Source organism: Clostridium sp. ATCC BAA-442, from assembly GCF_964239415.1.
Classification (GTDB): domain Bacteria; phylum Bacillota; class Clostridia; order Oscillospirales; family Oscillospiraceae; genus Flavonifractor; species Flavonifractor plautii.
Genome location: NZ_CAXSQB010000025.1, coordinates 1 through 40,948, shown reverse-complemented (window position 1 = coordinate 40,948; position 40,948 = coordinate 1). Strand labels below are relative to the sequence as shown.

The following is a 40,948-nucleotide window of genomic DNA, read 5'->3' as shown; positions in this document are numbered from 1 at the left end:
CCCCCCCCCCCCCCCCCCCCCCCCCCCCGCTGCTGCTTGCGCTGTATTCAACAGATGGACCGGAACACGGCCAGCAGGTGGGGCAGGGCGGGATTCTGGTTGTCCTCGTTCCACATCAGGCGGACGTTGGCGAAGGGAACCCCCAGCAGGGGGATAAAAGCCACCTTGCCCTGGCAGAGACAGGCCATATCATCGCTGAGGGTAGAGATTCCAATACCGCAGGAAACCAAGGTGAGCAGAACCGGCACATGAGTGGCCTCCGCCACCACATGGGGGGCGAAGCCTGCATCAGCCGCCGTCTTCCAGATAAAATCGTGGCCGGGGATGGAGGCGGTGCGGGCCATGACCACAAACGGCTCGTCCTTCACCTCTTCCATCCGTATGCTGCCACGGGAGGCCAGCGGGTGGTCCAAAGCGGTGATGATGCACTGGTGGTTTTTGTGCAGCAGGATGGAGGGGGACTCCTGCCCGGAGGGCATTGGCATATAGTTCAGGATGGCGTCCACCTCTCCCCGCTCCAGCGCGGACAGCAGGCTGGAGTGGCTATAGCCACGGATAAGCAGCGAGACATGGGGATAGGCCGTGCGAAAGCGCTGATAGAGTGTGGGCAGCTTTGGTTCGAAGGTGTCCCGCATGATGCCCAGGGTTAGGGAACCGCGATAGCCCTCCTGGGCCAGCCGGGCGGCCACCACGCTGCCCCGGTATTCGTCCAGAATTTTCGGACATTTTTTGAAAAACACCGTGCCGGCCGGGGTGAGGGCTACGCTGCGGGAGTTGCGGTAGAAAAGCTGAAGGTCCAGCTCTTTTTCCAATGCGGAAATCAGCCGGCTCAGAGCCGGCTGGGCCATGAACAGGTCGTCTGCCGCCTGGGTAAAATTGAGACGCTGTGCCAGCACCATGAAACACTCCAGTTGATTTAGAGTCACTGGGAATCCCTCCACACGTTCGATAAGTTGGGGATATCAGTATATCAAAATTCGTGCGGCTTGTCACGACCTGTTTGCTATGCAAAAGCATAGCAAAGTTGGCCATGTGCCGCTTACAGCGCCACGGCCATGAGATTATCGCACATGGGCCGGGACGGCCCACATGCGCAAAGACTTCATGCGTCTAAGCCTTTGCATAGTTTCGTAGTGCGCCCTGTGCGCACGGAGTTTTATGCAGTTAGGAGATAGTAGCCATATGGTAACTGTGCACCAATTCATGGTTAGCCACAGGGAGTCACCTTCGTTTTTATGCAAAATAAACAATACCGAAGCTGCTGAATTCCTCTATATGGAAAATTAGAGTCGGATTGCAGTAATCTAATCGAAAGCTGCATTTCAGCCATACAAAACCGGCATTTTACACAAAGGCAAAGAACGGGTAATATGCAGGGGAAACGAAGGCAAACTAAACTTTTTGTTTTTCAGAAGGAGGAAGTACAGATGAAAATTTTGGGTATTTCCGGCGGTATGCGCAACGGCAGCAACGACGGTATGTGCATCGAGGCCCTGATGGGGGCCAAGGAGATGGGCGCCGAGGTGGAGTTCATCCAGCTGCAGAACCTGCACATCGAGCACTGCACCGGCTGCACCGCCTGCGTGCAGAGCGTGCTGGGCGGCCGCGGCGGCAAGTGCGTGCTGAAGGACGACTTTGACTGGCTGCTGGACAAGATGCTGGACGCCGACGGCATTGTCTTCTCCACCCCCATCTTTGAGAAGGGCGCCACCGGCCTCTTCCACACGATTACCGACCGCTTTGGCCCCCGCATGGACCGCGGCAACAACATCATCGGCACCAAGATCGCCGAGGAGACCGGCGGCACCGCCCCCGATCCCCGCATCCTGAAGGACAAGGTCATCTCCTTCATGTCCGTGGGCGGCTCCGACTGGGTGACCCGCACCCAGTGCGACGCCGGCATGCTGGCCCTGACCCCTATGTGGAAGGTCATTGACAACGAGGTGTTCCCCTGGGCGCTGTCCATCCTGGTGGAGGACGAGCGGGTGGCCCGCGCCCACCAGATCGGCCGCAACATCGCCGAGGCCGCCAAGGACATCGAGCACGCCCAGTACCAGGGCGACGCCGGCGTGTGCCCCCACTGCCACAGCCGCAACTTCCACCTGCAGGACGGCAAGGCCATCTGCTGCCTGTGCGGCCTGGAGGGCGAGATCCACAACGAGGGCGGCAAGTACTCCTTCACCTTCCCCGCCGAGCAGCTGGAGCACGCCCACGACACCCTGTCCGGCAAGTTCATCCACGGCAACGACATCAAGGAGAACACCGGCAAGAAGATTGCCAACATGCAGACCGAGAAGTACAAGGCCCGCCAGGCCGCGTACCGCGCCTTTATCACCGCCACCGTGCCCGAGAAGGGCTGAGAAGGAGGGTTCGGGATGTCCGTGGAATTTCGTCCCATGCGCAGCGTCATCTATGTGGACGTCTGCAGAGAGGAGTACCGCCACCGCCTTCAGCACTGGCTGTACGGCCACCATATTCAGGATTCCATCTCTAACTTCGGCCCCTATGTGACCAAGTACGCCTTCTACAACGCCCTGCCCGTGCCCCCGGAGGGGGAGCGCTTCGGCACCCGGCGGATGCAGATGACCGAGCACTACTGGCTGGTCAACGAGATGGAGCCTGAGATGCGCAACAAGGCCATTGCCGAGTATATGCCCATGGACGTGCTGCGCTGGCAGGGCTGCGTGCCCGACACCGACGAGACCCCCCACGAGAACCTGGACGGCGACGTGGGGCGCTCCATCGGCGGCGACAACGGCTGCCCTCCCTTCGTCTTCGCCCATGTGCCCATCTCGTGGGAGGAGGACTTCAAGGGCAAGGGCCGCATGGTGTGCGACGGCCCCAACTACCGCTGGCAGTTCGTCATCCAGTACCCCGACGGCGTCAGCGAGGAGGAGGGCGAGCGCTGGTTCCATGAGGAGATCGTCCCCTACTTCCAGGCCCGGCCGGAGGTCAACCGCTTCCTGTCCAGCCGGATCTACCACGACGTGGTGGGCTGCACCTTCCACCGCCTGGTGGAGCTGTGGTTCGACGGCCCCGAGGAGTGGTATCAGGCGGCGGTGGAGGGCGCCAAGGCCCTGCCCAAGCCCGTCTGGGCGCAGCAGGAGCACTTCCCCTTCCTGAAATCCAACTTCAACATTGTGGGCATGTTCCTCACCGACATCCCCACCAGCGACAACCTGACCCAGTTCCGCGGCTACATCACCATGCGTTAAGCGCCTTCCGCACCGGGCGGAGCGACGCGCCGGCCTCCCGCCGGGGGGCCGGAAACACAAAAGGATGGAGGGATTCCCCATGTTCCGCAAGGATCAATTCGGTATTGTCTTCAACACCATTTTCTCGCTTATGTTCGCCATCTTCCTGCCCCTTTACATCGACGGCAGCAACATGTTCCGGGAGGCGGGCGTCATCCTCTGGGGGCCGCTGGTTCAGCAGCTCACCAAGGACTTCATCCCCGGCTTCGCCGTGGCCTTCGCCATCGGCACCTACATCGACCTCAAGGCCATGGGCGACGGCTTCGCCCGGCTGTGCGGGGTCAAAAATGAAAACGGCCTGCTGTTCCACATTTTGCGGGTGGCCTCCATTACGTTCGTCATGGCCGTGCTGATGAGCCTCGTCATGATGTTCCTGGCCGTGGGCTACACCATGCCGGCGGGCGCCTTCTTCATGGCCTATCTGATGAGCTTCCCCCTGACCTACGTGGTGGCCCTGGTGGTGGCGTTCATCACCTTCGCCTTCGGTATGCCGCTGACCATCGCCCTGTGCCGGAAGCCCCCCAAGATGCCGGCCCATCCCTAATCAAACAGCGATCTGGGCGCACCAGCTTCGGGTGCGCCTGGATCCATTTCCAAGGAGGTACGTTATGTCAGTTCCCTTTTACGCCAAAAGCCCGGAGAACCAGGGCTATATCAAGAACATGGAGGTGGTGGGCTTCTGCGATCTGAACGGCGTCAACGCCTTCCAGATGGCCCTCCACAAGACCGACGACGGGCGCTATTACATGTACTGCGGCTCCTTCCGCGGCCCAGGCTGGAACGTGGTGGACGTGACCGACCCCACCCAGCCCAAGGTGGTCAATTGGCTGGAGGCCTGCGATCCCAAGGAGTACCCCGCCACCAACACCCCCAAGATTCAGGTGGCCGACGGCCTGATGATCGGCGCCACCGGCGGCGGCGTCTCCTTCCTCCACGGCTGCAAGCCCGGCGACAAGAGCCTGGGCAGCCTGCAGATCTTCGACATCAAGACCGATCCCGTCCACCCCAAGCTGCTGGGCAAGTGGGAGACCGGCGTGGAGAACGGCATGGGCGTGCACCGCTTCTTCTACAACGGCGGGCGCTACGTCCACCTGTCTGCCGACTGCCCGGGCTACACCGGCAACATCTACCGCATCCTGGACATCATCGACCCCACCCACCCGGTGGAGGTGGGCCGCTGGTGGGTGCCCTGCCAGTTCACCGACGGCCTGAAGGAGGGCGAGTACCCCGTGGACGGCCCCCAGCACTGGGAGTTCATGGACTGGCCCCAGCTCCACGGGCCTCCGTTCGTGGTGGGCAACCTGGCCTATCTGTCCTACTACTGCGAGGGCCTCATCATTCTGGACATCTCCGACATCACCCGGCCCAAGAAGATCGGCCAGCTCCAGTTGAAGGGCCCCTTCTCCGGCAAGTTCGCCGGCGCCCGCACCCACACCTGCCTGCCCCTGCCCGGCCGCAGCTTCCTGGTGGCCACCAACGAGGGCGAGCGCTTCCCCTTCTACAACAAGGAGATTCTCACCACCGGCCCCCGCAAGGGCGCCCAGCCCATGAACAACCTGCACATGATCGACATCTCCGATCCCACCGATCCCCAACTGGTGGCCGAGTTCCCCTACCCCGAGGTGCCCGAGAACTATCCCTGGCCCAACTTCAACACCGCCGGAATGGACGGCGCCCAGGGCCCCTTCGGCCCCCACAACATCCACGAGCCCATGAGCAACAAGCTCTGGCTGGACCAGAACCCCAACCGGGTCTACTGCTGCTACTTCCACGCGGGCATGCGGGTGTATGACGTGTCCGACCCCTACTACATCAAGGAGCTGGCCTACTTCATCCCCCCCAACCCGGAAAGGCTGCTCTTCGACATCCCGGTGCCCGGCCCCATGCTGGCCACCACCGAGGACTGCGTGGTGGACGACCGCGGCTACATCTACATGGATACCTGGCACGACGGCATGTACATCCTGCGCATGAAGGAAGACAACAAGAACTAAACCACAAAAAAGCCCTCCGCCGTTCGGCGGAGGGCTTTTTTGCCGGCCTGAGAAAGCTCAGGGGCGCTTGATGTTGAGGTTGAGCGCCAGGGCGGCCACGGCGAGCACCAGCAGCAGCACCAGCGGGGCGGCGTAGCCCCCGGTTTGGGTGAGCAGGACGCTGGCGGCGGTGGCAACGAAGGAGGCGCCGGTCAGGTTGAAGTTCATGACGGAGAAGTTGAGGGAGAAGTACTTGGCGCCGTAGAAGGAGGAGGTAAAGGCGGAGGAGATGGTGGGGCAGGCGCCGTAGGAGATGCCGGTGATGCACAGGCCGGCCACGCACAGGGGGACGGAGTGGACGGCCACGGACAGCAGCGTGACCAGGGCGGCCAGGATGGCGGCGCCGTTGGCCAGCAGCATGGTGCGGCGGCGGCCCAGGGTGTCAAAGAGGGCTCCGGTGAGGATGCGGCCCAGGCCGTTGCACACGGCGAGCACGCCCACCAGGGTGGTGGACAGGGCGGCGCTGGCCCCCACGGAGAGGGAGAGATCCTTTGCAAAGGAGATAACGGTGTTGCCCATGGCGGCCAGGAAGATGATGCACAGGAAGGCACGCCAGAAGGTGAAGCGGCGGAGCATCTGGCCGGTGGTGTAGTCGGCGGCCTCAAAGTCCTCCTGCACCCGGTTGGCGGCGGCCTTGGGCTGGGGCAGGACGGTGCCGGGGGCGGGGAGGCGGATAAGAAGGGCGGCCGCGACCAGCACAATTCCGATGGCGACGCCCAGGCAGAGGAAGGCCGCCCGCCAGCCCACGGCGGGATTCTGGATGAGGGCGTCGGCCAGGGAGCCGAGCACGAGGGAGGAGGCACCAAAGCCCATCAGCAGCGCGCCGGAGCAGGTGCCCTTTTTGTCGGGGAACCAGGCCTGCACGGTGGAGAGCACCACATTATAGGCAAAGCCGATGCCGGTGGCGGTGATGACGCCGTAGCTGAGGTAGAGCATGGGCAGGCTGCTGCCGTCCAGCCGGGCGGTCAGTACAAAGCCGATGCACGCCAAAGCGCCGCCCAGGGCGATGGTCAGGCGGGTACCCAGCCGCCTGGCCAGCAGACCGCCGCCCACTCCGCCCAGACAGAAAAAGCACATGGTGAGAGTAAAATTCATGGTCAGTTGGGAGGCGTTCCAGCCGAATGCGTCGGCCAGCGGTGCTTTCAGTATGGACCAACTGTAAAGGATACCCGCGAAGAGCATGGAAAGGATGCCTATGGTCAAATAAAACCACCGAATTGTGGGGGCCTTGGTGTTGCAGGGCATAATATGTCGCACCTCAAATCTTGTATTTTATATTTTGCATTATATATAAAATTTTAAAAATTGTCAATCGGCGGCTGGGAATTTTACAGGAGGGAGCGGCCGGCCCGGAGGCCAATGCCGGTAAAGGCTGCGGAGGTATGGAGCGTTACCCGTATTGAAAAAAACACGGTTATAGAGGAGGGTTTAAGTCTGTCACATCTGTAACAATTCTGTAAAAAATTTTTTGAATCATGTAAAAAGGTGGTTGCCCTTTTCGAAGGGATAGAGTATAATAAGGGCACACGCTCAGGGAGGGGAGGACAAAATCGTCTGGACCAAACTGGGCTATTTTTCTGAAAGGAAGGTAGATTACAATGAAGAAGTCCAAGAAGCTCCTTGCACTGCTCCTGTGCCTGGCGATGGTCTTCGGCCTGGCCGCCTGCGGCAACAGCAACAAGCCCGCCGACAGCCAGACCCCTGCGCCTGGCACTAACACCGAGACCCCTGCGCCCGAGACCGAGACCCCCGGCGAGACCGAGGCCGATCCCGATGCCATCGAGGACAGCATGACCTCCGCCGACGGCACCTATCAGGTGGCCTTCGTCACTGACGTAGGCCAGTTGAAGGACAAGTCCTTCAACCAGGGCACCTTTGACGGCGTAAAGCTGTATGCCGCCGCCAACGGTCTGAGCTACAAGTACTACCAGCCCGCTAACGGCAGCGAGGCCACCGACGATGACCGCTATGACGCCATGAAGGCCGCCGTCGAGGGCGGCGCTGACGTGGTGGTGTGCGCCGGCTACCTGCAGGAGGCCGCGCTGAAGAAGGCCGCCATCGAGTATCCCGAGACCCCCTTCGTCTTCATCGACGGCTATCCCCTGACCGATGACGCCGGCAACACCCTGTCCAACGTGGCCGGCATCGCCTTCAAGGAGGAGCAGGCCGGCTATCTGGCCGGTTACGCCGCCGTCATGGACGGCTTTACCAAGCTGGGCTTCTCCGGCGGCGGCGGCGGCACCAATCCCGCCTGCTGCCGGTTCGGTTACGGCTATGTCCAGGGCGCCAACCACGCCGCTGAAGAGCTGGGCATCACGGTTGACATGAACTACTCTTGGCAGTACGGTTCCACTTTCTCCGCCTCTACCGACCTGCAGACCATGATCAACGGCTGGTATGTGAACGGCACCGAGATCGTCTTCGCCTGCGGTGGCTCCATGTTCCAGTCCATCGTGGCCGCCGCCTCCGCCAACGACAAGTTTGTTATCGGCGTAGACGTGGACCAGTCCGGTGAGTCCGAGTACGTTGTCACCTCCGCCATGAAGGGCCTGGCTGACGCCGTGCAGTGGGCTGTGGCCAAGGTCTATGACGGTACATTCGACACCATCGGCGGCCAGCAGACCTCCCTGGGCGTCGCCGACAACGCCGTGGAGCTGCCCACCGGCGCGGATTCCTGGCGCTTCGAGACCTTCACAGTGGAGAAGTACGAGTCCCTGTACCAGCAGATGGTGGACGGCACCCTGGTGGTGGACGACGACTACACTGTGATGGACAACGCCGAGACCGCTACCAACTGGAGCAACGTGAATGTGAATATCATCTGATTCACACAATCACCTCAGAAAGAGGGAGAGGGCTTTGTGCCCTCTCCCTTTTCTTGTGACAGAAAAGGGATAAATTTCTTGTGTTTTCCATGGGGGTATTATATAATAAAACTATACTGTATAGAGGAGGCGGGATGAGGACTATGGAAGCGGAAAACGTCATTGAAATGCTTCACATTACCAAGGAATTCCCCGGTATCATCGCCAACGACGATATCACACTCCAACTCCGAAGAGGGGAAATCCACGCCCTCCTGGGGGAGAACGGCGCAGGCAAATCCACCCTGATGAGCGTGCTGTTCGGTCTGTATCAGCCGGAGGCGGGCGAAATCAAGAAAAACGGTAAGGTGGTGAAGATCAACAATCCCAACGACGCCACCGCGCTGGGCATCGGCATGGTGCACCAGCACTTCCAACTGGTGGATGTGTTCACTGTGCTGGACAATATCATTCTGGGCGCCGAAACCACGAAGCTGGGCTTCCTGCAGAAGAAGGAGGCCCGCAAAAAGGTAGAGGCCCTGTCGGAGAAGTACGGCCTAAAGGTGGATCTGGACGCCAGGGTGGAAAACATCACCGTGGGCATGCAGCAGCGGGTGGAGATCCTCAAGATGCTCTACCGCGACAACGAGATTCTGATCTTTGACGAGCCCACCGCCGTCCTCACCCCCCAGGAGATTGATGAGCTGATGGCCACCATGAAGGAGTTTGCCAAGGAGGGCAAGAGTATTCTCTTCATCTCCCACAAGCTCAACGAGATTATGGCCGTGGCCGACCGCGTCACAGTGCTGCGCAAGGGCAAGTACATCGGCACCGTGGATACTAAGGACACCGACAAGCAGTCCCTGTCCAACATGATGGTGGGCCGCCCGGTGCAGCTTGAGGTGGTCAAGGAGAAGGCCAGACCCGGTGAGACGGTGCTCAAGGTGGAGCACCTGACGGTCCCCTCCCATACCCAAAAGAGGGATGCGGTCCATGATGTCAGCTTCGAGGCCCGGGCGGGTGAGATTCTGTGCATCGCCGGCATCGACGGCAACGGCCAGAGCGAGCTCATCTACGGCCTGACCGGCCTGGAGAAGTGCAGCGGCGGCACGGTGACCCTCTGCGGCCACGATATCAGCCACGCCTCCATCCACCACCGGAGCGCGGACATGAGCCACATCCCGGAGGACCGCCATAAGCACGGACTGGTGCTGGACTTTACCCTGGAACAAAACATGGTGCTCCAGCGCTTCCGGGAGCCACGGTTCCAGCACATGGGCTTTGTCAAGCAGGGCGAGGTGCGCGCCTACGCGGAAAAGCTGATCGAGCAGTACGACGTGCGCTCCGGACAGGGGCCGGTGACCATTGCCCGCTCCATGTCCGGCGGCAACCAGCAGAAGGCCATCATTGCCCGCGAGGTCGACCGGGAGAAGCCGCTGATTGTGGCGGTGCAGCCCACACGCGGCCTGGACGTGGGCGCCATTGAGTATATCCACAGCCAGTTGGTGGCCGAGCGGGACAAGGGCAAGGCGGTGCTGCTGGTCTCTCTGGAGCTGGACGAGGTCATGAGCCTGTCCGACCGCATCCTCGTGATGTATGAGGGCGAGATCGTGGGCGAGCTGGATCCCGCCGCCACCGACGTCCAGGAGCTGGGCCTCTATATGGCCGGCGCAAAACGAATGAAAAAGGAGGGCGAGGGGGCGTGAAGCAGAAGCTTTCCAACCTGTGGGGCAAAGACGGCACCAAGTCTGTACTGGCCTCACTGATCTCCATCCTCATCGGCATGGTGGTGGGTGCGCTGATTATCATCATCGTGGGTGCCGCCAACCCGTCCCTGGGGCTGAACAGCGCGTGGGAGGGCATCCGCCTGGTGTTCGGCGGCCTGTTCAGCACCGGACGCGACGCGGCGGGCACGCTGACCTTCGGCTTTAACTCCACGAACTTGGGCAACATGCTCTTCCGGGCCACCCCGCTGATCCTTACCGGCCTGTCGGTGGCTGTGGCCTTCAAGACCGGCCTGTTCAACATCGGCGCGCCGGGCCAGTACCTGATGGGCACCGCCGCCACCCTGATTCTGGCACTCACCATCCCCACTGAAACGGTTCCAGCTCCGCTGGTGTGGCTCATTGCCTTCCTGGGCGGCATGCTGGCCGGCGCCCTGTGGGGCTGTATCCCCGGACTGGTGAAGGCCTTCCTCAACATCAATGAGGTGCTGGCCTGCATCATGACCAACTGGATCGCCGCCAACCTGGTGACCTGGCTGTTCGACAAGGGCAGCCTGTTTGAGAGCCTCCAGAATCACGTGGAGAACACCAAGACTGCCTATATCTACAAGACCAGTTTCAATGGTGTGGAGACCGCCAAGCTGGGTCTGGACAAACTGTTCCCCAACTCTCAGGTCAATGGCGGCATCCTGATTGCCATCGGTATCGCAATTCTGATCTATATCCTTATGAACAAGACCACCCTGGGCTACGAGCTCAAGGCCTGCGGCGCCAACCGCCACGCGGCCCGGTACGCCGGCATTGCCGACAAGCGGAACATCGTCCTGTCCATGGCCATCGCCGGGGCCCTGTCCGGCGCGGCCGCCTCCCTGTACTACCTGTCGGGTAACACGGAGTTTTTCTGGTCTACCTACCAGACCCTTCCCGCCACCGGCTTCAATGGCATTCCCGTGGCCCTGCTGGCCGTCAGCAATCCCATCGGTGTGATCTTTACCGGATGCTTCATGTCCATGCTGGATATTGTGGGTCTGCAGCTTACCAACCTGACGGCCTACAATGAGTATATCACCGATGTCATCATCGCCATCATCGTCTACCTCAGCGCTTTCTCCCTGGTCATCAAGATGTTCATCAGCGGCCAGCGGAAGCGCCGGAGCAAGGCTGCCCTGCCCGCGGCAGAGGCGGCGGCCAAACCGCCGGAGGGCGGAGGTGGCGCAGAAGTGGAGAAAGGAGGCGAGTCGGCATGACGTTCCTCATTCAGCAGACCCTGATCTATGCCGTCCCGCTGATGATCGTGGCGCTGGCCGGCGTGTTTGCTGAGCGCAGCGGCATTATCAACCTGGCCCTGGAAGGCATTATGATCTTCGGCGCGTTCGCGGGTGTCCTCTTTGTCAATGTGACCCAGAAGGCGGGTATCTTCTCCGAGGCCAAGGCGGCTGGGGACTGGGTGGCGCTCCAGGGCTTCATGCTGCTGGCCATGCTGGTGGCGGCCATCCTGGGCGCAGTGTTCTCCCTGTTGCTCTCCTTTGCCTCGGTCAACCTGAAGGCGGATCAGACCATCGGTGGTACCGCACTGAACCTGATGGCCCCCGCCCTGGTGCTGTTCTTCATCCGCATCATCGCCAACCAGAACACCCTGCAGATGGCGGAGGGCGACGCGGCAAGCTGGTTCATGCTCAAAAAGAGCTTCTTCGGCTACGGCCGCAGCGACGAAATGGGCTTCTTCGGAGACACCTTCATCAACAAGGCATATCTGGCCACCTACATCTGTATTATCCTGTTTGTGGTGCTGTCCATCCTGCTCTACAAGACCCGCTTCGGACTGCGGCTGCGCTCCTGTGGTGAGAATCCACAGGCGGCCGACTCCCTGGGCATCAACGTCTATGTGATGCGCTACGCCGGCACCACAATCTCTGGTGCGCTGGCGGGCATGGGTGGCTTCGTCTACGCTCTCACCACCGCCAACTGCGCCTCTACCGGCGACGTGGCCGGCTTCGGCTTCCTGGCGCTGGCCGTTATGATCTTCGGCAACTGGAAACCTTTGAACATCGCCGGCGCGGCCCTGCTGTTCGGCCTGTTCAAGTGCATCGCCGCCTCCTATGCCAGCATTGACATCAACGGCGACGGTGTATTCCTGCTGGCCGAGCTCGGCATCAGCCCCCACTTCTACCGGATGCTGCCCTATATTATCACGCTGGTCGTTCTGGCCTTCACCTCCAAGAAGTCCAGGGCTCCCAAGGCGGAGGGCATCCCCTACGACAAGGGAAAGCGGTAACGGAGTATACCTGTACTTTAGCAGATGTTCTCCACTGGAAGGTAGGCCATATGTCCTACCCCAGGAAAGAAAAGTGCCCCCCCGTTCCATCGGAACGGCGGGGCTTTTTTCAGAGAATGCGGGAGGGCTCCACGCTTTCGGCCAGGGCCCGCAGCGCGTCGGGCTCTTCCAGACGCCAGCCCTCGGGGGTACGGCGGAGGTATCCGGCCTGGGCAAAGCGGCTCATCACCCGGGTAAGCTGCCGGTAGCTGGTGCTCAGCGTCTCGGCGGTGCGGGTCAGGGTGCCATGGAACCAGCCGTCCTCCGCCTGGGAGAGCAGATAGGCGGCCAGACGGTTTTCCAGCGGAAGCAGCAGGTCGTTGGTGGCGCGGAAGGTATTCATTACCACAATGCGGGCCAGCCGCCGGGAGGCATAGCGCAGAAACCCCAGGTCGGAGCATAGAGCCTCCCGGTACTCCGCCAGTGGGAGGGCCGCACACAGCGCGCCGTCCTCCTGGGCGCGCTGGTCGGTGGTGGCCTGGATGTTGCCCAGCACCACCTCTACGTCGCCGCCCACCAGCTCCCCCGGCTGGGCGGTGGCCACCAGCCGAGTGCGTCCGGCGGCGTTGGTCAGGCTGGTCTGGATGCCGCCCTCCAGAAGCAGGTAGAGGCTCTGCATGGGTTCCCGCAGGCGGCAGAGGTATTCTCCCTTCTCATAGTACTGAAGTGTCCAGGGATAGGCGGCGGTCCAGGGAAGGCGCTCGGGAATCCGGCAGCGGGCAAACAGGGCCGCCAGCCGCTCCGGATCTTGGAAGCGTTCCATGCGATTCCCTCCTTGTGCAGTCAAATCACGCGGATGCGTTTCCATCTGCCCCGCCAGTAGCGGAACAGGAAGAATGCGGCCCGTACCACCCAGTCGGCGATCATGGCGAGCCATACCCCAAGCAGTCCCAGGTTCAGGCCCCAGGCGCAGGCAAACACATAGCTGAGCACCACCCGGCAGACAAACATGGAGCCCAGGGAGACCGCCATAGTGAAGATGGCGTCCCCAGCCGCCCGCAGGGAGTTGGGAAGGGTGAAGGCCAGGGGCCAGAACAGGACGTTGCCTACGGCGCAGGCCCGGAGCACTTGGGCAGCCATGGTGCAGGCCTCTGGGCTCAGGTGAAACAGGGTGACCAGTCCCCCAGCCGAGAAGAAGAGGGCGGCGCTCATGACCAGCATGCAAAGATAGCTGGCTCCCACGAGACGCTTGGTGTAGTAGACCGCCTGCCCTGTCTCGCCAGCCCCCATACACTGGCCGATGACGGTAATGATGGCCAGTCCCAGGGCCATGCCGGGCACATTGATGACCCCGGCCACACTGTTGGCGATGGCGTTGGCGGCCACGGCGGAGGTGCCGAAGGTGGTAATCAGGTTGAGGACCATCAGCTTGCCTGCCTGAAACATGCCGTTTTCCATACCGTTAGGGATGCCGATAAATAGGATGCGCTTGACGATGGCACCCCGGAACTCAAAACGCAGCAGACCCTCCACCCGGAGCACATGGTCGGGGTGGTTGAGCAGCGCCATGATAATGACGGCCGCCGCGATGCGGGAGACCAGGGTGCCGATACCGGCGCCGGCGGCCCCCATGCCGAAGCCGAAGATCAGCACCGCATTGACTGTGATGTTGATTACATTCACAACCAGGGAGCAGAACATGGACACCTTGCTGTTGCCCATGGCCCGGAACAGGGCGGCCCCGGCGTTGTAAATGCCCATGAAGGGGTAGGCCGTGGCGGTGAGCAGGAAATAGACCAGGGCGTTCTCCATCACGTCGGCCTCCACGCGGCCGAAGATCAACGCCAGAATGTGCTGCCGGAGGACCAGCGCGGCCCCCATCAGCAGCAGGGACAGGGCGCACATGGCGTACAGAAGCTGCTTGGAGGCGGCCTTGGCGTTGTCGGTGTCCTGCCGCCCCAGATACTGGGAGACCACCACCGCGCCGCCGGTGGAGAGGGCGGAAAAGACCTGAATGATGAGTGTATTGATGTTGTCCACCAGCGAGACGCCGGATACGGCGGCCTCGCCGGAGGTGGTGACCATGACGGTATCCGCCATGCCGACAGTCATCAGCAGAAGCTGCTCAATGACCAGGGGAATGATGAGCCGCAGCAGTGCGTCGCGGGAAAAGAGCAGGCTGCTGCGGGCCGGTGCCTGTTCCGGCATTCTCCCGCCTCCTTTACATGAATTTTACATAACTCTACCATTTTACTCCTGTGAGGCAGAAATACAAGCGCCGAACTGCACAAAAAACGGAGGCCGGGCGGAGAAAAACCGTCCGGCCTCCGGGCGTGGGCTCAGCAACGGCCCAGGTAGCGGCACACCGCCGCATTGGCCCGGGCGGCCAGCTCCCCCTCGTCGGCGGTCACCAGCTCCCCGTTCTGCACCACGGCCACGCCGTTGACGATGGTATAATCCACCGGGCCCTTGAGCCCCACCGTCCCCAGCAGGGAGAGGGGGTCGAACTGGGCGCCCGCCAGCTCAATGCGGTCCAGGCTGATCAGGAAGCAGTCGGCGGCCATGCCGGCGGCCAGGCAGCCGATGTCGTCCCGGCCCAGCAGGCGGGCGGAGCCGCGGGTGGCCAGCTTGAGGATGTCGTACCCGGTGGGGGCGTTCTGGCTGGACTGGAGGCGGTGGAGCAGGTAGCACACCCGCAGCTCCTCCAGCAGGTTGGAGCCGTCGTTGGAGGCGGCTCCGTCCACCGCCAGACCCACCGGCACCCCCAGGCGGAGCATCTCAGGCACCCGGCACACACCGGAGGAGAGCTTCATGTTGGAGATGGGGCAGTGGGCTACGCCGGTGCCGGTGGCGGCCAGCGCCTTCAGCTCGTCATCGTTGAAGTGGATGCCATGGGCATACCACACGTCGGGGCCGGTCCAGCCCAGCCCCTCCAGGTAGGCAAGGGGGCGCAGGCCGAACCGCTCCAGGGTGTACTGCTCCTCGTCCCTGGTCTCCGCCACGTGGGTGTGCAGCCGTACCTCCAGGGAGCGGGCCAGGCGCGCACTCTCCCGCAGCAGGTCGGTGGACACGGAGAAGGGGGAGCAGGGGGCCAGGGCTACCTGGCGCATGGAGAAGCGGGACGGATCGTGCCACACCCGCACCAGCCGCTCCGAGTCGGCCAGAATCTGGTCGATGGTCTGTACCACGCTGTCCGGCGGCAGGCCGCCGTCCTTCTGGGAGAGATCCATGGAGCCACGGGAGGCGTGGAAGCGCATGCCCACCAGCTCAGCCGCCCGGAACTGGGCGCCGATCAGATCCCCCGCCCGGGCGGGGAAGACATAGTGGTGGTCGAAGCAGGTGGTGCACCCCGTCTTGAGCAGCTCCGCCATGCCCACCAGGCTGGAGGTGGCCACCACCTCTTCGTCCAGGTTTTTCCACACATCGTACAGCGTCACCAGCCAGGGAAAGAGCTCCATCCGCTGCACCTCGGGCAGATTGCGGGAAAAGAGCTGGTATAGGTGGTGATGGGTATTGATGAGGCCGGGGTAGACCACCATGCGGGAGGCGTCGATGACCTGGTCGGCCTGCCGCAGCTCGGGGCCGATGTACTCGATGGCGTTGTCCCGGATGAACAGATTGCTCCGCTCATACAGGCGGTCGGTGTCGTCGCAGGAGACGATGTAGCGGGCGTTTTTAATCAGCAGAGTGGACATAAAAAACCTCCAATCCCCAATCAGGCGGGCGCATAGGTCAGCCGGTAGAAGCTGCCGAGCTGGATGGTGATGGCGTCGGAGCGGAGAAAGAGAGCCCGGTCTACATACAGGGCGAACTGTTCACCCGGGCCCTGGCTGGCCAGCCGGGTCGCATCGGGGCGGTCCTCTCCGTCGGCCTGCACGGGCAGGTCGGAAACCCGGAGCTGGGCGGTGATGCCGCCGTCCTCGTCAATCCGGTAGGGGAGGAGAAGCTGTCCCCCTTCCCGGGAGAGCTGATGCTCCGGCTGAATGACGGCGTAGAGGGTGCCGGGGTCCTCGTCAGACCGGGCAAAGGCGGTGAGATAGAAGGTGGTGTCCCCGTCCTGGAGCAGGGGGAGCTTCAGCTCTCCCTCAGCCTGGCTGATGGGGACCTCCTCGGGAAAGCCCTCCGGCATCTGCTCCCTGGAAAGGGTGAGGGTGACGGTGGCCTCCTCCTGGCCGGTGATGGCGTAGCCCTGCCGGGCCGCGATGCGCTCCAGCGTGACGGGACGCCCCCGCAGGAGCAGAACGACCGCCCCGGCCAGAAGGACGAGGGTGATCAGAAAAAGTACAAGGGGAAGTTTTCTGCGTGACGCCATGGCAGCGCCTCCTTTCACCCCTTAATAATACCACAGGCCCGCGGGAAAAGAAAGTGCCCCGGACGTTGTCCGGGGCACTTCGGAGATTATTCGTCGGCAGTGATGGTGTAGCCGCTCAGGTCGATCTGGAAGGTATAGGTGGCGATGATATTGTCCTGGGAGCCGTCGGTGTCGATAAAGCAGAGGGTGTAGTCAAAGACGCCGCCGTCCTTGAGCCGGTAGCTCCCCTCCGCCTCCTCGGCGAAGACGGCGCCCCACTTGAAGTAGTAGTTCTCGCCGTCACGGGTCCACCAGCCGGAGCCGGCATTGGCCTCGGTGGTGCTGGGCATGGCCCAGGTGTTCCACTTGCCGCCGTTGACAGAGCGGGCAATTTTGTCAAACTGGAGGGTGCCGCCGGGGATGGCCTGGGGCACGGTGTAGTAGACGGTATACTCGCCGCCGCCGCCCATAGAGGCCACCTGGGTGTGGGTCAGGGTGCCGCTGCCGCCGTTCTGCACCAGGGCGGTGCTGCCGTCAAAGCTCAGGCCCTCGGCGGTGGAGGAGACCCCGGAGGGCATCTCGTGGGTGGAGACGGTCACGCCGGTCAGCTTGACGGCGGGCGTCTGCACGCCGGACAGGTCCACCACGTACTGCACGGCCTCCTGTCCCTCCCACTTCACGGTGATGTGGGTCTTGGGCGCGGTGGAGGAGGCGTTGAGGAAGAACACCGCATACTTGCCCTGGCCGATGGAGGAGTCCTCCGTGATGGCCGCGCTTTGGGTGGCCTCGGCGCTGGCCTCGGTGCCGAAGTGGTACTGGAAGGTGCCCTGCTCATAGCCCTCGGGGGCCTCAATGGCCACGCCTACCCAGGCGCCCTTGCCGGCACCCTCGCTCTGGTGGATGGGCACCACGCCGTCGGTGGACAGGGCGATGCGGACAAAGTTCTCCCCGGTTTTCTTGGTGGCCTTGGCGGTGACGGAGGGCATGTCCTCCTCGCCCCCGTCCTGATCCACAGGGTGGACGCCTACGATGCCGGCTACGGCCTCCTCAGACACGGAGCCGCCGCCCCCGCCGGAACCGCCGCCACCCTGGCCGGGTTCCTGGCTGTCCTCGGAGCCGGTGACCTCCTCGCCCTCACTGTTCTGGGGCGGGGCCACATCGTCGGCGACCTCCACGTGGGCGGGACGCTTGCCGTCAAGCACCACGTTGTCGGCCTGTACCTCCGCCTTGTTAATGGCGCCCTGGTTGTCCACCTTGACGGCGGCGCGGGCGGTCAGGGTCTCCACAGAGGCGCCGCTCTCCACGGCCACGGAGCTGCCGGCCCCGTCCACAGCCAGACGGGCAAGCTGCGCGCCGCTGCCCAGGGTCAGGCTGGCGCGGTCACCGGAGAGGGCCACGTCGCCCTCCACCTGGGAATCGGCCACAGTCAGGGTGGCGCCGTGGGTGGAAACCCGCAGATCCCGCTCCAGCCTGGCGTTCTTCACGGTCAGATTGGCCTCGCCGGCTTTGGGGGCTACAAGCAGATTGCCGGACACGGCGGCGCCGTCCACGGTGATATCATCGGCGGCCACCAGCAGGATGCCGTCCACATCCTGGTCGATGGTGGCGCCCTCCTCCACGGCATATTCGGCCACGGAGCTGTCCAGTATTTTGACCACGGAGCCGCGGGTGATGCTGGACCCGAGGGCCAGAGTCTGGTTGCCCACGCCCTGGATGATGCCATCCTTCGCCATGGCGTCAATGTACCCGGCCGACCAGTCGGCGGCGTCCTTGCCGTCCACAAAGCCGCTCAGATCCGGCTGGGCGGTGGGACGGATGCCCAGGGCCCGGGCAAAGAGCACGGTGGCCCGCTCCCGGTTCATGGGCTCCTCGGCGTTGCAGTTGGTGCCGTCGCCCTGGAGAATCCCGGCGACGGTGAGCTGGAGGATGTAGGGGGCGTACCATTCGGTGCCCTTCAGATCGGCATAGGGGTTCTCCACAGTCTCGGTGTAGCCCATCGCGCGGCTCAGAATGGCGGCAAACTCGCCCACGGTCATGTTGGCGTCGGGACGCATGCCGCGGCTGTCACCCTCTACAATGCCGTAGGCGTGCCAGCGCTCGAAGGCGGACTGGCTCCAGTGGCCGTCCAGCTCCGGCAGAGTGCTTCCGGTTCCGGCGGCCGAGGCCAGCGGGGCGGTCAGGGAGGCCGTCAGGGCCAGGGAGAGCAGGGCGGCAGGAATCTTTCGCATAGATGATGCTCCTTTTTGTTGAACGTCCCGGCCGGCGTCCGGCGCGGGCTGTGGTGTTATCATACTAAAACAGTAGGAGCATTTCAATGCAGAAGTTCTGGAAGGGGAGGGAGGGTCTGTACAGCCTGCCACAAGACTCCGGCGGGGGAAGGACGGTTACAGTTCCTCGGTATGCAGCCTGAATTTCGCAGCCTGCTCCTTCAACAGCTCAGCCTGTCCGGACAGCTCCTCGCTGGCGGCGGCGCTCTCCTCCGCCGTAGCGGAGCTGGTCTGTACAACACTGGAGATCTGGTCAAATCCTGCCTTGGCCTGGTGAATGGAAGACTTCTGCTGTTGGGAGAGCTCACTGATGACCTGGGCGCTGTCGGACGCCAGGGTAACCCCTTGGGTGACGAGTCGGAAGGAAGCGGCGGTTTCATCGGCGAGAGCCTTGCCCTTCTCCACCACTGAGAGGGCATTGGCGATCAGCTCCGCAGTTTCCTTGGATGCCGCTGCGGTCTTGCCGGCTAAGCTCCGTACCTCGTCCGCCACCACTGCAAAGCCTTTTCCGGCGCTGCCGGCACGGGCGGCCTCTACCGCCGCGTTCAGGGCGAGAATATTGGTCTGGAAGGCGATATCCTCAATATTTTTGACAATCTGCCCGATTTCATTGGAGGTAGAGGTGATCTCATCCATAGCCGTCAGCATGCGCTCCATTTTGCGGCCGCCCTCCTGAACCTCCTGTGAAACCTCCTGCATTTTTTGGTTGACCTCAGTGATTTTTTCCGTGTTCAGATCGACATCGTGCTCCATTTCCGACATCATGGCAGCCAACTGCTGGACGCTGGATGCCTGCTCGGTGGCTCCCTGCGCCTGGGACTGGGCGCTGATGGCAATTTGTTCTGCTCCGGAGCTCACCTGGTCCGCAGACGACGCGATGGATTTCAGTGCATCGGATACCCGGCCTCTCGTGTTGAGGAGCCCCTCCTTGATGGAGGAGAATTCTCCGGCGTAATCATGCTGGAGGGCAAAGGAAAAGTCTCCGTCCGCCATTTGGGTCAGAACAGCAGATATCTCGGAGATGTAATCAATATACAGCCTTAACCGCTCCACCATCTGCTCCAGGGAAAGGCTTACAGCCCCAAATTCATATTTGGAATTGCGCGGGATCTCCACAGACAGGTTTCCGTCCGCGATTTTCTGTGTGGTAGCCTGGAGGGTGTGGAGGGGCCGGACGATGCTCCGCCGGAGATAGGCCAGAAGGATGAAAAACAGAAGGGCGGCAAATACCGCGCACAGGATGGAAAGCGTGATGCCAAGCGTATGGGCGTCCGCCATCAGCTCCTGCTCCGAGGCTGTGGTGACGATATACCAGCCGCTGTCCGGGATCTGGCGGTACCAGGCCAGATAGGTTTGACCGTCTGCCGTGTAGCTGCCGGAGCCCTCCTGCTGGCTCAGAATCTGCCGCCCAAGCGCGGCGAATGAAGGGTTGTCATCCTCCAATATGTTGGCGGACAGGAGCTTCTCGCTGTCCTCGTCTGCAATGTATACCCCAGTATCATCAATCAGAAAGGCACGGCCGTTGGCCACAACGTCCAGCGAGAGCACCATCTGCTGCATCTGAGTCAGGTCAATATCCGCTGTGGCGACTCCCAGCAGGCGGCCGGTCTCGTCGTAGATCGGTGCGGAGGAGGTCACCATGGAAATCTGGGCAAATTCATCGTAATATGGAGCAGACCAAACGGACTTTTGAGTGGTATTGGCGGCGTTTGTGTACCAATCCTGGTCGGTATAATAGACGCCCTCCCCCAGAGAATAGTTGTCTACATAAGTGACGGCTCCATTCTGGCGCATGCAATAGGGAGAGAAATACCGCTGCTCCGGTCGGTACTGGTAGGGCTCGAACCAAATCCCGCCGCCGAACGTCTCCGGGTTGCTCCCCACAAAGGAGGTCAGAATTTCCTGATAGGCTGCCGCATCCCAATCTGACGCGGTCTGCTCCCCCTTTACAGCCTGCCTTTGGACAGCCTCCACGCCGCGCGCCATAGTTTCAGCAACCATGCGGTTATTGGACAGCGACATTTCGATGGAACCCATGGCTACCGAAAGGCACTGGGACATTTCGTTGCCTGCGCTGGTTTGGATGATGGCCTTGGAGCTCAGGTATCCCATCAGCGAGAGGACTGCCATGGATATAATAACTACCGGTACGATAACGAATATAAGTGAGGTCTGGATGGAGCGAAACCGTGTTGCACGCTTTTCCTGTGTTCTCATAAGGTATGTTCTCCTTTATTCTCTATCTCTCATAACAGATGCATCCTTGAACGCGAATTGGCTGCTGCGCCGCGCCCTCCTTTCTGTTTGAAAACGTGTACCTTTTAAAATTAAAAAAATTGTAGCAAAGGCTTAATTTGAACCCAGATTGCTCCGATTAAAGATTGGAGAACAGAGAATCTCAAAACCAGCTTTAATTGTTTGAAAAAGTGTACTTTTTCAGCTTCATTTTATGATTTAAATAACTTGTTGCTGCTAATTGATTTCTTGTAAAACACGCAGCATATTCAGAAATATGGGGACAGAGTTAAATTTTTAAAAAAGTACAGGTTTTCAAATTTTCGGAAATACCTCCATTTGTTTAGTCCGGTGTTTCCAGTTTTATTGCCTTGGAATAGAAGGTCCCTGTGGGCATTCCGCAGGCCCTGGCCGCCTGTCGGAGTGTTATTTTTTGGCCCCGCCAGGCCTGATGGAGCATGTGGAAATTGTCTGGGAGGGGAAGGGGAGGGCGGCCAAAGCGTACGCCCCGGGCCTTGGCTGCCGCGATACCCTCCGCCTGCCGCTGGCGGATGTTGTCGCGCTCGTTTTCCGCCACGAAGGAGAGCACCTGGAGCACAATGTCGCTGAGAAAGGTGCCCATCAAATCCTTGCCTCGCCGGGTGTCCAGAAGGGGCATGTCCAGTACGGCGATGTCCACGCCCTTTTCCTTGGTGAGCATCCGCCACTGTTCCAGAATCTCGCTGTAGTTGCGCCCCAGTCGGTCGATGCTTTTGACATACAGAAGATCATCCCGCCGCAGGCGGCGCACCAGCCGTCGGTACTGGGGGCGCTCAAAGTCCTTGCCGGACTGCTTGTCCATATAGATGTTCTCCTCCGGCACCGGCAGGGCAGCCAGAGCCAGCCGCTGCCGGTCTTCGTTCTGTTCCCGGGTACTGACTCGGATATAGCCGTAGATTGTTCCAGCCACGTTCCGTCCTCCTTTTTTTGATCTGAAACTTTTATTTTATCGAAAACAGGAGAATGTGCCCACATACCAGGAACTATAAAAGCAAATGAAAATACCAAAAAAGGGCCCGGTGCAGTCTGCACCGGGCCCTTTTCCTGGGAGGGCTGTTACTGAATGGAGACCACCTCGTAGCCCGCCTCCGTGACAGCGCCCCTGAGCACGTCGTCGGACACGTCCTTGGACAGGGTAAGGGTGGCGGTCTTGGCCTCCAGGTTCACCTTGGCCTCCACGCCGTCGATGGCGTTGAGGGCCTTCTCCACGTGGGCCTGGCAGTGGGCGCACATCATGCCGTTGATGCTCATGGTCTTGGTCATAGCACTCGTTCCTTTCGTTTCCACAGATTTGGGGGTTCCTTCTGAAACCGGGGCGGCGGGGGACTCCCGGCGCTCCGGGCGGAAGAACTTGAGGCGCAGGGCATTGGACACCACGCACACGGAGGACAGGCTCATGGCCGCCGCGCCGAACATGGGGGAGAGCTGGAGCTGGAACAGGGGATACCACACCCCGGCGGCCAGGGGTATACCGATAATGTTGTAGATGAAGGCCCAGAACAGGTTCTCCTTGATGTTGCGGATGACCTTCCTGGAGAGCTGGACGGCGGTGACCGCGTCCAGCAGATCGCTCTTCATGAGCACCACGTCGGCCGACTCGATGGCCACGTCGGTGCCCGCGCCGATGGCCAGGCCCACGTCGGCCCGGGCCAGGGCGGGGGCGTCGTTGATGCCGTCGCCCACCATGGCCACCCGCTTCCCCTGGGCCTGGAGCTCTGCCACGGTCTTCTCCTTGTCCTGGGGCAGCACCTCTGCCACCACCCGGTTCACGCCAAGCTGGCGGCCTACTGCCTCGGCGGTGCGCCGGTTGTCGCCGGTGAGCATGACCACGTCGATGCCCATGGCCTGGAAGGCGCGGACAGCCTCTGCGCTGGTGGGCTTGGGGGTGTCGGCCACCGCCACCACGCCCAGCATCCGACCGTCCCCGGCGAAGTACAGCGGCGTCTTGCCCGCCTGGGCCAGCCCCTCCGCTACCGCGTCGAAGCCGTCCAGCGGGACGCCGGCCTCCTCCAGCATGGCCCGGTTGCCCGCCAGGAGCCGCTGGCCCTGGATGACGCCGCGGATGCCCCGGCCCGGGGTGGCCAGAAAGTCCTCCACAGGGGCCAGGGGGATGTTCCGGGCCTGAGCCTCGGCGGTGATGGCGTCGGCCAGGGGGTGCTCGGAGGGCTTCTCCAGGGAGGCGGCCAGGCACAGAAGCTCCTCCTCCGTCACACCTGGGGCGGGGCGGCAGTCGGTGACTACCGGCTTGCCCTGGGTGAGGGTGCCCGTCTTGTCCAGCACCACGGTCTGGATGGTGTGCAGGGTCTCCAGCGCCTCGGCGGACTTGATCAGGATGCCGTTCTCCGCGCCCTTGCCGGTGCCCACCATGATGGCCACGGGGGTGGCCAATCCAAGGGCGCAGGGGCAGGAGATGACCAGCACCGCCACCCCGGCGGTGAGGGCCCGGGTCACGTCCCCGCCGGTGGCGATGAGCCAAACAGCGGCGGTGACGACGGCAATAGCGATGACCACGGGGACGAATACCCCCGCCACCTTGTCGGCCAGTTTGGCGATGGGGGCCTTGGAGGAGGCCGCCTCGTCCACCAGACGGATCATCTGGGCCAGCGTGGTGTCCTCCCCCACCCGGGTGGCCCGGAAGGTAAAGGAGCCGGACTTGTTGATGGAGGCGGCGGCCACCTTGGCGCCGGGCAGCTTCTCCACGGGCAGGCTCTCGCCGGTGAGGGCGGACTCATCCACCGAGGAGGCCCCCTCTGTGACCACCCCGTCCACCGGGATGCGGCCGCCGGGGCGGACCACGATGAGGTCGCCCACCGCCACGTCCTCCACGGGTACCTCTACCTCCGCGCCGTCCCGCAGCACCATGGCGGTCTTGGGGGCCAGATCCATCAGGCGGGTGATGGCCTGGCTGGTCTTGCCCTTGGAGCGGGTCTCCAGCCACTTGCCCAGGGTGATCAGGGTGAGGATCATGCCCGCGGACTCAAAGTAGAGATCCATGGCCCAGTGTTCCACCTGGGCCAGCTCGGCGGCCGCGTCGCCCGCGCCATAGGCCGCCCGGCCCAGGTGCCAGGCGATGAGGAACAGGGCCGCCACGCCGTAGAGCACCGCGGCGGAGGAGCCCAGGGCGATGAGTGAGTCCATGTTGGGCGCGCGGTGCCACAGGGTCTTGAAGCCCACCGTATAGTATTTGCGGTTGATATACAGGATGGGCAGGGTGAGCAGGAACTGGAGGAAGGCCACCACCAGGGCGTTGGACGGCTGGTGGAAGAAGGCGGGCAGGGGCCAGCCCATCATGTGCCCCATGGCGATGTAGAACAGGGGCGCCAGAAACACTAAGGACGTGAGGAAGCGGCGCTTCATCCCTGCCAGCTCCTCCTCCATGGCGTCGGCGGGCCGGGCGGCCGGGGCGGCCTTCCCGGCGGGGCCGGGGAGGGAGGCGCCGTACCCGGCGTCCGTCACCGCCTGAATGATCTGTTCCGGCCCGGTCTTGCCGCCGTACTCTACCAGCATGGAGTTGCCCAGGAGGTTGACGCTGACGCTGTCCACACCCTCCACCTGGCGCACCGCCTTCTCCACGTGGGCGGAGCAGGCGGAACAGGTCATGCCTGTAACATTGAATTTCTGCTTCATAGGGTTCACCAGACTTTCTAATGTGCGTGAGGGTTCAAGGGCCGCCCCTACTTCAAAATACGGCCCAGGGTGGCCACGAACTCATCGATCTTCTGTCCGCGCTCGGCATCGCTGGCGGCCTCCTGCACACAGTGCTTCAGGTGGGCGGCCAAAATTTCCTTGTTGGCGCGGTTGAGAATGGCCTCGGTTGCCATGAGCTGCTGGGATATGTCGATGCAGTAGCGGTTCTCCTCCACCATCTTAATGATGCCGTCCATCTGCCCGCGGGCGGTCTTGAGGAGGCGGAGGACTTTCTTTTCATCTGCCATCATGCGGTTAACACCCCCCTGGGGTATAGTATATGGCAAAGCGTAAAAAAAGTCAAGGCCCTCTTGTTCAGAGGGCCTTGGCTTTTTATTCCTTGCCGTGGGTGTCGCGGAACAGAAGCGAAATGCACCAGAGCGCCGCCAGGCCCACGAGCGCGAAGATCACGCGGCTGAAAGCGCTGTCCTGTCCGCCGAACAGAGCGGCGACGAAATCGAACTGGAACAGGCCGATGCTGCCCCAGTTCAGCCCGCCGATAATGGCGAGAATCAGGGCAATCTTATCTAAAATCATGGGTTGTACTGCCTCCTCACATTGAGATACCGTGACTAGTATCTCCGGTGAGAAGAAAATCATACAAAACCATTTTATTTCAAATAACGGCCCAGCCAGTTCTGCCGGAGGGCCACGGCCTTCTGGGGGCAGAGTTCGTGGCAGCAGTAGCAGTGGATGCAGGCCCTGGGGTCGATGCGGGCCTTTCCACCGGGGCCGTCCATCGAGATGGCTTTCCCCGGGCAGGCGCTCTTGCAGATGCCACAGCCCACACAGGCGTCGGTGCGGATCTTTGGGGTCTGGGAGAGCACCCTCTTGCACAGCTTGCCGGCGGGCCCGGCCAGGGGCCCCAGAAACTCCATCAGGTTGCCCTTGATGCGGCTGGGGAAGCGGTAGTCGTCCATCCGCAGGGCCTCCAGCGGCTCGCCCAGCAGCTCCACCTCCTCAATGTAGCTGGGCCGCAGGCCCCGGCGCTGCGCGGCCAGCAGAACCGGATTGGAGGCCAGAGGCAGTCCGATGAGGGCGGCGGCCGCCGCGTCCAGGGCCAGGGGACTGTCGGACACCAGCAGCACTCCGGCGTGCCTGGGGGTGCCGGAGGCGCCGGGGCCGTCCCCCTCCATGGCCAGCACCCCGTCCATGATGCTCAGCCGGGGCCTGACGTACTCCGCCAGATCCAGCAGCACGTCGGCAAACTGCTCCTGGCTGGGGTGGGTGGCGTGGTAGCCCACCTTGGACAGGCCGGGGAGTAAGCCGAACAGGTTTTTCACCGCCCCCGTCATGCTCATGAGCACATGAGTCTTGAGCTTGGGCAGGTCAAACACCCCGTCGGCCTCCGCCACCGGGGCGATCACCTCCGCCTGCTTGAGCACCCGTCCCGCAGGGAGGGACACCGTGCGGGTGGAGGCGTCATAGCACAGCTCCGCCCCGGAAGCGGCGGCGGCCTGGGCCATGCCGGTCTTTTCGTACAGGCCCCGCAGGACGGCCTCCTTGTGGAGGGCCCCGCCGGGGCTGTCGGTGATCACCGCCGTGCCCCCCGCCTCCGCCACCAGCTTCGCCGCCGCAGCAGCCACCGCCGGGTGGGTGCAGATGGCGCTCTCCGGCGGCGCGGCCCGGAGCAGGTTGGCCTTGAGCAGGATGCGCTCCCCCGGCCGGACGAAGCGCTCCATCCCGCCCAAGGCGGCCACCGCCTCACGCAGCTTTGCCTCCGCCTGTCCGTAGTCCGGACAGGCGGCCAGATAGACCCGGTTGCCCTCCATGAAACCCCTCCTAGGAATCCAAACTCTGTTCAGTATACCCGCCGGAGGGGGCTTCGTCAAGGGCGGGGAGGCGGCCCAGGGCCCGGACGGAGGAAAAGGTCACCAGCAGGCTGGCCCCCATGCCCAGCGCCACAACCACCCAGACGTGGGCCTGAAGGGCATCGAACAGCAGGCCGTACAAGGCCTGCCCAAGAGGCATGGCACAAGTGGAAATAGCTGCCACAAAGGAGGCCACCTTGCCCAGCAGGTGGGGCGGCGTGGCCCGCTGAAGATAGGTCTGGGCGGAGACGGTAAACAGCATGGCGCAGGCCATGCCCAGCAAAACAGAGACCAGGATGACTCCATAGGCGGCCAGGGACGGAATTCCCAGCGCCAGAGCCAGGGCCATGGGGAGCAGCAGCAGGGAGGTGCCCAGCAGAAACCGCCAGGCCCGGCGGATATCCGCGCCGCGGAGCACCAGCCCAGAGAGAAGCCCGCCCACGATGGAGCCCAGGCTGAGGGCGGCCTCGGCAAAGCTGTAGTGCAGGGAGGACAGGCCCAGGCTGATTTTCACCAGATAGGGCAGACCCACCACCAGCAGGGCGGAGAGGAAGAGGTTGAGCAGGGCCACCAGGGCCAGCACCCGCAGCAGGCCGGGCTGCTCCCGGGTCAGGAACCGGCCCGCGTCCCGGAGATCCCTCCACAGGGCGACCAGCGGCGGGCCGGCGAGGGTTCGTCGCTGGAAGGGGATGCGGAGAAAGAGCTCCATCACAGCCGAGCAGAAGAAGCAGGCCCCGCCCACCGCCACCATGGGGAGCAGGCCAACCCAGCCGTAGAGCATACCGCCCAGGATGGGGCCCAGCAGATTGGCCAGGGCCTGTACCTGGGCCACCACGCCGTTGGCGGCGGGCAGGTGCTCCTCCGACGCCAGGGCGGGTATGCTGGCCTGCACCGAGGGCTGGTAGAGGGCCTGAATGGCTGCCAGGAGCACCATCAGCACCCCGACGGCCAGAACCGTGCCCCGGCTGGCAAAGAACAGGCCGTACCCCAGCACCAGGGCGGCGGTGAAGAAGTCCAGTCCCCACATGATGCGCTGCCGGGGGACGCGGTCGGCCAGGACGCCCCCCAGGGGGGAGCAGAGGATGGTGGGCACCATGGACACGGCCAGGATGCCGCCGAAGACGGCGGCGGAGCCGGTGGTGTCCAGCACATAGAGGGACAGGGCGAAGCGGAGGATGGCGTTGCCGAACAGGGAGATGATCTGGCCCGCGACCATGAGGGTGAAGTCGCGGGAAAACAGGCGGTCAGAGCGCATAGGGCGGCTCCTTTCGGGCGGCGGGGGCGCCGTCTGAGCGGCGCGTCCGGAGCAGAACGCAGGCGGCGAGGGCCGCCAGGGCCAGGGCGGGGAGAAGCCATGTTTTCTTCATAGAGATCCACCTTTCTTTTTGATACCGACGGTTGGTATGTATCTTACCCGGAAAAACCGCCCCCGCAGGGGCGGTGGAGGAGCGGGCGGCTCAATCGTCCTGGAGCACCTGGTCATAGTAATTCAGCGCGTCGGCCTGGAGGGCCTCGTCCAGCACGGGCAGGCCGAAGCGGTCCAGAAATTCCCCGCAGAAGCGCAGCTTGGCGGCGAATTCCTCCCGGCTGCCGGGGAACATACCCGTCCACACGTTGGTCAGAAGCATGAGCACCTCCGCGATCTCGTGGGGGTGGGTCACGCCGGGCAGGGACCCGTCGGCCATGCCCAGCCGGATCATCCCCTCCACATAGGGGGCGGCGTCCCGAAAGGTGGACTCCAGCGTGAGCAGGGCAATCTTGGGGTTCTTTACAATGTGGTGGATCGCCAGCCGGTCTACCTCCCGCTTGGCCGGGTCGGTGAGAAAGTGGCGGAAGGCGTGGCGCAGTTTTTCCAGGCCGTTCCGGCCGGGGAGCTTGGCGGGGTCGGAGAACCACTCCAGGTTTTCGTAGTAGCGGTCGTTGATCCGGTCCAGGATATCCTCCTTGGACTTGAAGTGGTGGTAGATGGCCCCCTTGGACATGCCCAGGGCGTCCACAATGTCCTGGATGGTGGTGTGCTCGTAGCCCTGCTCGGTGAACAGGCGCATGGACACGTCCAGAATTTTGGCCACGGTCTCCTCCGGATGCTTGTTGCGGGCCATGGGGCCCCCTCCTTTGCATACATACCGTCGGTATGTTTAAAATAGCACAACCGCGCCCCTCTGTCAAGAGGGGCGCGAAACTTACCCCAGAGACTTGGGACCGAAGCCGTGGGCCAGCAGCTCCGACAGGGGCAGCTTCACGAAGCTGTGATCCCTCTGCGCCACCAGTACGGTGAGCCCGGGGGCGAACTCATAGAGCATCTGGCGGCATGCGCCGCAGGGCCAGCAGGGCTCGGTGGAGTTGCCCACCACGGCGATGCGGGTGAAATCGTCCCGGTGCCCCTCGCTCACCGCCTTCACCAAGGCGGTGCGCTCAGCGCAGATGGAGGAGCCGTAGGCCGCGTTTTCCACATTGCAGCCGGTGAACACCGTCCCGTCGGCGCACTCCAGGGCTGCGCCCACCGGAAAATGGGAGTAGGGGACATAGGAGCGCTCCAGCATGGTAAAGGCCAGCTCCACCAGTTCCTGGTCGGTCATAGGGAAACCTCCTTATCAAAACGTGGTATAAAAGGTGTAAGCCATTATACCACGTTTTCCGTGTCAGCGCAATCAGGGACGGCCGCAGGTGCGCACCGACGGGAGCAGGAGCATCAGCCCGCCGCAGGTCAGAGTGATTGCCCCGGCCAGCAGGAACCAGAGGGGAACGCCGGTGGCATCGGCGAACAGGGCGGTGAGTCCCAGCCCTAGAGGGGAGGCCAGGGTCATGATGGCCCCGGTGAGGCCCAGCACACGGCCCAGGTACTCCGGCTCCACCTTGGTTTGGATCAGGGCCATGAACACCGAGTTGAAAAAGGGAGCGGACAGGCCCATCAGCAGGGACAGGCCAGCAAACGCCCGGAAGCCGGAGGGGGGCAGCAAGCCGGCCAGCACCAGGGTGAGCCCCAGTCCCAGCACTGCCGCCGTCATGGTGATGATTTTGTTCCGGGTACCTCCCCACAGGCCCAGGAGCACCGATCCGGCCAGCATTCCGGCAGAAAACAGGGTTTCCACCAGAGCGGCAGCGGCGGAGTCCCCTCCGAAATACTCCATGCTCATTAGGGGAAACAGGGCGGACACCGGCAGGAAGGCCACGGAGAACAGGGCACAGATGAGGGACAGCTCCCACAGCCAGCGGTGAGAACGCAGCACAGTGAGCCCCTCGCGGGTGTCCTGCCAGAGCCGGAGCGGCCGGCCCTGTGCTTCGGCCCGCAGGGCGGGCAGCCGGGCCAATTGTACTCCGGCGATGGCAAAGGCGGCCCCCAGGGTGTCCAGCAGGAGGATCCAAGCCAGGGGGATGCGGGCATAAAGAACGGCGGCCAGCGCGGGGGAGAGGAGCATGGAGACGGTCTGGATGCCCTGGCTCCAACCGGCGCACCGGGTCAGGGCATCGGGAGGGGCCAACAGGGGCGTGACAGCCTGGATGCAGGGGGCATGAAATGCGCCGCCCACACTGCGCAGCGCGGCCACCGCCAGGATAGGGGCCACCGGAAGAGGAGCGGCAAAGGCGGCCGTCGCCAGCATCAGGGACACCAGCCCGATGGCCCCGTCAGAGATTATCATGATCCAGCGCCGGTCGAAGCGGTCGGCAAAGGTTCCGGTGAAGAGGGACAGGATTCCCTGTGGGACCAGCGCCGCCATGGTGGCCAGGGAGAGGACCGCGGGGGAGCCGGTCAGGTCGGTCAGGTACCAAATGAGGGCGTACTGCGAAATCATGCTGCTGAGGATGGACAGGGCCTGCCCTGTCCAGAGGAGGGCGAATTTTTGCTTCCAGTGTGGTATCATAGCGTTCCATTCCTTTCCCAGCCGCGGTAAAGGGTGATTATACTACCACGGTATCCGGGGAAAGTCAAGCCGAAAAAACGCCCCCGCCCGGCATCGGCCGGACGGGGGCGCTGCTGTAGGTTTCCTTACCAGGTCACGCCCAGGTCGGGGCGCACATCGAGATCAATGATCTCCCGCGCGTCGTAGAACTGGCTGTACCACTCCAGGGCCTTGCCGTTGCGCAGGGTGGTGCCGTCGGGGTGGAGCCGGTCGCAGATGACGGCGGAAATGTCCTTCTTGATGTAGGAGAAGGAGTTGATGCCCACGCTGGCGAAGATGCGGAAGCCCTGGCTCTGGAGATACTGGAACACCGGGCCGGTGGAGTGCCAGTCGTCCCCGTCGGGGCGGCCGCCGTGGGGGTAGAACAGGATGTTGGTGGGGCCCACCAGGGAGCCCACCTCCTCCGCCCAGCGGACGGTGTCCCGCTGCACGGACTCCAGAGGGCGGCTGTCCAGGCGGATGTGGCCCCAGGTGTGGGAGCCGAAGGTCCAGCCCGTCTCCTTGAGCCGCTCGATGACCGGCTTGACGGCCTCGATCTCCGCCTGACGGTTGGCGTCAAAGGCGGGGCGGCGGGGATCGTCGGCGGCGATGTCGATGTCGTTCTGGGTACGGTAGCCCAGGATGCCCTGGTAGCCGGTGAGGGAGAAGATGGCCTTGGCCCCGTTGAGGGAGAAGTCGGGGTGCTCCAGCACAAACTGGTCCAGGATCGGGGTAGCGTCCAGATCCTGGGTGAGGAAGGTCTCGCCGGTGTTGGGATCGGTGCACTGGGCCCAGATCTGGCCGTCGTCCCCCAGCACCAGCTTGGAGGTGAAGCCCTCAGCCAGCATGTAGTCGTAATAGTTCACATCATCAAAAGAGATGATGAGGGGCTTTTTTCCCTCGGGGAGCATGAGGGTGTTCCGCTCCATGCGGGTGACGCCGTCCTCGCCGGTGACTTCACTCCACACGTCCCCCATGTTGACCAGAATGTAGCCCTTGTCGTAGACGCTCTGAAGGATCTTTTTGTACTCGTCCGCGGTCACCATCCACTCGTCCAGCCCCACCTGGCGGTCGTAGGGCACCGCGTCGGAAAAGGCATACTCAGGATAGGCGATGACGGGGTGGAAAAACAGGTGCTCCACCGCCTGGTCGGGGCCCCAGGCCTGGGTGAGCTGGTCCTCGCTCCAGTAGGTGCGCACCGCGTCGTAGGGATCGGCCGCGGGGGTGGGGGTGGGCTCCGGTGTGGCCGCGGCTACAGGGGTAGTGTCCGGGGACGGCTGGTTGGTTTTGTCCCCGCCGCAGGCGGCCAGGGGGAGCGTCAGGGCGCAGGCCAGCGCCAGGGCAACGGCTTTTGGCATGATATGGCTCATTGGTATGGTTCCTCCCACATAATATCTCTGTAGTTGTTATCTTACGACACCGGGCGGCAAAAGGAAACAACAAAAGGATGACAAAATCCTTACGATTTTATGTCACCCGGAAGGGGAATCCGGTGAACCAGCAGCATGGACGCGCCGCCGGTGACGGCCCCGGTGACCAGGGAGCAAAGCAGCAGGGGCGGCAGGTACACCAGCGGGGCCCGGCTGCCCAGTACTGCCATGGCGGCCAGAATCTGGCCGGTGTTGTGGGCGGCGGCCCCGGCGATGGACACCCCAAAGAGGGAGAGAAAGCTGCACCGCAGCAGCAGGGCCATGACGCCCAGGGCCAGCAGCCCGCCGGTGAGGGAGAAGGCCAGGGCCATCAGATTGCCCCCCAGCAGGGCGCCCAGAAGGCAGCGGGCGGCCAGAATCAGCAGGGCCTCCCGCCCGGACAGGCGGCAAAGGGCATAGACGGTGACCAGATTGGCCAGTCCCAGCCGCAGGCCGGGCAGGGGGAAGAGAATGGTCAGCGGAACCAGCCCCTCCGCCACCGAGAGGGCCAGCGCCAGGGCGGTAAGCACCGCGCAGCGGGTCAGCCGCCGCAGGGATGAGGACAAGGGGGAGCGCCTCCTTTCAGAATGAGAAAACAGCGGGAACTTTTCAGCCGCTGATTGCGTCAAACTCCTGGCTGCCGCTGCCGGACAGGGAGATCACCAGCTTGTCGGGCAGGCAGATGATCTGCTGTCCGGCCCGGCTGATCCACCCGGTGTGAACGCAGTCCTGGCTGGGACACGCACTCTCCGCGATGCGGATGCGCCCCGGCTCGGCCTGGATCGTCAGGGGATAGGGGGCCTCGTCCACCACCAGGGTGACGGGACCGGTGAGGGTGCTTAGCTCATACTCCGCGATGGTCTCACCCTCTAAGACGACGGAGGCGGTCAAAAAGTTGCTCTCCTCCGGCTGAAGAAAAAAAAGCAGCGCCACGGCAGCAGCGGCCACCAGCAGGGCCACCACGCCGTCCGGCAGCGTGGGCCGGCGGCGCTCAGCGGCGGGCGATCTCATAGGTATACCCCCTGTCTGCCCCGGCAAAGGTAAAAACGTCCTCCAGCCCCTCGGTTACCAGGAGCTCTCCCTGGTCGGTGCAAAGCACCAGCTCGAAGTCGTCCCGGCTCCGCCAGAAGTCCAGCGCCTCCTCCGGCCCCGCCACAAACAGGGCGGTGGAGAGGGCGTCGGCCAGCAGGTGGTCGGCGGAGACAACGGTGACAGACAGCAGGCCGGAATCCGCCGGATAGCCCGTCTCAGGGTCAATGATATGGTGGTAGCGCACCCCATCCTCCTCGAAATAGCGCTCGTAGCCGCCGGAGGTGGAGAGGGTCACGTCAGTCAGGGCGAGGACGCACAGGTAGCTGCCGGTGTCCCGGGGGTCCTTCACCGCCACCCGCCAGGGGGAGCCGTCCTCCTTGGCGCCGATGACCGTGACGTTGCCGCCCAGATCCAGCATGGCGGAGGTCCCTCCCGCATCCCGGATGGCCGCCTCGGCCTCACGGGCCGCGAAGCCCTTGGCCACGGCGCCCAGATCCACCTCCATGCCCGCACGGGCCAGTGAGGCGGCAGAGGCTTCCGTGTCCACAGAGAGCTCCGCGCTGTCCACCAGGGCCATGGCGGCGGCCAGCGCATCCGGCGCGGGTACGTGCCGCTCCTCGGTGGTGAAGCCCCAGGCGTCCATCACCGGGGCGATGGTGATGTCAAAGTCGCCTGGGAGCTGCCGGGCGATTTCCTGGGAAAAGGCCAGCAGTTCCGCCACATCGGGGTCCACCGCCACGGCCGCGCCGTCCCCGGCGGCGGTGTTGAGCCGGGCGATCTGGCTGTCTGAGTCGGTGCGGGAGAGCAGGCCGTCCAGCCGCTCCACCGCTTCCCGGGCGGCCGCCACGGCCTGGGGTCCGCGGCGGCCGGACACCTGGACGGACATCACGGTGTCCATGGCGAAAAAGGTCTGCTCCGCCCCGGAGGCGCGGCAGCCGGTCAAGCACAGAAAAACACAGGCAAGGAGGAAAGAAATACGCTGTTTCATGGTATACTCCTAATAATCATGATGTTGATTAAGGACAGTTTACCACAGTTCCGCGCCGCTGGAAAGAGGAAAGGGATTCTTCACTTGCAATGCGGCGAATTTTCTGCTAGAATATAGAAGATTGATGACTCTGAGGCGCTCAGCCCCAGCGGAGGGGCACTTTTATAGAAACCGGGCGCCCGGCCACAGGAGATGGATACATGAACAAGAAAGAACAACAAGCCCAGCGCGCAAAGCAGGAAGACGTGGTTTTGAACAAGGTCCTCTGGTGGATCGTGGGGGCCGTGGTGTTGGAGGTGCTGCTTCTCCTTCTGAACAAGGTATATGCCAATTACACTGTCGAGCAGATTGAACTGGCCAAGTCCCTGCGGGATGTCTTTTCCGTGCTGATGATCGCCCTGCCCATCTGCTTTGTCGTTTTGCTGATCTGGGCGGTCGCGGCCCGCAAGTCCGGTAAATTCACCCGCCTGTCCTCCGTGCTGGCCGGCGTGATGCTGGCCCTGGCGGTCTGCGCCGTGGTAATCCGCGTCTTTGACGAGAGCGGTATCCGGCTGCTGTATGTGGCTGTGCCCGCCGTGGCGGTGCTGGCGCTGATCTACTACCTCTACCAGCGGGAGTTCTTCTTCGCCGCCGTGCTCAGCGCCCTTGGCCTGCTGGGTGTGAAGGTGGTGCCCTACCACTTCGGCTTCCCGGCCATTGCCTATGGCTACGCCGTCGTCCTGGGCGTTGCCCTGGTGGGGGCCGCGGTGGTGTTCCGCGTGATGCAGGCCGCCGAGGGCAAGCTGCGCCTGAAGGGGAACTGGGTGGAGGTGCTGCCCAAGAGCGCCAACTACGCCCTGCTCTACGTCACCTGCGGCGTGGTGGCCGCGGTGGTGATCGCCGCGTTGCTGCTGGGCGGGCTGGCCGTGCTGTACGGTGTGCTGGTGGCCTGGCTGCTGATCCTGGCGGTATACTATACCGTGCGCCTCATGTAATGATAAGCCCAAGAGACAAAGGGGCAAGCCGCCGGACGGCTTGCCCCTTCTTTTTTGACCGGAGGTATTGCAATGAATGAAAAAGAGGTGGGGGAGCTGCGCCGGCGGCTCCGCCCGGAGAAAAACAGTATTACCCACATCCGGGGGTGCTATGTCAACGAGATGGGGGAGAGCGTGGCCCAGTTTGACCAGTCTCTGGCCCTCATGACCCAGGAGGAGACCGAGACCCTGCTGGCCCTGCTGCGCCGCACCCTGTCGGGAACTCTGGGAAAGAACCTGCTGGACCTCTCCTTCGAGACCCGGCAGGTGGTGGAGGGGGAGGAGCACCGCCGGCTCATGCGCCTGCGGGACACCGCCCTGAAGGACGAGGAGGCGGTGGAGGAGTTCTTCCAACTGGTGCGCCAGTCCCTCACCCTGGAGGGCAACTATCTGATCCTCCTGGTGTACGACCGCTACGACGTGCCCTACCGCGCCAAGGACGGGGAGCGGCAGGAGGACGCCGCCGCCGAGGTGTACTCCTACCTGCTGTGCTCCATCTGCCCGGTGAAGCAGACCAAGCCCGCCCTGAGCTACCACGTGCGGGAGAACGAGTTTCACAACCGGCGGGCCGACTGGCTGGTGTCCCCGCCGGAGCTGGGCTTCCTCTTTCCCGCCTTTGATGACCGCAGCACCAACCTGTATAACGCCCTCTACTACACCAGGGACAGCGGCGAGAACCACCCGGAGCTGGTGGAGGCGGTGTTCCGGCGGGAGGCACCCATGCCCGCCGCCGCGCAAAAGGAGACGTTCCAGACCCTGTTGAGCGACACCCTGGCCGACGAGTGCAGCTGTGAGGTGGTACAGGCGGTCCACGACCAGCTCTGCGAGCTGGTGGAGGAGCACAGGGAGCGGAAGGAGGCGGAGCCCCTGACCCTCTCCAAAGGGGCGGTCAAGTGCGTCCTCAAGTCCTGCGGCGTGTCCGACTCCCATGTGGAGGAGTTCGCCCTCCGCTATGACGACGCCTTCGGCGCCGATATGGCCCTCAGCCCCCGCAATCTGGTGGAGAAGCAGATCGAGGTGTGTACTCCTGACGTGGTGATCAAGGTCAGCCCGGAGCGGAGCGATCTGGTGGACACACGGGTGATCGACGGGGTCAAGTACATCCTCATCCGCGCCGACGAGGGCGTGGAGGTCAATGGCGTCCCGGTTCATATCGCGGAATAGCGGAACGCCCCGCGCCTCTTTGGGAGGCGCGGGGCGTTTGGTATCTGCTCAGATCTCGCCGGCGGCCTTCTTGGGGGCCTTGGCAAACTCCTCGCCGTGGACGATGTACTTGGACACAGACTTGTAGACCAAGAAGGTGACAACAGAGTTGATACCAGCCTTGAGTAGATTGAACGGGAGAATGACGGTTACCAGCATGGCATCCACCATCTCAGTGGGGGCCCCCATATAAAATGGAGTAATGAAATGGTTGGCGATCATCATGCCTACGCCCATAGCAAATGTGCCCAGCAGCAAACCGATTATCGCACCGGTTCTGGTATGGAACTTCCGGTAGAGTGTACTGGCTACGGTGACCAGAATACCGGTGGCAATAACATGCATTAAAAATCCGTATATACCATCGCCGCCCAAAAAGAAAGCCTGAATAAACGAGGCCAACACGGTCACAAGAATGCCCGCTACTGGGCCGAAGGCGAAAGCGGCGATCAGGATGGGGACATCGGCAGGATCATACTGGAGAAAGGGAGCGGCAGGGAAAAGGGGGAAGTGCACCAGCGTGATGAGCACAGCACCGATGGCGGTGAACATGGCTAACAGGGCCAGCTTCTTGACGCGGGCGGATTTGGCGGACATAATAAAACACTCCTCTTTGATTTGGTAACACCCGAAAGACGTATGCCTTCCAGGTGTTAAAATCAAAAGGAGCGTGCCCAATTTCAACACATCTTCTTTCATCCAGACTTCGCGCCCTGGGATATGCGCGTCACTGTCGGTCCCGGAGTTGCACCGGGTCTGCCGTTTCCGGCTCGCGGACTGTACCGCCGATCGGGATTTTCACCCTGCCCTGAAGACATCTCATTCAGTTGTTCCAATCCCTATTATACACACGAAGTGGAAAAATGCAAGCCCCAATTTAAAAAACAAATGTTCGATAAACATTGACTTGCCGTTCTGGATATACTACAATGGGAACAACATTCAGAGGACGGAGGGGCGGAATGAACCGAGAGACAACCTGCTGCTTTACCGGCCACAGGCCGGAGAAGCTGCCCTGGCGGGAGGACGAGGGGGATCCCCGGTGCCTGGAGCTGAAGGCCAGGCTGGCCGGGGCGGTGGAGGCCGCCTACGAAAAAGGGATGCGGCATTTCCTGTGCGGTATGGCCCGGGGAGCGGATTTTTACTGCTGCGAGGCGGCGCTGGCCCTGCGGGAGCGGCGCCCCGGCGTGACGGTGGAGGCGGTCATCCCCTGCGAGGAGCAGGCCGCCCGCTGGCGGGAGCGGGACCGGGAACGGTGGTTCTCCCTGGTGGAGCGCTGCGACAATGAGACCATGCTCCAGCACCACTACGACCGGGGGTGCATGCTCCGGCGGAATCGCTACCTGGTGGACCACTCGGCCATGCTGATTGCGGTGTACGACGGCATGCTGGGGGGAACCATGTATACCATCTCTTATGCCATGAAGCGGGGGCTGGACGTGGTGACGCTGGACATTCCATAGGGCGGCCGGAGGCCGCCCCTTTTTTGAATTTATTTTCTGCAAATGCAAAATAATGCTTGACAGAGCTTTGCCCTGATCCTACAATGGAAACAGGAAGATTTGCAAATGCAGAAAAGGAGGAGCAGCGATGAAGTGGAATGGACGCTTGCCGGAGTCGGAGCTGGAACTCATGCTGGCGGTGTGGGAGGCCGGGGAGGAGGGGACCACGGCCCCCGGCATCCTGGCGCGGCTGGAGCGGCCCCTGACTGCCAGCGCCCTGCACAGCTACCTCAAGCGCCTGGAGGAAAAGGGCTTTCTGAGCTGCGGCAAGGAGGGAAAGACCAACCGTTACCGGGCCAGAGTGTCCCGGGCGGAGTATGAGCAGCAGGAGAGCCGGACGGTGCTGGACAGACTGTATGCGGGCTCCCTCCGGCGGTTTGCCGCCGCCCTCCACGACGGCGGGAGCCTGACGGAAGAGGAGGTGCGGGAGCTGGAGGAGTACCTCCGCACGCTGAGGCGGGAGGAGTAGGATGGAGTCGCTGTTTGTACGGGTGCTCACCCTGTCGCTGACGGGCTCGGCGGTGCTGCTGCCCCTCCTGCTGCTGGCGCCCCGCCTGCGGGGCCGCTATGCTGCGGGGACCCTTTCGGTGCTCTGGCTGGTACTGGCCCTGCGGATGGCCCTGCCCGTCCCGCTTTCCCTGCCGTGGACGGCGGTGACGGTGGATGTGTCCGCCCTCTCGTCTGTGACCCTGCCGGCCGCCCCTCGGGCGCCGGCGGAAGTGCCTGAGCCCGCCGGGCCGGAGAGCGTGGAACCGCCCCGGGCGGTACCCCCGGCAGCCGCGCCGGAGGGGAGGCCCCTGCCGCTCCTGGAGCTGGCCGCCTGGGTGTGGCTGGCCGGCGGGCTGGCTCTGGTGGGCTATCAGGGGGCGGCCTATCTCCTGGCGCGCCGCCGTCTGCTCCGGGGCGCGCAGCCGGGCACGGAGGAGGAGAGGGCCCAACTGGCGGCCCTGGCGGCGGAGCTGGGACTCCGCCGTACGCCCCGCCTGCTAAGGACAGGGGAGGCGGACGCCCCTCTGGTGGTGGGACTTGGGAGGCCGGTGCTTCTGCTGCCGGGCAGGCCCCTCCCGGCGGACGAGCGGGAGGTGGTGCTCCTCCACGAGCTGACCCACCTGCGGCGGCATGATCTGGCCCACAAGGCCCTGCTGTTTGTGCCCTGCGCAGTCCACTGGTTCAATCCCCTGGTGTGGTGGATGGCCCGGGAGGCGGGGCGCACCCTGGAGCTGTGCTGCGACGCCCGTGTGGTGCGGGGGAGGGATGAAGCGTTCCGCCGCCGCTACGGCACCGCCCTCCTGCATCTGGCCGCAGGAGGGCGGGGGCCGGTCCTGTCCACCCGCTTCGGCGGGGGAGGACGGTTGCTGCGGGCGCGGCTGGCGAATCTGTTCCAGCACAGGCGAAGGGGGGCGGCGGCGGCCGGCCTCGTGCTGGCTGCCGCCCTGGCCGTCACCTCACTGGCGGCCTGTGAACAGCGGCTCCTCACGGCGGAGGAGGCCATGGACGCGCTGGAGGAGAGCATCGAGGTGCGGGAGTATGACATAGGTCCCGGCGAGTTGGAATACTGCATTTCCTTTCGCCTGCCGGAGCACAGCGGCCCGGAGGAGGAGTGGAACCTTCACATCGCCGGCCGGGCGGAGACAGAGGCGCTGGGGGGAATCAGCCTCCACTACTTTGACGGGGAGGACTGGACGGCGGAAAAGACCTATGGCATCTATCTGTCGCCGGGACAGGCGGCGGATCTCACCGAGCTGACCATGGAGGTGTGGCCGCCCCACGGCGGCCGGACAGGAACCTATGACGCCGCCCTGCACGGCAGGAGCATCGACCTGCGGGCCCTGCTCCGGGAGCACTTCTATGTGGACGCCAGGGGCTTTTCCCTGGCCCTGCCGGAGCCCTGGCCGGACCTCGGGGCGGTGCAGGCGCTGGACGGCGGCGGTCTGCTGCTCTATTGCCGGGCCTTGGGGCCGGAGTGCGGCGGCATCGCGCAGCTGCACATTGAGACGGAACCCCTGGAGGTGCTCACAGGCCGGGATACCCTGCTGGGCGGCCGGGAGGGTTGCTGGCTCTATCTCTATGGCCTCCAGGCCCCGCTGCCCAGCCTGCGGGAGGCGGGGGAGGGGGTACAGGAGCAGTACCATGCGCTGTATCAGGCCCTGTACGCCGACCCGGAGGAGCTGCTGTCCCTCTGGGCGGAGGGCTGACCACCGCCGGCAGCTCCCCGCGCCTCACCCCCGCAGAAGACGGGCGAGCTCCTCCGCAGTAATGCCGCTCATATAGTGCTCCACATGGAGCGGGGCCAGGGCCTCCGCCAGTTGTGCGTCCAGGGGCAGACCGGCCATGGCCGCCTCCAGCTCCTCCAGAGGCCCGCTGCCGAAAAAGTCGCCGTAGAACCGGACGGCCTGAATGCATCCCTGCTTCACACGCAGGTGGGCGGTGACCAGCCCGGCGGGAAACCTGGCCTCCCGCCGCATGTCATAAGGGGGTGAGAAGCCGTAGTTCCACGCCCATGTGACATACTTCCCGTCCCGCAGCTTCTGTACGGCCAGCATATCCTCTGCGGTCAGAGTATAGGGCTCCAGTGCTCCACCGGCCATGGCGCACGCCCGCAGCGCCGATTTGAAGTCCTCCATAGCGATGGGGGTGGGGGCGTGGGTGTTGATGGTGGTCACCCGGCTGCGCACCGACTTCACGGCCTTCGAGTCGAACTTGGCCTGCTTCACCCGCAGAGCGTCGGCCACGTCGGTCAGGTTGGAGTCCAGCATGATGCATCCGTGGTGGAGCAGGCGCCCGTGTTTGGCGTACTGGGAATTTCCGGAGAATTTCATGCCGCCGATGGTCAGGTCGTTGCGGCCGGTGAATTCGGCGTGGACGCCGAAGCGGGCCAGGGCCTCCACCACAGGGCGGACAAAAATCTTGAAGTTGAGGCCAGGGGCGGTGTCCTGGTCCACGATAAAGGTAAAATTCAGGTTGCCTGTATCGTGGTACACCGCCCCGCCGCCGGACAGGCGCCGCACAACCCGAATCCCGTGGGCATCCACAAAAGACTGGTTAATCTCCTCGGCGGTGTTCTGATATTTGCCCACCACAATGGTGTTGCTGTTCTGCCAGAGCATAAAATAGGCCCTGCTCCGGTCCATCTGCTCAAAGACATATTCCTCCAGCGCCAGATTAAAATAGGGGTCCGTACCGGGCGGTTCGAGATAGATCATTGCGGCGCCTTCCTTTCTCCCGCGTTTCCCGCCGGACGCCATTAAAAAGGCCGGCAGGCTATGGTTAAGACTTTTTTCCACAGACTGCAAAAAAGAAGCACCTGCAAAGCAGGTGCTTCTTTTTTGGAGGCGACACCCAGATTTGAACTGGGGGTGGAGCTTTTGCAGAGCTCTGCCTTACCACTTGGCTATGTCGCCGTATGGATAACAGGAGCAAGATTTGCTCCTGTTATCTTTTGTATGGAGCAGGTGACGAGGCTCGAACTCGCTACCTCCACCTTGGCAAGGTGGCGCTCTACCAGATGAGCTACACCTGCA

Annotated in this window: 37 protein-coding genes, 2 tRNA genes and 1 riboswitch; of the genes, 13 read left to right on the top strand and 26 right to left on the bottom strand. The window is 63.1% G+C overall.

Features of this window, described 5'->3' with window-relative positions; translation table 11 throughout:
- Positions 1–47: 47 nt before the first annotated feature.
- Complete coding sequence (locus ACESY8_RS11795; RefSeq protein ID WP_082382887.1) at positions 48–926, bottom strand: LysR substrate-binding domain-containing protein; 879 nt, start codon at positions 924–926, stop codon at positions 48–50.
- A 501-nt stretch (positions 927–1,427) separates the two neighbouring features.
- Here ACESY8_RS11795 and ACESY8_RS11790 point away from each other — a divergent pair.
- From ACESY8_RS11790 to ACESY8_RS11775, 4 genes are all read left to right on the top strand, one after another.
- Positions 1,428–2,360 (top strand): flavodoxin family protein, encoded by a 933-nt coding sequence (locus ACESY8_RS11790; protein WP_039996523.1) that lies wholly within the window; start codon positions 1,428–1,430, stop codon positions 2,358–2,360.
- A gap of 15 nt (positions 2,361–2,375) precedes the next feature.
- Positions 2,376–3,215: an acetyl-CoA hydrolase gene (locus ACESY8_RS11785; protein ID WP_204681754.1), complete on the top strand. Its 840-nt coding sequence runs from the start codon at positions 2,376–2,378 to the stop codon at positions 3,213–3,215.
- A 79-nt stretch (positions 3,216–3,294) separates the two neighbouring features.
- Positions 3,295–3,798, top strand: coding sequence for a hypothetical protein (locus ACESY8_RS11780; RefSeq protein WP_243121459.1), 504 nt, complete (start codon positions 3,295–3,297; stop codon positions 3,796–3,798).
- Positions 3,799–3,862: 64 nt separating this feature from the next.
- The gene (locus tag ACESY8_RS11775) at positions 3,863–5,248 is read left to right on the top strand and encodes an LVIVD repeat-containing protein (RefSeq protein WP_204681755.1); all 1,386 of its coding nucleotides are present in this window, start codon (positions 3,863–3,865) and stop codon (positions 5,246–5,248) included.
- 57 nt (positions 5,249–5,305) lie between these two features.
- Here ACESY8_RS11775 and ACESY8_RS11770 read toward each other — a convergent pair whose 3' ends face one another.
- Entirely contained in the window at positions 5,306–6,532 is a 1,227-nt protein-coding gene (locus ACESY8_RS11770) for an MFS transporter (protein ID WP_154250045.1), read from the bottom strand.
- 353 nt (positions 6,533–6,885) lie between these two features.
- On the opposite strand from ACESY8_RS11770, the gene ACESY8_RS11765 reads away from it, so the two are divergent.
- The 4 genes from ACESY8_RS11765 (at position 6,886) to ACESY8_RS11750 (ending at position 12,090) form a co-directional block, all read left to right on the top strand.
- Complete coding sequence (locus ACESY8_RS11765) at positions 6,886–8,112, top strand: BMP family lipoprotein (protein ID WP_054338922.1); 1,227 nt, start codon at positions 6,886–6,888, stop codon at positions 8,110–8,112.
- 134 nt (positions 8,113–8,246) lie between these two features.
- Positions 8,247–9,797 (top strand): ABC transporter ATP-binding protein, encoded by a 1,551-nt coding sequence (locus tag ACESY8_RS11760; RefSeq protein WP_007488572.1) that lies wholly within the window; start codon positions 8,247–8,249, stop codon positions 9,795–9,797.
- Positions 9,794–11,062, top strand: a complete 1,269-nt coding sequence (locus ACESY8_RS11755; protein ID WP_007488573.1) for an ABC transporter permease — start codon at positions 9,794–9,796, stop codon at positions 11,060–11,062. Before ACESY8_RS11760 ends, ACESY8_RS11755 begins: the two co-directional genes overlap by 4 nt.
- Entirely contained in the window at positions 11,059–12,090 is a 1,032-nt protein-coding gene (locus ACESY8_RS11750; protein WP_007488574.1) for an ABC transporter permease, read from the top strand. The genes ACESY8_RS11755 and ACESY8_RS11750 overlap by 4 nt, the downstream gene beginning before the upstream one ends.
- A gap of 109 nt (positions 12,091–12,199) precedes the next feature.
- Here the strand turns inward: ACESY8_RS11750 and ACESY8_RS11745 are convergent, their stop codons facing one another.
- The 20 genes from ACESY8_RS11745 to ACESY8_RS11650 all read right to left on the bottom strand — a co-directional run bounded on the left by ACESY8_RS11745 (position 12,200) and on the right by ACESY8_RS11650 (position 33,709).
- Positions 12,200–12,892 carry a cyclic nucleotide-binding domain-containing protein gene (locus ACESY8_RS11745; RefSeq protein WP_007488575.1) on the bottom strand — a complete coding sequence of 231 codons (693 nt, stop codon included), beginning with the start codon at positions 12,890–12,892 and terminating at the stop codon, positions 12,200–12,202.
- A 20-nt stretch (positions 12,893–12,912) separates the two neighbouring features.
- Entirely contained in the window at positions 12,913–14,277 is a 1,365-nt protein-coding gene (locus tag ACESY8_RS11740) for an MATE family efflux transporter (RefSeq protein WP_009257609.1), read from the bottom strand.
- 131 nt (positions 14,278–14,408) lie between these two features.
- Positions 14,409–15,764 carry an 8-oxoguanine deaminase gene (locus ACESY8_RS11735; protein WP_154250043.1) on the bottom strand — a complete coding sequence of 452 codons (1,356 nt, stop codon included), beginning with the start codon at positions 15,762–15,764 and terminating at the stop codon, positions 14,409–14,411.
- 20 nt (positions 15,765–15,784) lie between these two features.
- Entirely contained in the window at positions 15,785–16,381 is a 597-nt protein-coding gene (locus ACESY8_RS11730; RefSeq protein ID WP_054338923.1) for a hypothetical protein, read from the bottom strand.
- Positions 16,382–16,467: 86 nt separating this feature from the next.
- Complete coding sequence (locus tag ACESY8_RS11725) at positions 16,468–18,588, bottom strand: S-layer homology domain-containing protein (RefSeq protein ID WP_054338924.1); 2,121 nt, start codon at positions 18,586–18,588, stop codon at positions 16,468–16,470.
- 156 nt (positions 18,589–18,744) lie between these two features.
- Entirely contained in the window at positions 18,745–20,844 is a 2,100-nt protein-coding gene (locus tag ACESY8_RS11720; RefSeq protein ID WP_039996524.1) for a methyl-accepting chemotaxis protein, read from the bottom strand.
- Between the two features lie 361 nt (positions 20,845–21,205).
- Positions 21,206–21,811, bottom strand: coding sequence for a recombinase family protein (locus tag ACESY8_RS11715; protein ID WP_007488583.1), 606 nt, complete (start codon positions 21,809–21,811; stop codon positions 21,206–21,208).
- Between the two features lie 146 nt (positions 21,812–21,957).
- Complete coding sequence (locus ACESY8_RS11710) at positions 21,958–24,528, bottom strand: heavy metal translocating P-type ATPase (RefSeq protein WP_054339031.1); 2,571 nt, start codon at positions 24,526–24,528, stop codon at positions 21,958–21,960.
- A gap of 47 nt (positions 24,529–24,575) precedes the next feature.
- Positions 24,576–24,839, bottom strand: coding sequence for a metal-sensing transcriptional repressor (locus tag ACESY8_RS11705; RefSeq protein ID WP_007488587.1), 264 nt, complete (start codon positions 24,837–24,839; stop codon positions 24,576–24,578).
- A gap of 82 nt (positions 24,840–24,921) precedes the next feature.
- The gene (locus ACESY8_RS11700; protein WP_009257617.1) at positions 24,922–25,125 is read right to left on the bottom strand and encodes a DUF378 domain-containing protein; all 204 of its coding nucleotides are present in this window, start codon (positions 25,123–25,125) and stop codon (positions 24,922–24,924) included.
- Positions 25,126–25,199: 74 nt separating this feature from the next.
- A complete protein-coding gene (locus ACESY8_RS11695) occupies positions 25,200–26,360 on the bottom strand; it encodes a DUF362 domain-containing protein (RefSeq protein ID WP_434307733.1) in 1,161 nt (386 codons plus the stop codon).
- 10 nt (positions 26,361–26,370) lie between these two features.
- On the bottom strand, positions 26,371–27,654 hold the full coding sequence (locus ACESY8_RS11690) for an MFS transporter (protein WP_021633259.1): 1,284 nt from the start codon (positions 27,652–27,654) through the stop codon (positions 26,371–26,373).
- A complete protein-coding gene (locus tag ACESY8_RS11685) occupies positions 27,644–27,766 on the bottom strand; it encodes a lipoprotein (RefSeq protein WP_007488592.1) in 123 nt (40 codons plus the stop codon). The genes ACESY8_RS11690 and ACESY8_RS11685 overlap by 11 nt, the downstream gene beginning before the upstream one ends.
- Before the next feature lie 90 nt (positions 27,767–27,856).
- Positions 27,857–28,501 (bottom strand): TetR/AcrR family transcriptional regulator, encoded by a 645-nt coding sequence (locus ACESY8_RS11680; protein ID WP_007488594.1) that lies wholly within the window; start codon positions 28,499–28,501, stop codon positions 27,857–27,859.
- Positions 28,502–28,582: 81 nt separating this feature from the next.
- Positions 28,583–28,978, bottom strand: coding sequence for a cytidine deaminase (gene cdd, locus ACESY8_RS11675; RefSeq protein WP_007488595.1), 396 nt, complete (start codon positions 28,976–28,978; stop codon positions 28,583–28,585).
- Positions 28,979–29,050: 72 nt separating this feature from the next.
- Positions 29,051–30,262, bottom strand: coding sequence for an MFS transporter (locus ACESY8_RS11670; RefSeq protein WP_434307732.1), 1,212 nt, complete (start codon positions 30,260–30,262; stop codon positions 29,051–29,053).
- A gap of 125 nt (positions 30,263–30,387) precedes the next feature.
- Positions 30,388–31,650 carry a polysaccharide deacetylase family protein gene (locus ACESY8_RS11665; protein ID WP_055179775.1) on the bottom strand — a complete coding sequence of 421 codons (1,263 nt, stop codon included), beginning with the start codon at positions 31,648–31,650 and terminating at the stop codon, positions 30,388–30,390.
- Between the two features lie 89 nt (positions 31,651–31,739).
- Positions 31,740–32,255 (bottom strand): Gx transporter family protein, encoded by a 516-nt coding sequence (locus tag ACESY8_RS11660; RefSeq protein ID WP_044942166.1) that lies wholly within the window; start codon positions 32,253–32,255, stop codon positions 31,740–31,742.
- A gap of 43 nt (positions 32,256–32,298) precedes the next feature.
- Positions 32,299–32,700: a NusG domain II-containing protein gene (locus tag ACESY8_RS11655; protein WP_021633255.1), complete on the bottom strand. Its 402-nt coding sequence runs from the start codon at positions 32,698–32,700 to the stop codon at positions 32,299–32,301.
- A complete protein-coding gene (locus ACESY8_RS11650; protein ID WP_054339032.1) occupies positions 32,681–33,709 on the bottom strand; it encodes an FAD:protein FMN transferase in 1,029 nt (342 codons plus the stop codon). Before ACESY8_RS11650 ends, ACESY8_RS11655 begins: the two co-directional genes overlap by 20 nt.
- Before the next feature lie 200 nt (positions 33,710–33,909).
- On the opposite strand from ACESY8_RS11650, the gene ACESY8_RS11645 reads away from it, so the two are divergent.
- Entirely contained in the window at positions 33,910–34,683 is a 774-nt protein-coding gene (locus tag ACESY8_RS11645; RefSeq protein WP_434307731.1) for a hypothetical protein, read from the top strand.
- Between the two features lie 72 nt (positions 34,684–34,755).
- The gene (locus ACESY8_RS11640) at positions 34,756–35,886 is read left to right on the top strand and encodes a DUF4317 domain-containing protein (RefSeq protein WP_009257623.1); all 1,131 of its coding nucleotides are present in this window, start codon (positions 34,756–34,758) and stop codon (positions 35,884–35,886) included.
- Between the two features lie 48 nt (positions 35,887–35,934).
- Here ACESY8_RS11640 and ACESY8_RS11635 read toward each other — a convergent pair whose 3' ends face one another.
- Positions 35,935–36,522, bottom strand: a complete 588-nt coding sequence (locus ACESY8_RS11635; protein WP_009257624.1) for an ECF transporter S component — start codon at positions 36,520–36,522, stop codon at positions 35,935–35,937.
- Between the two features lie 86 nt (positions 36,523–36,608).
- Positions 36,609–36,745, bottom strand: a riboswitch (FMN riboswitch).
- A 142-nt stretch (positions 36,746–36,887) separates the two neighbouring features.
- Here ACESY8_RS11635 and ACESY8_RS11630 point away from each other — a divergent pair.
- The 3 genes from ACESY8_RS11630 to ACESY8_RS11620 all read left to right on the top strand — a co-directional run bounded on the left by ACESY8_RS11630 (position 36,888) and on the right by ACESY8_RS11620 (position 39,622).
- Complete coding sequence (locus ACESY8_RS11630) at positions 36,888–37,388, top strand: SLOG family protein (protein ID WP_007488606.1); 501 nt, start codon at positions 36,888–36,890, stop codon at positions 37,386–37,388.
- A gap of 127 nt (positions 37,389–37,515) precedes the next feature.
- Positions 37,516–37,896, top strand: coding sequence for a BlaI/MecI/CopY family transcriptional regulator (locus tag ACESY8_RS11625; protein WP_007488608.1), 381 nt, complete (start codon positions 37,516–37,518; stop codon positions 37,894–37,896).
- A gap of 1 nt (position 37,897) precedes the next feature.
- Entirely contained in the window at positions 37,898–39,622 is a 1,725-nt protein-coding gene (locus ACESY8_RS11620; protein ID WP_007488610.1) for a M56 family metallopeptidase, read from the top strand.
- 24 nt (positions 39,623–39,646) lie between these two features.
- On the opposite strand, the gene lplA is transcribed toward ACESY8_RS11620, so the two are convergent.
- The 3 genes from lplA to ACESY8_RS11605 form a co-directional block, all read right to left on the bottom strand.
- On the bottom strand, positions 39,647–40,630 hold the full coding sequence (lplA, locus tag ACESY8_RS11615) for a lipoate--protein ligase (RefSeq protein WP_498794745.1): 984 nt from the start codon (positions 40,628–40,630) through the stop codon (positions 39,647–39,649).
- A 124-nt stretch (positions 40,631–40,754) separates the two neighbouring features.
- Positions 40,755–40,828, bottom strand: a tRNA-Cys gene (locus ACESY8_RS11610).
- A gap of 43 nt (positions 40,829–40,871) precedes the next feature.
- A tRNA-Gly gene (locus ACESY8_RS11605) sits at positions 40,872–40,947 on the bottom strand.
- Position 40,948: the final 1 nt, after the last annotated feature.

What these genes read in the sequence shown, in the direction of transcription:
- ACESY8_RS11655 (WP_021633255.1), bottom strand. Translation starts at nt 32,700, where the DNA reads ATGAGATCGCCCGCCGCTGAGCGCCGCCGGCCCACGCTGCCGGACGGC.
- ACESY8_RS11710 (WP_054339031.1), bottom strand. Translation starts at nt 24,528, where the DNA reads ATGAAGCAGAAATTCAATGTTACAGGCATGACCTGTTCCGCCTGCTCC.
- ACESY8_RS11640 (WP_009257623.1), top strand. Translation starts at nt 34,756, where the DNA reads ATGAATGAAAAAGAGGTGGGGGAGCTGCGCCGGCGGCTCCGCCCGGAG.
- ACESY8_RS11650 (WP_054339032.1), bottom strand. Translation starts at nt 33,709, where the DNA reads ATGAAACAGCGTATTTCTTTCCTCCTTGCCTGTGTTTTTCTGTGCTTG.
- ACESY8_RS11750 (WP_007488574.1), top strand. Translation starts at nt 11,059, where the DNA reads ATGACGTTCCTCATTCAGCAGACCCTGATCTATGCCGTCCCGCTGATG.
- ACESY8_RS11705 (WP_007488587.1), bottom strand. Translation starts at nt 24,839, where the DNA reads ATGATGGCAGATGAAAAGAAAGTCCTCCGCCTCCTCAAGACCGCCCGC.
- ACESY8_RS11745 (WP_007488575.1), bottom strand. Translation starts at nt 12,892, where the DNA reads ATGGAACGCTTCCAAGATCCGGAGCGGCTGGCGGCCCTGTTTGCCCGC.
- ACESY8_RS11775 (WP_204681755.1), top strand. Translation starts at nt 3,863, where the DNA reads ATGTCAGTTCCCTTTTACGCCAAAAGCCCGGAGAACCAGGGCTATATC.
- ACESY8_RS11635 (WP_009257624.1), bottom strand. Translation starts at nt 36,522, where the DNA reads ATGTCCGCCAAATCCGCCCGCGTCAAGAAGCTGGCCCTGTTAGCCATG.
- ACESY8_RS11625 (WP_007488608.1), top strand. Translation starts at nt 37,516, where the DNA reads ATGAAGTGGAATGGACGCTTGCCGGAGTCGGAGCTGGAACTCATGCTG.
- ACESY8_RS11760 (WP_007488572.1), top strand. Translation starts at nt 8,247, where the DNA reads ATGAGGACTATGGAAGCGGAAAACGTCATTGAAATGCTTCACATTACC.
- ACESY8_RS11690 (WP_021633259.1), bottom strand. Translation starts at nt 27,654, where the DNA reads ATGCGCTCTGACCGCCTGTTTTCCCGCGACTTCACCCTCATGGTCGCG.
- ACESY8_RS11700 (WP_009257617.1), bottom strand. Translation starts at nt 25,125, where the DNA reads ATGATTTTAGATAAGATTGCCCTGATTCTCGCCATTATCGGCGGGCTG.
- ACESY8_RS11785 (WP_204681754.1), top strand. Translation starts at nt 2,376, where the DNA reads ATGTCCGTGGAATTTCGTCCCATGCGCAGCGTCATCTATGTGGACGTC.
- ACESY8_RS11770 (WP_154250045.1), bottom strand. Translation starts at nt 6,532, where the DNA reads ATGCCCTGCAACACCAAGGCCCCCACAATTCGGTGGTTTTATTTGACC.
- ACESY8_RS11670 (WP_434307732.1), bottom strand. Translation starts at nt 30,262, where the DNA reads ATGATACCACACTGGAAGCAAAAATTCGCCCTCCTCTGGACAGGGCAG.
- ACESY8_RS11680 (WP_007488594.1), bottom strand. Translation starts at nt 28,501, where the DNA reads ATGGCCCGCAACAAGCATCCGGAGGAGACCGTGGCCAAAATTCTGGAC.
- ACESY8_RS11740 (WP_009257609.1), bottom strand. Translation starts at nt 14,277, where the DNA reads ATGCCGGAACAGGCACCGGCCCGCAGCAGCCTGCTCTTTTCCCGCGAC.
- ACESY8_RS11665 (WP_055179775.1), bottom strand. Translation starts at nt 31,650, where the DNA reads ATGAGCCATATCATGCCAAAAGCCGTTGCCCTGGCGCTGGCCTGCGCC.
- ACESY8_RS11790 (WP_039996523.1), top strand. Translation starts at nt 1,428, where the DNA reads ATGAAAATTTTGGGTATTTCCGGCGGTATGCGCAACGGCAGCAACGAC.
- ACESY8_RS11645 (WP_434307731.1), top strand. Translation starts at nt 33,910, where the DNA reads ATGAACAAGAAAGAACAACAAGCCCAGCGCGCAAAGCAGGAAGACGTG.
- ACESY8_RS11695 (WP_434307733.1), bottom strand. Translation starts at nt 26,360, where the DNA reads ATGGAGGGCAACCGGGTCTATCTGGCCGCCTGTCCGGACTACGGACAG.
- lplA (WP_498794745.1), bottom strand. Translation starts at nt 40,630, where the DNA reads ATGATCTATCTCGAACCGCCCGGTACGGACCCCTATTTTAATCTGGCG.
- ACESY8_RS11735 (WP_154250043.1), bottom strand. Translation starts at nt 15,764, where the DNA reads ATGTCCACTCTGCTGATTAAAAACGCCCGCTACATCGTCTCCTGCGAC.
- ACESY8_RS11620 (WP_007488610.1), top strand. Translation starts at nt 37,898, where the DNA reads ATGGAGTCGCTGTTTGTACGGGTGCTCACCCTGTCGCTGACGGGCTCG.
- cdd (WP_007488595.1), bottom strand. Translation starts at nt 28,978, where the DNA reads ATGACCGACCAGGAACTGGTGGAGCTGGCCTTTACCATGCTGGAGCGC.
- ACESY8_RS11685 (WP_007488592.1), bottom strand. Translation starts at nt 27,766, where the DNA reads ATGAAGAAAACATGGCTTCTCCCCGCCCTGGCCCTGGCGGCCCTCGCC.
- ACESY8_RS11765 (WP_054338922.1), top strand. Translation starts at nt 6,886, where the DNA reads ATGAAGAAGTCCAAGAAGCTCCTTGCACTGCTCCTGTGCCTGGCGATG.
- ACESY8_RS11780 (WP_243121459.1), top strand. Translation starts at nt 3,295, where the DNA reads ATGTTCCGCAAGGATCAATTCGGTATTGTCTTCAACACCATTTTCTCG.
- ACESY8_RS11725 (WP_054338924.1), bottom strand. Translation starts at nt 18,588, where the DNA reads ATGCGAAAGATTCCTGCCGCCCTGCTCTCCCTGGCCCTGACGGCCTCC.
- ACESY8_RS11630 (WP_007488606.1), top strand. Translation starts at nt 36,888, where the DNA reads ATGAACCGAGAGACAACCTGCTGCTTTACCGGCCACAGGCCGGAGAAG.
- ACESY8_RS11720 (WP_039996524.1), bottom strand. Translation starts at nt 20,844, where the DNA reads ATGAGAACACAGGAAAAGCGTGCAACACGGTTTCGCTCCATCCAGACC.
- ACESY8_RS11730 (WP_054338923.1), bottom strand. Translation starts at nt 16,381, where the DNA reads ATGGCGTCACGCAGAAAACTTCCCCTTGTACTTTTTCTGATCACCCTC.